The following is a 56,827-nucleotide window of genomic DNA, read 5'->3' on the forward strand; positions in this document are numbered from 1 at the left end:
CCGCGGCCTCGTCGAAGGCGCCGAGCAGGGCGCCGGTGTCGTTGCCGTCGACGCGGTAGGTGCGCCAGCCGCAGGCGGTCCACTTGTCGTGCACGGGTTCGGTGCTCAGTACCCCGGCGGTCGGGCCGTCGGCCTGCAGGGCGTTGATGTCGACCATCGCGATCAGGTTGCCGAGCTGGTGGTGGTGCGCGCTCATCGCCGCTTCCCAGGTCGAACCTTCGTCGAGCTCACCGTCGGACAGGAAGTTGAACACCCGTGCCTGCGAGTCCTGGTGGCGCAGACCCAGGGCCATTCCCACGGCGATGGGGAGACCGTGCCCGAGCGAGCCTCCGGAGATCTCCATGCCGGGGGTGTAGGTCGACATACCCGACATCGGGAGGCGGGAATCGTCCGAGCCGTACGTCAGCAGTTCGTCGCGGGGAACGATCCCGGCCTCGGCGAGCGCTGCGTACAGGCCGATGGCGTAGTGGCCGGTCGAGAGCAGGAACCGGTCGCGGCCGGCCCAGTCCGGGTCGTCGGCACGGAACCGGAGGTGCTCCGCGTAGACGGTGGCCAGGATGTCGGCCGCGCCGAGGGCCTGTCCGACGTAGCCCTGGCCCTGTTCCTGGCCCATGTCGAGCACATTGTGCCTGAGACGGTAGGCGAACTCGTCGACGGCGGCGAGGCGGCGGTCGCGATGGACGGCGCCGGCGTGCGCAGTGGTGGTCACAGCAGTTCCTTTTCCTTGGTGCTCGATGCCGTCCCGGACCGGTGGCGCAGCGTTGCGCCGCCGGGGCCGGAGGCGTGTTCTTCTGAGCGGGTGGCCTCGTCGGCGAGGCGACGTTCGGCCGCACCCCAGGTCTCCCGGGTGAGCAGGGCGGTGATCAAGCCGATCAGCCCGAAGGCACTGAACAGCAGGGCCGGGCCGACCCAGCCGAGAGAGACGTAGAGCAGGGTGGTGACGAACGGGGTGAAGCCGGAGACCATGGCCGAGATCTGGTAGGCCAGGGAGGCGCCCGACGCGCGCCGCGCCGCCTGGAACAATTCGGGGAACCAGGCACCCTGGGCGCCGGCGAGGGCGTTCTGGCACACCGCGTAGGCGATGACGATCGTGGCGACGATCAGGACGAACAGGCCGGTGTTGACCAGCAGGAACATCGGCACGCCGAACAGGGCGGCGAAGGCGCACACGCCCAGGTACACCGGGCGCCGCCCGATGCGGTCCGTCAGGGCGGCCCAGGCGAAGGTGGCGACGATGCCGATCGCGGAGGCGACGCACAGCGCCAGGAGCGTTTCGGATTTTCCGGCCAGGTCGTTGGTGTGCAGGTAGGAGATCATGTAGGTGATCGAGACGGCGTATCCGGCGGTTTCGGCGACCCGCAGCCCGATGCCGCGCAGGATGTCGCGCCAGTCCTTCCTGATCGACTCGAGCACCGGGGACGCGGCGATCTCGCCGCTGTCCTTGACGTCTTCGAAGACCGGCGACTCGGGCACCTTGGACCGGATGATCAGGCCCACGGCAACCAGGACGATGCTGGCGAGGAACGGTACGCGCCACGCCCAGTCACCGTCGAGGTGCACGCTGAAAAGAAAGACGAGATTCGCCAGCAGCAGTCCGACCGGGAAGCCGGCCTGGACGATGCCGGTGTAGCGGCCCTTGGCCTTCCAGGGGGCGTGTTCGTAGCTCATCAGGATCGCCCCGCCCCACTCGGCGCCGAAGGCCAGACCCTGGACGATCCGCACCGTCACCAGCAGGGCCGGGGCGACGAGTCCGACCTGGGTGTAGGTCGGTAGCAGGCCGATCGCGAACGTGGCCAGGCCCATGACGATGAGGGAGGCGACCAGGACGGGCTTGCGCCCGATCCTGTCCCCGAGGTGTCCGCCGAGGATGCCGCCGAGGGGCCTGGCCGCGAATCCGACACCGAGGGTGGCGAAGGCGGCGAGGGTACCGATGACCGGATCGCCGCTGGGAAAGAAGGCGGTACCGAAGTACAGGGCAGCGGCGGTGCCGAAGCCGATGAAGTCGTAGGTCTCGATGACCGCCCCTACCGAGGAGCCGATCGCGACGCGTTTCGCGTCTTTCGTGCCGTGGACGGGACCACGCATCCGGAGAGCATCGGTGCTCATGAACATCTCCTCTTCGAACCGGGAGGACCGGTGGGGATCGGGCAGTGGATGTCGACTGTCAACAGTGTGCACCGAGTGTGACCGCCGCCACCAGCCCCTGTCAACCGTCAATCTTCGACCGTTGACTGTTGACAGTGAATCGTTCTACCGTGGTCCCCATCACCCCGCTTCCTCGAAGGAGTTCTCGTGGTCCACGACCGGCTCGGCTGCTCGTCGATCAGCTTCCGTCACCTCGGGCTGAGCGACGCGCTCTCCACCATCGCCGAACTCGGGTTCGCCGAAATCGATCTCGGAGCCCTGCCGGGAGTGTGCGACCACGTCCCCTTCGGGCTCGACACCGCCGGCGTCGAACAGGTGACCAAGGAGGTGGCCGCGTCGGGCCTGCGCGTGCGCAGCGTCAACGGCGACATCGGCGACCTCAACCTGCCCCTGACCCCGGCACAGCGCGACGAGCGGAGACGTCACCTCGATCGGCTGCTCACCCTCACCGCCGGTGTCGGGGCCCGGGCGCTGGTCCTGCCGTGCGGAGCCCTCGACCACACCCCGGTCCGGTCATTGGACGAGGACCTCGATGCCGTTGCCGCCCAATTGGAGTGGGCAGCCGACACGGCCCACACGTTCGGCGTGGCCCTGTGGACCGAGTCGTTGCACGTGTACCGGTTGTGCTGCGACACCGCACGTGCCACGCAACTGACCGCCCGACTCTCCCCCGAGATCGGGATCGTGATGGACTTCAGCCACATCGTCGCTTCCGGCGGCGACCCGGTCGGCTTCGTCGACCTGTTCGGCCATCGCATCACCCATGTGCACCTGCGCGACGCCGTCCCGGGGAACATCAATCTCGGCATCGGCAACGGCGCCGCCGATTTCGCCGCCGGCATCGACGCCCTCACCGCCTTCGGATACGCGGGCCACTTCAGCCTCGAACTCGAAACCCGCGACATCACCGACGCGCAGCGCCCCGCCGGCACCGCGGAGGCGGCCCGCCTCATCTCCCCCCTCATTCCCTGACCCAGCCATCAACAGCCATCGAGGAGAAACCCATGTCTTCCACCCAGCGCACCGCCGTCGTCACCGGCGCCACCTCCGAGCGCGGCATCGGCATCGCCACCGCCCGCCGCTACGCCGAAGACGGCTGGGCCGTCGTCGTCCTCGACCTGGACGGTGAAAAGTCCGCCAAGGTCGCCGCGGAGATCGGCAGCGACTACTCCGTCCCGGCGTTCGGCCACGACATCGACGTCGCCGACGAGGCCTCCGTCCAGCGCGCGCACGACGCCGTCGCCGCCGAAGTCGCCGCAGGAACCCTCCCGCCCGTCGGGGCCCTCGCCAACATCGCGGGCATCACGTCACCGGTGCCGTTCCTCGACACCACCCTCGAACTGTGGAACAAGGTCATGGCCGTCAACGCCACCGGCACCTACCTGGTGACCCGCGCCTTCCTGCCGGCGATGATCGACAACGGCTGGGGCCGGATCGTCAACATGTCGTCCGTCTCCGCCCAGCGCGGCGGCGGCGTCTTCGGCAAGGTCCCCTACTCCTCCGCCAAGGCCGCCGTCCTCGGCTTCACCAAGTCCCTCGCCCGCGAACTCGGAGACACCGGAGTGACCGTCAACGCCGTCACCCCCGGAGCGGTCGACACCGGCATCCGGGTGGGCAGCACCCCCGAGCAGGAAGCCGCCATCTGCCGCGACATCCCGCTCGGCCGCACCGCCGGCACCCGCGAAGTGGCCTCGGTCATCACGTTCCTCTCCTCCGAGGACGCCGCATACCTCACCGGCACCACCGTCGACATCAACGGCGGCAGCCACATGCACTGACCGCCGGGATCCGTGCCCGGACAGGTTCACAACTACCGACAGACACGGCCCCGCACCTCCTCACCGCGCACGCGGCAGGGAGACCGTGCACTCACACGACAGTGCGGTGTCGACTCGCACCCACCGACGACCATGAGCACACCGCCCGCCCGCGCCTCCGCGGAACTCGCCGTGCCGTCCCGCGACGAGCGGGAGGACTGGACCGCCCGCGCCGACTGCCGGTTCGTCGAGCCGTCCGTGTTCTTCGGCCCGGACGACGAGCCACGCGGTGCCCGCCTACGACGGGAACGCACCGCGAAACAGATCTGCCACACCTGCCCGGTCCGAATCCCGTGCCGTGCTTATGCACTCGACAGCCGGCAGAGGTACGGCGTCTGGGGCGGCACCACCGAAGCGGAACGCCGAGCCCGGCACCCCGCCCTCCCGGCAGCCGTCCCGCCGGAACCGAGGTGACACGATCACCTCTTTCACCCGTGAACCGGTGACACCGAACCCGTGTCACCGGTTCACGAGTCCGCCACCGCCCACGAAGGATCTCGGTCACGCGGCGGAATGCCGTGGCGGCGAGTGAAACCCGGCACGCCACGGGCCGCGATCCCGGCCACGGCGAGGTTCAGCTCGCCAGGAACTCCAGCAGCACCTTGTTCACGGCCTCCGGCTGCTCGAGGTAGCCGTAGTGCCCGGCGTCCGGGATCTCCTGGTAGCTCGCGCCGGGGATCGCGTCGGCGACCTCCCGCGACAGGTACGCCGGGATCATCCGGTCGTCGGCGAAACCGACGGCCAGGCACGGCACCCGCACCGCCCGGTAGGCCGCGCGACGGTCGAACTCGCGGTCCATTCCCAGCTGCGCCCGCACGCCCGGCGACGTCTTGCCGCCGGTGAACTCGAACACGTCGAGCCAGTCCCGCGCGGTGTGCGGGTCGGCCAGCGACGCCGGCGACAGGTTCATCACGGCCGTGACCGCCGCTCGGTACTTCGGGGGCAGCTCGACACGGCTGTCGTACAGCTGCCGCTCGCCCTCGGTCAGGGTGAGCTGGAACTGGTCCATGCGCGCGTGCCCGGCCAGGAACACCGCCTTGCGCACCAGGTCCGGGCGCGCCAGCGTCAGCTCCTGTGCGACACGCGCGCCCATCGAGGTGCCCACCACGTACGCGGGACCGCCGAGCAGCTCGATCAGTCCGGCGGTGTCGGCCACCAGGTCGTCGATGGTCATGCCGCCGAGGCTCTCCCCCGACGGCGCGATGCCGCGGTTGTCGAAGGTGGCGACGCGGTAGCCGGCCTGGACCAGCGCGGGGACCTGGTGCAGGTCCCAGACCCGGCCGGGGCTGCCCGTCCCCATGATCAGCACGACGAGGTCGCCGGTCCCCTTGACCTGGTAGTTCAGCGGGATGCCGTTGATTGTCGCGATGGGCATGAAAACCTTCCTGAGGTGGGTGGCACGGGTGCGGCCGTACGGCCGCACGGGCACAACGGACCGATCCACACTACCCTGCACCGCAGGTCGCGGCCCTGGCAGCACATCTCAGCCGCCGGCCTGCCAGGCCCGCCACAGCCGCGCATAGCGGCCCCCGGCGGCGACGAGCGCCGCGTGCGGTCCCTCCTCGACGACCCGGCCCGCCTCGAGCACGACGACCCGGTCCGCCGCCGCGGCCTGCGTCAGCCGATGCGCCACGACCAGGGCGGTGCGTCCCCGCGTCACGACGGCCGCGGCCGCTTCGAGGGCCCGTGCGCCCGCGCTGCCGGCCTCCGCGGTCGCCTCGTCGAGCACCACCACCGGTGGATCGGCGATCAGCACCCGCGCCAGCGCGAGCTGCTGGGCCTGGGCCGCGGTCAGGGGATGTCCGCCCTCGCCGACGACCGTGTGCAGGCCGTCGCCGAGCGCGCGGACCCACTCGCCGGCCCCGACCGCGTCGAGTGCCGCTTCCACCTCGTCCGCGGTGGCGCCGGGCCTGGCCAGCCGCACGTCGTCGAGCAATGGCCCGGCGAACACGTGCACCTCCTGGCTGACGATCACGACGCTGCGACGCAGCCGCGGTCCGAGTTCGCCGAGCGACCGGCCGTCGATACGGACCTCCCCCGAGGCGGGCGTGACGACGCCGGCCGCGGCCGCGGCGACCGTCGACTTCCCGGCGCCGGTCGACCCGACCAGGGCCACCGTCTCCCCCGGCCCGACCTTCAGGTCCACGCCGTGCAGGACCTCCGGCCCGTGCAGGTACCGGTGCCGCACCCCGGCCAGTTCCAGCGCCGGCGGACCGTCGCGTCGGACGTCGCGCGGAGCGTCGCGCTCCGGCGGCTGCGCCGGGAGCTCGGCGACGCCCACGAGGCGGGCCAGGCTGGCGCCCGCGGACTGGACGTCGTCGAAGGTGAAGAGCAGGAGCCCGAGCGGCGAGAACAGGCGGTGGAACAGCAGTGCCGCCGCGGTGGCCTCGCCGACGGTCACCGCATCCGCCCGCACCAGCACGAACCCGGCGACGAGAAGCGCCGAGAGACCGACGAATTCGGCCCGGTTGGCGCGGCCCGCGAACCGGGTGAACAGGCCGAACACGCCGACGGTGAGGTCGCGGGCGCGGCCCGACGCGGCGTCGATGCCGGACAGGTGGGCCGGGTCGAGCCCGTAGGCGCGGACGGTGCGCACACCGTGCATGCTGCTGACGAGTGCCTGCGACCGTTCTCCCATCGCCACCCGCTCCGCGGCGTACAGCGGCGCCGACCGGGGCAGGTACCAGCGCAGGGCGAGCGCATACAGCGGCAGCGCGACGAGCCCGGCGAGCCCGAGCCGCCAGTCGATCCCGACCATGGCCGCGACGCTGACCACCACCAGCATCAGCGCCGCCACCAGCTGCGGCACCACCGAGACCAGCGCCTTTGCCAGCACCGCGACGTCGTCGCCGACACGGGAGAGGACGTCGCCGTGCCCGGCACGTTCGACGGTCTCGGTGGGCAGGCGCAGCACCCGCGCCAGGACCGTCTCGCGCAGCCGGGCCAGCACCGTCTCGCCCAGTCGCGCAACGAGGTGCAGGCCGGCGCCGTCGAGCACCCCGCCGACGACCGCCGCGGCTGCGATCAGCGCGACGACCCACCCGAGCGTGGCCATCGGCGCCTGTTCGCGCACCCGGTCGACGAGGATGCCGAGGACGCGCACCGGCACCACGGAGGCCACCGCGGCCCCGACGGACACCGCCACGGTGAGCGCGACCCGGCCCGGCGCGGCGCGCAGCTGCGCCCCCAGCCAGCGCCACGACCGTCCGGCGGAGGCGATCGGCAACAGCTCGGACTCGTGCGTCGTCATCGCAGCACCGCCGCCCGGTAGGTGGGGTGTGTGGCGGCCAGTTCGGCGTGGGTGCCGGCGGCGACAATCCTGCCGTCGTCGACCACGACCACGCGGTCGGCGACGGCGAGCAGCGCCGGGCTCGAGGTGATGACGACGGTCGTGTGCTCGCCCCCGTCGTGCCGGACGCGCGCGATCCCCTCCGCGACGGCCTGCTCGGTGACGGCGTCGACGGCGGTGGTCGGCTCGTGCAGCACCAGTACCGGGGCGCGCCGCGCCAGCGCCCGCGCCAGCGCCACCCGCTGTCGCTGCCCGCCGGACAGGCTGCTGCCGCGGTCGACGATCCGCTGGTCGAGACCGTCGGGGTGGGTGTCGGCGACCTGCCCGGCGGCGGAGGCGCGGAGCACCTCCGGGGGTATGCCCCCGGACGGGTCGCACATGCCCGCGGTGATGTTGCCGGCGAGCGTGCCGGCGAACAGGTCGCTGTGGTGCGGTTCGGCGAGGACGGTCCGGCGTGCGGCGACGGGGTCGAGCGCGCCGAGCGGGACTCCCCCGACGGTCAGCTCGCCGCGGACGTCCTCCGGCGGCACCTGCCCGGACAGCACGTCGGCGAGGGCCTCCGCGTCCTGCGGCCGGTGGGCGAGGACACCGAGCAGTTCCCCCGGCGCGACGGTCAGGTCCATCCCGCGCAGCGACCGGTAGCCGAGTCCGCGCAACACGAGGCGGCCGTCCGACGGTGTCCCGGTTCCGGCCGGCAGCAGCGGCGGCGCGTGCAGCACCAGCGACAGCCGGTCGGCGGAGGCGCGGGACGCGGCCCACGACGACGGCAGGGCGGCGAGCGTCCCGAGGGGTTCGACGACGAACTGGGCCAGGCCCACGACGGTGATGAGCTCGCCGACCGAGATCCGGCCGGCGAGCGCGGCCCAGCCCGCGACGCCCGCGACCGCGACGGACAGCAGCGCGCTCACCGCCGCCGAGGTGCCGGTGTAGACGCCGGCGGCGCGGGTCGCGCGGAGCGTCGCGGCGAGCGCGTCCGCGCTGGCCTCCCGGTAGCGGCGGGCGGCGGCCGGCTCGGCACCGAGGCCCCGCAGCGGTCGGAGCCCCGTGACGAGATCGGTCGCCAGGCCCGACGCCCGCGCCACCGCCTCCTGCTGTGCGGTCATCCGCCGGGTCAGCAGCGGGGTGGCGCGGTCGAGCGCGACGAGGATCGCAGGCGTGCCCAGCAGCACCAGCAGACCGAGGGGGACGTCGACGAGCAGCAGCGCCACCGCGGCCCCGGCCACCGCGGTGATCGCCGCGGCGGTGGCGGGCACCACGTGCAGGATCTGCGCGGCCCGCCCGGCGTCGGTGGTCGCCACCGCCAGGAGTTCCCCGATGCGCAGGGAGGTGCGCACCCCGCGCGGATCGAGGATCCGGCGCGCCACCGTGACCCGCAGCCGGTGCGACTCGGCCTCGATCGCCGCGACGAGCCGGCGCGCGCCGAAACGCCACGAGTAGGTGAGCACGACGAACAACGCGGCCAGGCCCTCGAGGGCGACGACCAGCGTCGGGACGTCGCCGCTGGTGACCGGTCCGTCGATGATCGCCCCGATCGCGACGGGGACGAGGGTCTCCATGACTTGGTGCAGCGAGACCAGCGCGGTGCCGATCGCCAGCGCGACCCGCTGGTTCGCAATCGTGTGCCGCAGCAGCCGCAGACCCGGCTCCTTCCCCTGATCGATCCGGCGAGCACCGTCGCTGCTCATGCCTCCCACCACACGAAACTCTCCGTTCCCCGTCCCCGCTCCCAGAAGTGAGCCAACCCTAACTCGTGGAGCGGCTGGCGTCGGAGTCGCCGGTTCTCATAGAGTCGCACTACGAATGACCTGCTCGAACGGAGCAGCCAGCCCGGGAGGAACCACCATGGCCGCGGACGCCACCACCGAGAACGACATCCCCGACGAGGAACTCGAACCCGTCGCGGACGAGACGGCCCGTCAGGCACAGCGTGTCGTCGCTGCCTACGCGGAGGATGCGGACGAATGCCGCATGCTGCTGTCCATGCTCGGCATCGGGCCGAACCCGAAGACGGACTGAGCGGATACCGGCGAACAAGGACAGAGGAGCACCACGTGGCTGCAGGTGAGGAGTCGATGCACGTGGGTGGTTCGGACTTCGTGGTCGTCGCGAACCGCCTGCCCGTCGACCTCGAGCGTCTTCCGGACGGCTCGACCCGATGGAAGCGCAGCCCGGGTGGCCTCGTCACCGCGCTCGAGCCGATCCTGCGCAACAACCGCGGAGCGTGGGTCGGCTGGGCCGGTGTCGCCGACGCCGAGCTCGACCCGATCGTCGAGGACGGCCTCGAGCTGCATCCGGTGCCGCTGAGCGGGCAGGAGATCGCCGACTACTACGAGGGCTTCTCCAATGCGACGCTGTGGCCGCTGTACCACGACGTCATCGTCCGGCCGGAGTACCGGCGGGAGTGGTGGAACACCTACGTCGAGGTCAACCGCCGGTTCGCGGAGGCGACCGCGAAGGCGGCGGCACAGGGCGCGACGGTGTGGGTGCAGGACTACCAGCTGCAACTGGTGCCGAAGATGCTGCGGATGCTGCGGCCGGATCTGACCATCGGCTTCTTCCTGCACATTCCGTTCCCCCCGGTGGAGCTGTTCATGCAGATGCCGTGGCGGACCGAGATCGTCGAGGGCCTGCTCGGCGCCGATCTGATCGGCTTCCATCTGCCCGGCGGTGCCCAGAACTTCCTGTACCTCGCGCGCCGGCTGGCCGGTCATCAGACCTCCCGCGGCACCGTGGGTGTGCGCTCGAAGCTCGGGGTGGTGCAGGTCGGGTTCCGGGCGGTGCGCGTCGGTGCGTTCCCCATCTCCATCGACTCCGGGCAGCTCGACGAGCGGGCCCGCCGCAAGTCGATCCGCGACCGCGCGAAGCAGATCCGCAAGGAGCTCGGCAACCCGAAGCACATCATGCTCGGCGTCGACCGGCTCGACTACACCAAGGGCATCGACGTCCGGCTCGACGCGCTGCTCGAGCTGATCGCCGAGGGCCGGGTGGATCCGGCCGAGACGGTGATGGTGCAGCTGGCCACCCCCAGCCGCGAGCGCGTCGAGTCGTACGTGCAGATGCGCGGCGCCATCGAACAGACGGTCAGCCGGATCAACGGCGAGTACGCCGAGGTGGGCCGGCCCGTGGTGCACTACATCCACCGGCCCATTCCGCGCGACGAGCTGATCGCGTTCTTCGTCGCGGCCGACGTCATGCTGGTGACGCCGCTGCGCGACGGCATGAACCTCGTCGCCAAGGAGTACGTGGCCTGCCGCAGCGACCTCGGCGGCGCCCTCGTCCTGAGCGAATTCACCGGGGCCGCAGCGGAACTGCGCCAGGCATTCCTGTGCAATCCGCACGACCTCGAGGACGTCAAGGACAAGATGGAGGCCGCGCTGAACCAGTCCCGCGAGGACGGTCGTCGGCACATGCGGGCACTGCGCCGGCAGGTCCTCGCCCACGACGTGGACCGATGGGCGCGCTCCTTCCTCGACGCACTCGCGCATCAGGGCGCGGCCGGTCCGGCGCTGATCGCGCCGGCGGAGGTCGGCGAGCCCGAGTGACAAGCACACCGGACCGCGAAGCCTACGGTGTCCGGTCGTCGTCCGAGCGCAACGTCGAGGAGGCGACGACCGGGACGCCGGCACCACGCATGCCCACGCCCGCCGATTCCCTCGACGTGCTGCTCGTCGAGGACGACGCCGGGGACGAGCTGATCATCCGGGAGTCGTTCGAGGCCAACGAGATCGGCAGCACGCTGCACGTGGTCCGGGACGGCGCGGAGGCTCTCGACTTCCTGTACCGGCGCGGGGCCCACGCCGGCGCCGTGCGGCCGGCGCTGGTGCTGCTCGATCTGAACCTGCCGAAGTACGACGGGTGGCAGGTGCTCGAGGCGGTCAAGGCCGATCCCGACCTGGCGTCCATCCCCGTCGTCGTGCTGACGACGTCCACCGCCGAGGAGGACGTGGTGCGCAGCTACCGGTTGCGGGCCAACGCCTACGTCTCCAAGTCGGTGGACTTCGACCGGTTCGTCGCCACCGTGCGGCACATCGACCGGTTCTTCGTGCACATGGTGCGCCTGCCCGGCCGCTGACCGTCCGCCCGGCTCAGATCGGGGTCAGGCGGCTCACCAGCCAACGGCCGTCGTGCTTCTCGAGTTCGACGCGGACGCGGCTGCCGCTGCTGACCGCCTCGGGATTGACGGAACTGGTGGTGATCTGGTTGAGGAACAACAGGGTCACCGCCCGGTCGGCCTCGGCCGACACGACCGACGACGCCTGCACACTCACCTGCACGGTGATCGCCTTCTCCTTGGCGCCGGGCGCGATGACGTTCTTCATCAGGTTCGTGTACTCGTCCCGGAAGTCGCCGGTGAGCCCGTCGGAGGCGGCGGCGACCTGCTCGTCGACCGTGGCGTGGTCGTACGCGAGCATCGCGACGGCCTGCTCCTCGGCGGCCTGCAGGGCCTCGGTCCGGGCGGCCTCGGCGCCGTCGCGCTCGACCTTGTCGTACACGCCCACGCCGACGAGGCCGGCGAGCACGATCGCCGCGGCGGTGAGGGCCGCGAGCAGCATCCGGCGCGCACCTCCCCCGGAGCCGGGCTGCGCCGTAGCGCTTTCCGCGCCCTCCACGCCCGCGGCGTCGTCGGTCTTCTCGAGGGTCACGGCCTCGTCCTTCGAATGCTCGGTCATGGTACGAAATCCACCTTCGAGGCCAGCAGCCGACCGTTCTCGTCGCAGATCGTCACCCGCAGCCGGAAGTCGCGGGGCTCGGGTTCGGGCTGTTCCGCGTTGCTGACCATCGACCGCGCGGCCACGAGCGAGGACATGCAGGCGCCGTCCTCGGCCTGGATTCCGGCCTCGATCACCTCACCGGTGGTGTCCACGTTCGCCTTGGTCACCACATCGACGAAAGGCCCTTCGCGTCCTTCGAATTCGGCCTTGAAGTCACCGGTCGCCCCGTCGAGCAGACGCTGTACGTCCTCGGCCGCGCTCTGCGGGTGGATGGTGGTCAGATTCAGCACGGTCTGCCGCGCGGCCTGCAGGTACGCCGCCCGCCGGGCGTCGTGGTCGCGGTCGGCCGTCGCGCCGAGCCACAGCCACACTCCGGCGCCCACCAGGGCGAGGACGATCAGGGCTGCGACCGCGGGGAGCACCCGGCTCTGCCGGGCGGGTCCGGTCTCCGGCGTCGATGTCGTGGGGGTCTCTTCGTCCGCCATCAGCCTTGCTGCGCCTTCATGTACGTCTCCAAACTGGTCTCGGGGCCGGTGTCGACGTTGCGGTACACCGTACCGTCGGGACCGATGTACGTTCCCGTCGCCGGGTCGATGCCGCGCGCCGTCACCCCGGCGGGCGCGGCCGCGCCCGTCCCGGTCGCGTGCGAGGCGGGCACCGGCATGTCGCCTTCCGACTGCACGGGCGTCGGGGCGCCGCGCCACGGGTTGTCGAGGTATTCGGGCTGGTACCCGTTGCGGCACGCCTCCGGGGTGGGGGCGCGCCGGCCCGGGAACTCCATGCACGGCAGGTTCCGCGCGCCTCGCACGGCGTTCGGATCCGACTGCGGGAGCTTGCAGTACACCTCGCCGGGGGTGTCCACCATCGTGGTGTCCGCAGGGCTGCGCCACTGTTCGGGCGGCAGGAAGCCGGACAGGCACGGCGGCGGATCGTGCAGCTGCAGGTGGAAGTCGACGACCGCGCCGTCCTCGGCCGGTCCGCTGCCGGCCGCGGTGATCAGCGCCGTGGTCATCGGCGGGTACAGCACCAGGATCTGTTCGATGCCGGCGTTGTAGAGCACGCCCACCTCCCCGACGCCGACCATGTTGGCCAGCAGCAGCGGCAGCGTCGGCCGCAGGTCCTGCAGCAGCTGTTCGGCCTCGGCCGCGGCGCCCGGCCCCTTCGCGAGCACCGCCCGCAGGTCGGTGTCGGCGGCCCGCAGCCCGTCGGTGAACGTCAGCATGTCCCGCGTCCAGGAGCGGATCGCGTCGCTGGTGACGACCTGGGTGTCGAGCAGCGGACCGAGCTGATCGAGCAATGCCTTCGTCTGCTCGCTGCCGGCGCTCGCCTCCTGCACGAACAGGCGGGTCGAGTCGATCAGCCGCTGCAGGTCGGGCCCCGACCCGTTGAACGCGTCGAACGACTCGTCGACGACGGTGCGCAGCCGTGTGTCGCTGATGCTGGCGAGCAGGACGTCGGCCTGGTCGAGCAGCTCGCCCACCTCCTGCGGCACCGACGTCCGGTCGGCCGGGATCACGTCGCCGTCCGACAGATACTCCCCGTTCGAACCATCTTGCGGGGGAACGAAGTCCACGTACTGCTCGCCGACGGCGGACACGCTGCGGACCGCTGCGTCGACGTCGGCGGGGATCGAGCGGTCGCTGTCGATCGACAGGATGGCCTCCACCCCGGCCGGCGACAGCTGCACCTTGTCGACCACCCCGACGGTGTTGCCGCGGTAGGTGACGTTGGCGTGCGGGTAGAGCCCGCCGGTGGAGGGCAGTTCCACGATCACCGTGTACCGGCCGACGCCGAGCAGCTGCGGGAGCCGCACGTACTGCAGCGACATCACCAGCAACCCGACCACCGTGAGCACCGAGAAGATGGCGAGCTGGATCCGGACGAACTTCGACAGCATCATGGCGCGGGCACCCCCAGCGGGGGCAGCCCCGGAACGGTGATCTCCCCCAGACCGGGGACCGACAGCGTTGCGGCCGGGCCGGGCGCGGGTTGCGCGGCCGGCTGCTGGAGCGGGGCCTGGAAGGGGTCCGCGGACTGGGCCGCCAGCCCGGCGTCCCGGCCGAGGATGCCTTCCGGGCCGGCGAGGCGCCCGGCGAGCGGGGTGCCGGTGAGGAAGTTCAGGTCCAGCCGTTCGAGGGTGAGGTCGATGGTCATGGCGAGGTTCGCGTAGTCGCCCCGGATCACCTGGTCGATGCCGGCCTGCGGGAACGGATAGGTCAGCAGCACGCCGAGCACCTCGGTCAGCGCGTTGCCCGAGTCGGCGAGCGCACGCAGTGTCGGAGCCAGCGCCTGCAGGTTGGTCTGCAGGTCGTCGCCGCTGTTCTCGACGAGCCGGCTGGCGACGGTGCTCATCTCGCCGAGCGAGGTGAGCGCGGTGGTCAGGTCCTGCCGCTGTTCCACCAGCACGTTCAGCGCGGCCGGCATCTCGTCGAGCGCACGGACGAGGGTGGCGTTCTGCGCGTCGACCGTCCACGCGAGCCGATCGATGCCCTCCATCGCGGCGATGATGTCGCCGCGCTGCCGGTCGAGGGTGCCGACGAGTTCGTCGAGCCGCGGCAGCAGGTTCCGGATCGAGTCCTCCCGCCCGTTCAGCGCCGCGTTCAGCTCGGTGGTGATGTCGTTGATCTGCGCGAGTCCACCGCCGTTGAGGACCACCGACAGCGACGACAGCGTCTGCTCGGTGGTCGGGTACACCCCGGCCCGCTCGAGCGGGATCAGGTCGCCGTCCTCGAGCCGGCCCTGCGGCGGCTCGTCCGCCGGCGACGCCAGTTCGAGGTGCTGCGAGCCGAGCAGGCTGGTCTGCCCGATCTTGGCGGTGGCGTTCGCCGGGAGTTCGACGTCGCCGTCGAGGGCCACCGTCACGAGCGCGTGCCAGTCCTCGACCTCGATCTTCGTGACGCTGCCGACCTGGACGTCGTCGACCCGCACCGGCGAGTTCTGCGTCAGGGTGGTCACATTCGGCATCTGGATCCGTACCTGGTAGGCGTCCTCGCCGTGCCCGGCGGTGCCGGGCAGGGCGAGGGAGTTGAGCCCCTCCCATTCGCATCCGGTCAACGTCAGGGACGCCGCGACCGCCATCGCGGCGGCGGCGTACCGCCGTGCCGGGCGGGTGTGCCGGGTTCGGGTGCTCATCGTCCTCCTCCCGGCTGCAACAGCGCACCGAGGTCGGGGGGAACCGTCACGGTGGGCAGATCCGAGAGCGGCCCGGCCGGCGGCGGAGTGGCGTCCGCGGGTGCGATGCCCCGGCCCGCCGCCTCGGCTTCCGCCTCGAGACCCGGTTCGGTGTACACGATCTGGTCGGGGAACGCCTCCACCGCGGCGATGGGGTTGGTCATGATCGGCAGGTAGTTCATCGCCAGCGACTGGAGGACCGGCCCGAGCTGCTGGCGGCACAGCTCCGCGCTGCGGTCGGAGGTGGCGTTCGCCGCGGCGGCCACGGACCCGCACATGAACTCGACGGGGTTGGCGAGGTTGCTGATCGCCAGCGCACCGGTGAGCGAGCCCTGGGCGGGCTTGTAGATGTCGTAGAAGTTCGCCAGCGCCGTCGGGCCGGAGTGCAGGACCCGCTCGATCTCGGGCCGCTTGCGTGCGAGCACCTCGGTGGCGTCGGCGAGGCGCTGCACCGACTCGGTCAGCGCTGCCCGGTTGTCCTGCACGAACCGCTGCACGTCGCCGACCGCGAGGTCGAGGTCCGCGAGCGAGGTGCCGAGCTGGCCCGAGCTCTGGGCGAGGACGTCCGAGACCGACGCCAGCCGGCCACCGAGCTGGACGATCTGCTCGTTGCTGGTCGAGAGCACCGACACGAACGCCTGCAGGTTCCGGACGGTGCCGAACAGGTCGGTGCGCCCCTTCGACAGGGTGTGCATGGTGTCGGACAGTTCGCGCAGCGTGGCACGGACGGTCAGGCCGTTGCCGTCGAGGTTCTCGGCGGCGGTATCGATGAAGCGGCCGAGCGAGCCCTGGGGGTCGAGGCCCTGGGGGCCCAGCGCCTCCGACAGGCGCATCAGTTCCGTCTTGATCTGGTCCCATTCGACAGGCGAGGCGGTGCGCTCGACCGGGATCGTCGCGTCGTCGGCGAACTGCGGGCCGCCCGAGTACGCCGGGGTCAGCTGGATGAAGCGCGCGGACACGAGGCTCTGCGCGATGATCACGGCCTTGGCATCGGCCGGGATGTCGACGGAGTCGTCGACCTGCATCTGCACGCGCACCAGGTCGTCGCCCGGCTCGATGCGGGTGATCGTGCCGACGCTCACGCCCAGCACGCGCACGTCGTCGCCCTCGTACAGGCCGCTCGTGGAGACGAATTCGGCGTTGATCGTGCGCTTCCCCCAGCCGGGCAGCACCACGGCGAATGCGACGAGGGCCAGGGCCACCACCGCGACACCGGCGATCACCGGTATCAGCAGGCGGCGGCGCTTTCCGGGCCGCCCCCCGGGGGCCTCGAGGGTGTGGGTGCTCATTCGCCATCCTTCGTGATCGACGGCGGGTTCTTCGGAATGATGTCCTGCAGGTCCTGCTGCAGCAGCTCGGGGGCGACCGTGCTGTCGACCAAGGCCTTCCACCACGGCGCGGGCAGGACGTTCGACACGTACGCGTTGAAGAACGGACCGCTCGCCACGGACTCGCCGAGCGCGCTGATGTACGGGCCGAGACCGTCGAGGGCGCCGGCGATGTTCTCCTTGTTCGCCTGCAGGTTGGCGGTCACCGCGTTGAGCTTCTCCAGGGTGGGAGCCATCTGCGCCTGGTTCTCCTGCACCAGCGCCGACAGCTGCCGTGAGACCGCGGAGATGTTCGCGATCAGCTCGGTGATCGCGTCGCGGCGCACGCTCAGCTCCCCGAAGAGGGCGTTGGCGTCCACCACGAGGGCGTTGATCCGGTCGCTGCGCTCGGCGAGGATGCCGGTCACCGATTCGGCGCGGGCCAGCAGGTCCTCGAGCGACTCGTCGCGCGCGTTGATGGACCGGGACAGCCTGGTCATTCCCTCGAGCGCCCCGCGCAACTCGGGTGGGGTGTCCTGCAGCGAATCCGACAGCGCGTTGAGCGAGTCGTTGATCTGCTCCGTGTCGAGATCCGACACCGATGTCGTGAGGTCGCCGAGAGCGTCGGTGAGCGAGTACGGGGAGTCGGTGCGCGCCAGCGGGATCGGCTCGCGCGGGTCGAGCGTCCCCGAACCGTAGGGCTGCACCGCGAGGGACTTGCGGCCGAGCACCGTGTTCGTCTTGATGTCGGCCCCGGTGTCCTCGCCGAGCGCGATGCCGTCGCGGACGGTGAAGGCGACGAGAACCTGCTGGTCGTCGAGGCGGACGTCGGTGACCTCGCCGACGTCGACACCGGCGAGGGTGACGGTGTCGCCGGGCACGAGACCGCCGGCGTCGGCGAAGTACGCCGAGTAGGTCAGGCCGCCGGAGAGGAACTGCAGCTGGTCGTACTGCAGGCCGGCGAGCACCGTCGCGGCCGCGACGGACAGGCCGACGATGCCGACCTGCACGGGATTGCGTTCACGGATCGGACTCATTCGATCTTCGCGCACCTTCCGGTCGTCTGCTCGGCCGACGTGAAACGGATGGTGGTCCCGTCCGGTCCCGAGAACTTGAACGTGTTGGCACACAGGAAGAATTGGAAGAAGTTGCCGTACACCCCCACCCGGATGAGCTTCTTGTAGTCGTTCGGCAGCCGCTCGAGCGTCCGGTTGATGTCGTCGCGCCCGAGGTCGAGCTGCGTCATGGTGCGGTTGGTCTCGGCGATCACCGACTGCAGGTCCGGCCGGTTGTTCTGCAGCAGCGAGGCGAGATCCCCGGTGCCGGCCGCGATCCGCGGGATGGCGGTGCCGATCGGGTCGCGGTCCTGCGCGAGCCCGCTCACCAGGGTCTGCAACCGGTCGACGGTCTCGGTGAACTGCTGGTCGTTCTCGTCGATGGTGGCGAGGACGGCGTTGAGGTTGTCGATGACGTCGCCGATCAGCCGGTCCCGGTCGGCGAGGGAGTTCGTGAACGAGTTGGTGTTGCCCAGCAGCGACACCAGGGTGCCGCCCTGCCCCTGGAAGACCTGGAGCAGCGCGCCGGACAGGTCGTTGACCTGCTGCGGGTCGAGGCCCTGCAACAGCGGCTTGAATCCGCCGAGCAGCAGGTCGAGGTCGAGCGCGGGTTCCGTCTGCGCCACCGGGATCGTGCCGCCGGCCGGCAGCGTCTCGCCGGTACCCGGTCCCTCGAGCAGCTCGAGGTAGCGGTCGCCCACCAGGTTCTCGTACCGCACCGTGGCCTTGGTGCTCGCCAGCAGCGTGTGCTCGGCGTCGACGTCGAAGGACACCTCGGCCTGGTTGCCGCGACCGATGTCGACGCTGTCGACCGACCCGACGGGCACCCCGGCGATGCGGACCTTGTCGCCGGCCTGCAGCCCGGACACGTCGGTGAACGTCGCGTGATAGGTCTGCGTGCCGGTGAACCGCACCTGGCTGAACACGATCGCGAGTGCCGCGAAGATCAGCACCATCACGACGGTGAACGCGAGGAACTTGACCGTGGTGGCCCTCACCGGATCACCCCGCTCCCCCGCGGCGCCCGGCCCACCGGGCGCGTCCACGTCCGCCTCTGCGACTCCGGCATCTCACTCGCCTCCCGGGAGCATGTCGCCGAACAGGAAACCGAAGATCGTCGGGTACCGCACCCACGTCTCGGTGTTCGGGTGGAACGGCACGGGATGGGTGTCGGCGACGACGAAGGGGGCGTGGCCGTCGCGCTTGGGATCGAAGGCCGGCAGCCCGTGGCAGTTCGGCCCACCCGTCGCGCCCACCACCGGCAGGTCCTTCTCGTGGTCGTACATGGTGGCGCCGCCCAGGAAGTTCGTGCTCAGCATCAGGGCCGGGTACTTGCCGGTTCCGGCCATGGGCTCGAAGGCGATTCGCGCGTCGTTGAGCCCGATGATGAAGCACGTCAGCTCCGGCGAGTACTCGCCGAGCAGCGTCGTGGTCTCCGTCAGCAGGTCCAGCGCCGAGGTCAGCTGCGCCTCGTTCTCGCCGAGGACGTCGCGACCGGTGTTCGCCAGGCCGGTGACGTTCATCAGCATCAGGTCCAGGTTGGCCTGCTCGTCGACGACGGTGTTGCCGATCGAGGTGGCGTTGTCGAGCAGGTTCATCACGTCGGGCGCGACGTCGGCGTACAGGTTGGTGACGTCGGCGGCCACGGCGAGGTCGTACTGCAGTTGCGGCAGCGAGGGATTCATCGTCGCGAGATAGTCGTCGGCCTCGACGAGGGTGGCGCCGAGGGTGTCGCCGCGACCGTTGAGGGCCTCGGAGATCGCCCCGAGGGTGGCGTTGAGCTTCTCCGGCTGGACCTGCGCGAGCACGTCGGACAGGTGCTGGAAGACCGTGTTGAACTCGACGGTGACGTTCTCGGCCGCGATGATCGCGCCCTCCTGGAGCGGCACCGGCGACGGATCGTCCGGCATGAGCAGATTGACGAACTTCGCGCCGAACACGGTGGTGGACTCGATGGCCACGCGCACGTTGGACGGCACCAGGTGCAGCTGGCCGGGATCCATCGCGAGCTGCAGCAGCGCGCCGTCAGGGGTGTGCTCGACGGACCGGACCCGGCCCACCTCGACACCGCGGAGCTTGACCTTCGCGTCGGGCTCCAGCACCAGGCCGGACCGCGCCGAGGTGACCGTGACCGGGGTGGTGGCGGTGAAGGCACCGGCGAACATCAGCAGCGCCAGCGCGACGGCGACGGTGAGTCCCCCGACGAGACCGAGGGCCGCGAGTTTCTTCTTCCAGGAAGGTGTGTCCATGCGCCTATCCCGACAGGTTGAAGTTGCCGGTCGCCCCGTACACCGCGAGCGAGATGAGCAGGGTCACGGTCACCACGGCGATCAGGGATGCGCGCACGGCGTTGCCGACGGCGACGCCGACACCGACCGGGCCGCCACCGGCGTTGAAGCCGTAGTAGGTGTGGATCAGCATGACGGCGACCGCCATGACGATGGCCTGCACGAACGACCACAGGATGTCGGTGGGGATGAGGAACGTGTCGAAGTAGTGGTCGTACACGCCCGCGGACTGGCCGTAGAGCACGACGGTCGCGAAGCGGCTGGCGATGAACGAGGCGATCACCGCCAGCGAATACAGCGGGACGATCGCGATCATCCCCGCCATCACGCGGGTGCTCACGAGATACGGGATCGACGGGATCGCCATGACCTCGAGCGCGTCGATCTCCTCCGAGACCCGCATGGCGCCGAGCTGGGCGGTCGAACCGGCGCCGATGGTGGCGGCCAGGCCGATGCCCGCGATGGTGGGCGCCGCGATGCGGACGTTGATGAAGGCGGCGAAGAAGCCCGTGAGCGCCTCGACGCCGATGTTGCCGAGGGAACTGAAGCCCTGCACGGCGATGATCCCGCCGGTGAACAGGGTCAGGAAGCCGACGATGACGACCGTTCCGCCGATCACGGCGAGCGCACCGGTGCCCATGCTGATCTCGGCGATCAGCCGGACCGTCTCCTTCGGGTAGTGCGTGATCGCGCGCGGGGCGTATCCGAGCGCCTTGCCGAAGAAGAGCGCCTGCTCGCCGAGCCGGTCCACGGAGTCGGAGGCGCGGGCGACACGGCGCCGCACGCGGGGGAAGCGCCAGGAGATCACTGCCATCTACATCACCGCCGTGCCGGTCACCCGCCCGTCAGCTTGATGCCGACGGCGGTGACGAGAAGGTTGACCACGAACAATGCCATGAAGGCGAACACGACCGTCTGGTTGACGGCGTCGCCGACGCTCTTGGCGCCACCCTTGACGTTGAGGCCGAGGTAGGCGGCGACGAGGCCGGCGATCATGCCGAACAGGCCGGCCTTGACCTGGGAGATCACGAGTTCGCCGAAGCCGGTGAGCAGGGTGATGCCGTTGACGAAGGCGCCGGGGTTCACGTCCTGGAGGAAGACGGAGAACGCGAAGCCGCCCAGGATGCCGATGGTGCACACCAGCCCGTTGAGCAGCAGCGCCACGACGGTGGACGCGAGGACCCGGGGCACGACGAGGCGGTGGATCGGGTTGATGCCGAGCACGCGCATCGCATCGATCTCCTCTCGGATGGTGCGGGCGGCGAGGTCCGCGCAAATGGCGGTGGCGCCGGCACCGGCGACGATGAGCACGGTGACCATCGGGCCGACCTGGGTGACCGCGCCGAGTGCGGCGCCGGCGCCGCTGAGGTCGGCGGCACCGATCTCGCGCAGCAGGATGTTGAGGGTGAAGCTGACCAGGACGGTGAACGGCACCGCGACGAGGACCGTCGGCACGAGGGAGACCCGCGCGACGAACCATGCCTGATCGACGAACTCGCGTCGCTGGAAGGGCCGGGAGAACACGGCCCGGGCGGTCTCGCCCGTCATCGCGAAGAATCCACCGACCGCGCGGAGCGGTACCTCGAGGAGGTCTACCACCGTCTCCTCCTCCGTTGGTTCGCTCGCCGGCCGAGGCCGGCGAGGGGTCAGCTTGTGACCCGCGTCATACTAACTAGAACGTGTTCACGTGTCAAAGACCACTGCGTCGCGGCGTGACACGGCTACCTCTGCGGGCGGGAGCCCCGCCGCACCGACCGAACCGGCGGCGCTCGCGTCGAGCGGAAAATCGGGGTTCGAACTGGGAATTCAGTGGACCGCGAGATCGGATCCGCCGCCCGTCCACGGGACCGAACTCGGTCGGGAACCGCGCCGGCCGCCCCTTCGCGAACCGCGTCGCGGGACGCAAAACTAGAACAGGTACTACACGATCTCCGAGCGGCCTCCGGCCGCGCGTTCACGCGCCCGCATCGCCGGACGACACGCGAGCCCGGGGTCGGGCCGACACTAGCCGGATCGGCCCCGGACGGCGCGATATTACCGAAGGACAACGTTGCATGTCACTTCGGGTACCGCCTAGTGGGACGTCAGAGGGCGAGCGCCTGCGCGGCCGAGAAGTTACGGGCGGGGTCCCGGTCGCCGAAGTAGCCGCCGACCCGTTCGGCGAGGCTCTCCGGGGTCCACCGGACGTCCGCGTCGAAGCGCTGCTCGACGACGGGCGCGGCCATGAGCGCGACCATCGGGCCGTAGACGACGAAGACCTGGCCGTTGATCCGGTCCGCCGCGGGCGACGCCAGGTAGGCGACCAGTGCCGAGACGTGCTCGGGCGACAGTGGATCCACCTCCCCCTCGGGCGCGGCACCGAAGACGCCCTCCGTCATCGCGGTGCGGGCCCGCGGGCAGATGGCGTTGGCGCGCACCCCGTACCGGGACAGGCCCCGCGCGGCGGAGAGGGTGAGTGCCGTGATTCCCGCCTTGGCGGCGCCGTAGTTGGCCTGCCCCTCGGGGCCGAGCAGGCCGGCCTCGGAGGACGTGTTGACGATCCGGCCGTAGACGGGACCGCCGGCCTTCTTGGACTCGCCACGCCAGTACGCCGCCGCGTTGCGGCACAGCAGGAAATGGCCGCGCAGGTGCACGGCGATCACCGCATCCCAGTCCTCGTCGGACATGTTGAACAGCATGCGGTCCCGCACGATTCCGGCGTTGTTGACGACGATGTCGAGGCCGCCGAAGCGTTCCTGTGCCGTCGCGAGCAGCGCGTCGGCCGTGGCACGTTCCGCGACGCTGCCGGCGACGAACGCCGCATCGGCGCCGAGGTCGCGGATCTCGGCGAGAGTGTCCTCGACGGCATCGGTCGCCGCGAGATCGTTGACGACCACCGCGGCGCCGGCCCGGGCCAGCGCGACGGCCTCCGCCCGGCCGAGCCCGGCACCGGCGCCGGTGACGACGGCGACCTTGCCGTCGAGACCCAGGCCCCCCTCGTCCGTCGCACCGTTTCCTGCGGGGCCGAGACCGTTGCCGGTTGCACTCATGGACGCGCTCTCCCTAGCGATGTCGGGCGGCCCACCCGGGGCCGCCGCGCTCCTGGTCGCCGCGGATTCCGGCGACCCCCCGGAAATGTAGAACGTGTTCTCGTTTCTGACAAGGGGCGCCGTCAGGCCTCGCTCAGCGCCGCACGCGGACACTGGGCGATCGCCGTGCGCACGTCCTCCTCCCGCTCCGGCGCGATGGGGTGCGTGACGATCAGCTCGTCGTCGTCGTTCAGATCGAACACCTCGGGCGCGATTCCCACGCACACGCCGTTCGCCTCGCAACGATCGAAGTCGACCTTGACCTCCATGAACAGACCTCGCTTCTCGCTTGCTCGACCGATCGGGCGCCGGACGCGCGGGCTGGCGCGACGGCTCGAAAACCAGGCTAGAACGCGTTTCAGTTCTGTGCAATGATTCGGGAACATCGCCGAGCCGGTCCCGGTCCTCGGCCGTCGACCAGCTGCCTACCCGACGAACGGAGCGGTTCGTGGACATCGCGTACACCCCGCAGCAAGAGGAACTCCGCGCGCAGTTGCGCGCCTACTTCGCCGACCTGATGACCCCCGAACGACGGGAGGCGCTCGCCGCGACCACGGGCGAGTACGGCGCCGGCAACGTGTACCGGGAGGTCGTCCAGCAGATGGGCAAGGACGGCTGGCTCACGCTCGGCTGGCCCGAGGAGTACGGCGGGCAGAACCGTTCGGCCATGGACCAGCTCATCTTCACCGACGAGGCCGCGATCGCCGGCGCGCCGGTCCCGTTCCTCACCGTCAACTCGGTGGCGCCCACGATCATGCACTTCGGCACGCCCGAGCAGAAGGAGTTCTTCCTGCCGAGGATCTCCGCCGGCGAGCTGCACTTCTCCATCGGCTACTCCGAGCCCGAGGCGGGCACGGATCTCGCGTCGCTGCGCACCACCGCCGTGCGCGACGGCGACGAGTGGGTGATCAACGGCCAGAAGATGTGGACAAGCCTGATCGCCTACGCCGACTACGTGTGGCTCGCGTGCCGCACCGATCCGAATGCCCGGAAGCACAAGGGCATCAGCGTCCTCATCGTGCCCACCACCGCCGAGGGGTTCTCGTACACGCCCGTGCACACCATGGCCGGCCCCGACACCAGCGCCACCTATTACCAGGACGTGCGCGTCCCGGCGTCCGCGCTCGTCGGCGCGGAGAACGGCGGCTGGGCGCTGATCACCAACCAGCTCAACCACGAACGCGTCGCGCTCACCTCCGCGGGCCCGATCCTCACCGCGCTGCAGGAAGTGCGCGCGTGGGCGCAGCACACCCGCCTGCCCGACGGCCGCCGCGTCCTCGATCAGGAATGGGTGCAGATCAACCTGGCCCGGGTCCACGCCAAGGCCGAGTACCTGAAGCTGATGAACTGGGAGATCGCTTCCAGCACTGCGCCGCTCGGACCCGCACCGGCGTCGGCGAACAAGGTGTTCGGCACCGAGTTCGCCACCGAGGCCTACCGCCTGCTGATGGAGATCCTCGGCCCGTCGGCCACGCTGCGACAGAACTCCCCGGGCGTGCTGCTGCGGGGCCGGCTCGAACGGATGCATCGCAGCTCCCTGATCCTCACCTTCGGCGGCGGCACCAACGAGGTCCAGCGCGACATCATCGCGATGACCGCCCTCGGACAGCCACCCGCCAAGCGCTGACACTCCACCGGAAGGGACAAACCGTGGACTTCACCCTCACCGAGGCGCAGCAGGACCTCGCCGGCCTCACCCGCCGCATCGTCACCGAGATCGTCACCAATGACCACCTGCGCCGGCTCGACGCCGCCGACGACCGCATCGACCACACCCTGTGGGACGCGCTCGCCTCCTCGGGCATCCTCGGCGCGGCACTGCCCGAGTCCGTCGGCGGCGACGGCTTCGGACCGCTCGAACAGACGAGCATCCTCACCGAACTCGGCCGCGGCGTCGCCGCCGTCCCCTACCTGTCCTCGATCGTCGTGTCCGCCGCCGCCGTCGCCGAGTTCGGCAGCGACGCGCAGCGTCGCGACTGGGGCGAACCCGCCGCCACCGGCGAGAAGATCCTCACCGCCGCCCTCGAGGAGGAACTGAACGACGACCCCACGTCGCCGACCACCACGGCACGTCGCGCCGACGGCGGATGGATCGTCGACGGCACCAAGACCCTCGTCGACGCCGCGCCTGCCGCGGACCTGTTCCTCGTGCCGGCCTCGACCCCCGACGGCGTCACCGTGCTCCTCGTCCGTCCCGGCGATCCCGGCGTGACCGTGACCCGCCAGTACGACACCGGCCTCGGCTGCCTCGGGACGCTCACCCTCGCCGCGGCCTCCGTGCCCGGGGACCGCGCGCTCGGCACCGACGGCCACGCGGTCACCGTGTGGCTGCGCGACCGCGGGCTGCTCGGCTCGGCCGCATACCAGTACGGGGTGCTCGACCGGGCGCTCGAACTCACCGCCGGGTACGCCCGCGAGCGGGTGCAGTTCGATCGGCCCATCGGCAGCTTCCAGGCGGTGGCCCAGCGGCTCGCCGACGCCTACATCGACGTCAAGGGCGCCCGGCTCACCCTGTGGCAGGCGGCCTTCCGCGCGGAGGCCGGGCTGCCCGACACCGGGGAGCTGCGCACGGCCGCGTTCTGGGCCGCCGACGCCGGGCACCGCGTCGCGCACACACTCGTACACGTCCACGGCGGAGTCGGCCTGGACGAGGACCACCCCGTGCACCGGTACTTCCTGGCCGCCAAACACCACGAGTTCCACCTCGGGTCGGCCACCGCGCAGCTGCGGCACCTCGGCGCGTCCCTCGCGGAGGCGCCGGCGTGAGCGTCCCGATCAGCGGAACCGGCACCCCACCCGCCGCGGCGATGCCCCAGGATGCCGGCATGACCGACGTCCCCACCGTGACCGCGCTCCTCGAACGGCTCGCCACCGTCGACGATCGTGGCCTGCAGTTCGAGAACATGTCGCTGTCGTGGCGCGAGCACGTGCAGGCCGGCCGGGACCGGGCCGCCCTGTTGCACGAACTGCTCGACCCACGCAGACCCCGGCACTTCGGGATCCTCATGGACAACGTGCCGGAGTTCTCGATGCTGCTCGGCGCCGCGGCGCTGTCCGGCTCGGTGGTGGTCGGGCTGAACACCACCCGTCGCGGGCAGGCCCTCGCCCGCGACATCGCGCTCGCGGACTGCCAGGTGGTGTTCACCGAGGCCGCGAACGCGCGGCTGCTGGACGGACTCGACCTCGGCGGCGTCCGGGTGATCGACGTCGACTCCGCCGAGTGGGCCGATCTGCTCGCTCCCCACACCGGTTCCACCGCCGCGCCGGCGCCCGTCGCCGCGATCGATCTGTTCATGCTGATCTTCACGTCCGGCACCAGCGGCGACCCGAAGGCCGTGTGCTGCACCCACGAGAAGATCACCGGCCCCGGAGTGATGCTCGCGGAACGGTTCGGTCTCGGCGCCGACGACGTCGTGTACGTGTCGATGCCGATGTTCCACTCCAACGCGATGATGGCCGGCTGGGCGGTGGCGCTGGCGGCCGGGGCCGGGATCGCCCTGCGGCGCAGGTTTTCCGCCTCCGGCTTCCTGCCGGACGTGCGCCGCTTCGGCGTCACCTACGCCAACTACGTGGGAAAGCCGTTGTCCTACATCGTCGCCACCCCGGAGGAGCCCGGCGAGGCGGACAATCCCCTGCGCATCATGTACGGCAACGAGGGCACGGCGCCCGCGATCGCCGAGTTCCGCCGGCGGTTCGGCGCGACGGTCGTCGACGGGTTCGGCTCCACCGAGGGCGGCATCTCGATCTCCGCGGCGCCCGATGCGCCGCCCGGGGCGCTGGGACGGCTGCCCGAGGGCGTGCGGATCCTCGACCCGGACACCGGATCGCCCTGTCCGGTCGCCGAGTTCGATGCCGACGGCCGCATCCTCAACGCCGACGTCGCGACCGGTGAGCTCGTCAACGTCGCCGGGGCCGGCCTGTTCGCCGGCTACTACAAGAACCCGGAGGCCGACGCCGAGCGGGTGCGCGACGGCCGATACCACAGCGGCGATCTCGGCTACGCCGACGCCGACGGGTTCGTCTACTTCGCCGGCCGCAGTTCCGGCTGGATGCGCGTCGACGGCGAGAACATCGCGGCCGCTCCGATCGAGCGGGCCCTGCTCCGCTACCCGGGCTTCGCGCAGGTCTCGGTCTACGCGGTCCCGGATCCGCAGGTCGGCGACCGGGTGATGGCCGCGGTCATCCCGACCGCGGATTCCGCGTTCGACCCCGTCGCACTCGCCGGGTTCCTCGACGCGCAGGGCGATCTCGGCCCCAAGCAGCTGCCGACGCTGATCCGGGTGTGCCGGGACTTCCCGCGCACCGCCACGTTCAAGATCCTCACCCGCACGCTCAGCGCCGAGCGGTGGCACTGCGCCGACCCGGTATGGGTCCGCCGCCGCGGCGAGCGCGAGTTCACGCCGCTGACCGACGACCTGGCGGCCGAGTTGCAGCCGCAGGTCACCGGATCGGGCCGATAGGCGATCCGGCACGAGGACTTGAACCTGACGTTGCGTCAGGTCGTAGCGTCCGCCCCATGACGACGAACGAACCCCGATCCCTCACGGTGGACGACATCATCGACGTCGCGGCGGCCCTGCCCGGGGTGGTGGCGACGACGGCCGGGGAGGACAACGGCGCGCCCCGGCAGGCGTGGGGCGACACCTTCCTGTTCTTCGATCCGGATGGCACCACCCCCGCCGACCGCAGGTTCCCGTTCGCCACGGTCGTCGTCCACGACTACGACGGCTTCGACACCGCGTCCCACCTCGACCGGACGGGGGTGTTCCGGCTCAACGTCGCGGTCGGCCGCGACGAGTTCCGCGACCTGCTGGGTTACCCGCCGGCCGGGCACGCGCGGCACGGCGCCGCCGTGGACTACACCGCCCTCGATCTCCTGCTTCCCCATCGCGTGTACGCGCCGCAGGGGTGGGTGTCGATCCTGAACCCGGGCGTGCGCACCGCCGCACAGGTCCCCGGCCTGCTCGCCGTCGCCCACGCCCGGGCGGCGCGACGACACCGGCCGTGACGGCGCATCATCGACGTGTGGACGGCGAGTACACGGTCGGGGACGTCGCGCGGATGGCCGGCGTCTCGGTGCGCACGCTCCACCACTACGACCGGATCGGCCTGCTCGTGCCCCATGGACGCAGCGCCGGCAACCACCGCCTCTACTCGGCCGCCGACGTCGAGCGGCTGCGACGCATCCTGTTCTATCGCGCGCTCGACTTCGGCCTCGATGCCATTGCCGACATGCTCGCCGATCCGGGCGCGACCGTCGACGATCACCTCCGCCGCCAGCGGCGGCTTCTCGAACAGCGCCGGGACCACCTCATCGGTCTGCTCGCGGCGCTCGATCGCGAGCTCGAGGCGCGGCGCACGGGTGTATCGCTCACCCCTGAGGAGCAACTGGAGATCTTCGGAACCGACCGGTTCGCCGAACGATTCGCGGCCACCGAGCCGGACTGGCCGAATCACGACCAGTGGGAGCGGGCGGCGCACCGCGCCGCGGGGCACACCAGGGAGGACTGGGAGACGATCAAGGCCGAGGCCGACGCCGACATCCGAGCGTTCGTCGAGGCGATCGCGGCGGGCGAGCCGGCGGACGGACCGGTAGCGATGGATGCCGCCGAGCAGCACCGCCGCCACCTCGAACGCTGGTTCGGCCCGTGCAGTCCGCAGCAGCACTGCGAGATCGCGGCCCTGTATGTCTCCGGCGACGCCGCCACCGCCGAGTGGGAGGAGCTGGCGCCCGGGCTGCCGCGGTTCGTCCACGACGCGATCGTCGCGAACGCGCGGCGTGTCCGTGGGTCGTGACAGGGAGGTTCTCGTTCCGAGCGGGAGGATCCTGGTCGACGCACCCGCACGATGCCGCGACATACTCCCGCTCACCGCCACAACCTCCCGCTCGGCTGACGCAGGAGGGCGGGCAGGCTCACCCAGCCGCGGGTGAACGACGACTGCAGACGCACCCCCGATGCCGGATCGACCGACACGTGGGGATACCGGGCCAGCAACTCCTCGAGCGCAACCCGGGACTGCAGCTTCGCCAGGTGCGAGCCGATGCAGAAGTGGGGACCGCTGGAGAATCCGAGGTGCCGCGGAATCGGCCGGGTGACGTCGAACTGCTCCGCGGTGTCGCCGAATTCGCGTTCGTCGCGATTGGCGGCGCCGTAGAGCATCATCACCTTCTCCCCGGCCGGAATCGTCACCCCGTGCAACTCGACGTCACGGGTGGTGGTGCGCGCGAGTCCCTGCACCGATCCCTCCAGCCGCAGCGTCTCCGTCAACGCGCCCGGGATCCGGGAAGGCTCGTCGACGAGCAGGTCGCGCTGGCGGTGATCGGTGTCGAGCAGCATCACGGCGTGCGAGATCAGGTTTCCGGTGGTGTCGTTGCCGCCGGCCACCATGACGAAGCAGAACCCGAGGATCTCCCAGTCGGTGAGCAGTTCGCCGTCGGACTCGACGGTGGTCAGGGCGCTGATCAGGTCGTCGCCGGGTTCGCGGCGGCGCTCGCCGATCAGGCGCGAGAAGTACTCGAACATCTCGGCGACGGCGTCAGGTGCGCTCATGGCGGCCACGTCGAATCCGCTGTCCTGCAACGCCGTCAGCGCGGCGACCCACGGATCGAACCGGGCCCGGTCGGCCGCCGGCACGCCGAGCATCTCCGCCAGGACGAACGTCGGGACGGTCGAGGAGAATTCGCGGTGCAGATCGACCTCGGGTCGCCCGGCGAACGAATCGAGCCGGCCGCGGACGAACCCGCGCACGGCGTCCTCGAGCGCCGCGACGCGCCGGGGCGTGAACCCCTTCGCGATCAGGCTGCGCAGCTGCCCGTGCCGCGGGGGGTCGAGCATGACGATCGTCGGGGCGAGACCCAGTGTGCCGATCTCGTCGGGAACGAACGTCAATCCCCCAGCGGACGAGTAGGTCTCGGTGTCGCGCACCGCGTTCCACACGTCCTCGAAACGGGACAGCACCCGGAACGGCGGAATGCCGTTCCGGGTGCTGACGTGGCGGTGCACCGGGTCCTCGTCCCGCAGCATCCGGTAGGCCGGGTAGGGGTCGGCCAGGAACTGCGGATCGAAGGGATCGTAGACGGTCACCACCGGTCCGTCACCGTGCTGCGTTCAACCGGTCCACGGCCCGCTCGTACCCCTCGACGAGCTCGGCCATGATCTCCGCGACCGGCCGGATCTCGTTCATCCGGCCGACGATCTGCCCGACGGGCATCGCGACGACCTCGGGATCGTCCGCGGCGGCGATCCGCTGGTGGGCTTCGCTCACGAGCAGGTTCTGCAACGGCATCGGCAGCGGCGACGGGGCATCGGGCTTCGACCATGCCTCGGTCCACTTCGTCTTGAGCAGGCGGGCGGGCTTGCCGGAGTAGATCCGCGAGCGGACGGTGTCCGACGATGTCGCGCCCAGCAGGGCCCGCTGGACCGACGACGGGCCGTCGGCGGCAGCGCCGAGCTTGTATTCGGAGGTGGTGAGCCAGTAGGAACCCATCCACACCCCGGACGCGCCGAGCGCGAGCGCGGCCGCGACCTGCCGCCCGGAGCCGATACCGCCGGCGGCAAGCACCGCCGCCGAATCGCCGAGGGCGTCCACGATTTCGGGCCAGAGCACCATCGAGGCCACCTCGCCGGTGTGCCCGCCCGCCTCGTACCCCTGGGCGATGACGATGTCGACGCCGTTCTCGACGTGCCGCCGGGCATGCTCGACCGCCCCGGCGAGCGCCGCGACGGGCACTCCCTTCTCGTGGGCGAGGTCGATCACGTCCTTCGGCGGGGAGCCGAGCGCGTTGGCGATGAGCGCGGGTCGGTGCTCGAGGGCGACGTCCACATGTGCGCGGGCGACCGAGTGCAGCCAGCCGAGGACGCCGGCCGCGTGTTCGGCGGACTCGTCGAGCGGCAGCACGCCGAGCTCGGCGAGGGTGCGCTCGACGAAGGCACGGTGCTCGGCGGGGATGAGCTTGTCGAGGTCGACGGCGGTGCCCTCGGTGGGAACCTTTGCGGGCATCACGACGTCGACCCCGTAGGGCTTGCCGTCGGTGTTCTCGTCCATCCAGGTGAGCACGGCGTCGAGCTCGTCCGGGTCGTTGAACCGGACACAGCCGAGGACGCCGAGACCACCGGCCCGGCTGATCGCGGCGGCGACGTGCTCGGACGGGGTGAACCCGAAGATCGGGTACTGGATGCCGAATTTCCTGCTGAGATCGGTGTGCATCCCGGTCCCTTCTAGCTCGCCGCGGCGGAGCCGTTGGTGTGGTGGTCGTCCGCTGGGCGCTGCTCGGTCTGTTCCTTGGCCCAGCGGTAGTCGGGCTTGCCGGCCGGCGAACGCTTGATGGCGTCGACGTACCAGACACTGCGCGGAATCTTGTAGCTGGCGATCTGCGTGCGGGCCACCTCGACGAGGTCGGCCAGCGTCGGGCGGGTACCGGCGCGGGGCGCGATCACGGCGGACACCCGCTGCCCCCAGCGCTCGTCGGGCACGCCGACGACGAGGACGTCGAACACGTCCGGGTGGGCCTTGAGGGCGCCCTCGACCTCCTCGGGGAACACCTTCTCGCCACCGGTGTTGATGCAGACGGACCCGCGGCCGAGCATGGTGACGGTGCCGTCGGCCTCGACCCGCGCATGGTCGCCCGGGATCGAGTAGCGGACGCCGTGGTACTCGCGGAAGGTCGCCTTGGTCTTGACCTCGTCCTTGTAGTAGCCGATGGGGATGTGGCCCTTGCGGGCGAGCACGCCCACCTGTCCGGAGCCGGCCTCGACCGGATTTCCGTCGTCGTCGATCACGGCCGTGGAGGCGTCGATCTTGACGGTGGGGCCACCCGAGTGGGCCTGGCCCTTGGCGACGATGCCGAGTCCGCCGAAGCCGGTCTCGGACGAGCCGATCGAGTCGGTGATCACCGTGTTGGGCATCAGGTCCAGGAAGCGTTCCTTCAGCGCCGGGGAGAACAGCGCGGCGCTCGACGCCATCGCGAACAGGGACGAAAGATCGTACTTCTCACCGGTTCCCGGACGTCCGCTCTCGAGCGCGTCGAGCATCGGGCGGCCCATCGCGTCGCCGGTGATGAAGATGACGTTGACCTTGTGCTCCTCGATGACGCGCCACACCTCGTGGCCGTCGAACTCGGGATGCATGATCACCTTGCCGCCGCTGAACAGCGACTGCAGCACCGCCCACTGGGCACCGCCGTGGATGAGCGGGGGGATCGGGAAACGGACCAGCGGCGGGCTCGCGGCACCGGTCTTTGCGAGTTCCCATTCGTCGGCGACGTATTCGCCCGTCATGAAGTTGATGCCGCCGCCGAGTACGCGCCACACGTCCTCCTGCCGCCACATCACGCCCTTGGGGCTGCCGGTGGTGCCGCCGGTGTAGAGGATGTAGAGGTCGTCGGCGCTGCGTTCGCCGAAGTCGCGCTCGGGTGAGCCCTGAGCCAGCGCGGACTCGTAGTCGACGCCCCCGTAGCTCGCGTAGTCGAGATCGGTGCCGTCGTCGACCACGACGACGGTGCGGATCTGCGGGCAGTGCGGCAGCACGGCGGCGACCTTGTCGGAGTAACGGCGCTCGTGGACGAGCGCGACCATGTCCGAGTTGTCGAAGATGTACTGCAACTCGTTCTCGACGTACCGGTAGTTGACGTTCACCATCACGGCACGAATCTTGAACACCGCGACCATCGCCTCGATCGCTTCGATGGTGTTGCGGGAGTAGATACCCACCTTGTCACCGGGCTTCACGCCCCGTTCCTGCAGATAGTGGGCGAGCCGGTTGGCGCGCTCCTCCACCTGCGCGTAGGTGACCTCACGTCCGTCCGACGCGAGCGCGACGCGGTCGGGAACGAGGTCGATTGCGTGCTCTACGAGGTCTGCGATGTTAAGGGCCACGTCACAAAAGTAGAACGTGTTACCGTTTCTGACAAGACCCGGATGAGATCCAGTTCACAACCCCTCAGGAGTCCTCAGTGTCCACCACCGCATCGGAAGTTTCCGGCATTTCGGCAGACGCCCCGCACTGCCTCGTCGAGCAGCGCGGCTCGGTCCTGATCGTGACCATGAACCGGCCCGAGGCGCGCAACGCCCTGTCCGGCGAGATGATGGCGATCATGGCCGAGGCCTGGGACCGCGTCGACAACGATCCGGAGATCCGGGTGGCCATCCTGACCGGCGCCGGCGGCGCGTTCTGCGCGGGCGCCGACCTCAAGGCGATGAACCGGTCGGCCCCGGGCGACAAGTTCGAGCAGGGCGAGCGAAGCGACGGGAAGGGCAAAGGCGGTGGCTGGGATCTGTCCAGGCTACCCGCACTGCTGAAGGGCCGTCGCCTCACCAAGCCGTTGATCGCCGCGGTCGAGGGCCCGGCCATCGCCGGCGGCACCGAGATCCTCCAGGGCACCGACATCCGCGTCGCCGGGGAGAGCGCGAAGTTCGGTGTCTCCGAGGCCAAGTGGGGCCTGTTCCCTCTCGGCGGCTCGGCGGTGCGGCTCGTCCGCCAGATCCCCTACACGATCGCCGCCGACATCCTGCTCACCGGCCGCCACATCAAGGCCGCCGAGGCCAAGGAGATCGGCCTGATCGGCCACGTCGTCCCCGACGGCCAGGCTCTCGACAAGGCCCTCGAGATCGCCGGGACCATCGCCGCCAACGGCCCCCTCGCCGTCCAGGCCATCCTGAAGACCATCCGCGACACCGAGGGCATGCACGAGGAGGAAGCCTTCGAGATCGACGCGAAACTCGGCGCCGAGGTCTTCAAGAGCGCCGACGCCAAGGAAGGCCCCCGCGCGTTCACCGAGAAGCGCACCCCGAAGTTCACCGGCGCCTGACGGGCCGGAGGCCCGGGCCGAGCGAATGTATCGCTCACCTCCGTAGTCCGACGGTATGGTCCATTCGCTCAGCCCGGTGCCACCGTCCGTAGTCGCACGTCGGGCCGCGGCCGAGAGGCCGCGAGCTCGTAGTGCCGGCGCAGGTCGTCGACGACACGCCTCGGTGACCGCTCCACCGCACTCGGGATCGTCGGCAGCACGATGATGCCCGCGTTCTGCATGCGGGTCCGGCGCTCGATCGTGTCCTTGTACGCCTTGGGCGACAGGTGCCACGCGAGGGAGTCGATGTCCCAGGCCATCGCGACGTCGTCGATCCAGCCGTCAGGTCGTGCGATGAACCCGCCCCGGGAGTCGAGAACATCGCGGTTGAACACCATCTCGGGCAGACCGCTGCGTTCCCATAGCTCCCGGGCCTTCGCCTCCGCCACCGAGTGGACGTTGGCATCCACCTCCCGGAGCACCCGCCGCGGCAGAGCCGAACCCCGCCCGCTCCCCTCCGCCAGTTCCTCCTGCAGCGCTGCCACCGACACCGCTCCACGCTGGACGGCCGAGGCGATCAACGACCGCGTCGCATCGAGAGTGGTGCACCGGCGCGCGGCGTCGAGCAGGGCACGTTCGATGGGAGCACACCGGATGCCATTACGTATCAAAGGGTCCGGAATTCGGGTTGTCCGCTCGACGAGGACGAATCCGGCCGACTGCACGCGACGATTCGCCGGGAGCAGCACGTGGACGTCGTATTGTTCTCCCGCCAGTCCATGTTCTCCGAGCGCCGATCGTCCGGTGAGTACGGCGTCGTCGCCGACGTACTTCATGGCCGCGATCGTGCGTTGCCGAGCCGACGCCGGTCCGTTTCCGAGCATCACGATGCCCGGCAGCAGCCGTTGCCAGGGACCACCCGGACGGCACCGCTCGTGAATTGCCGACCCCGACACTCCGACACGACGAAGCACGGCGTCGCGAACCACACCGCTGTCGCCCAGCCGGCCCAGTGCCTCCGGATCCCCCGCCCACTCACCCCTTCTCATGGACCTACAGTGCGCCGCTCGATCGGATTCGTGTGGCCGCGGAGCGTGCATTCGTCGAATCTGTGGAGCAACTCGCCGACTGTGGACAACCTCCCCACCGAGCGAATGTGGCATCCCGTCGATCTGAGGAGGTGAACGATACATTCGCTCGGGGGAAGCGGGCGCCTACCGCAGCACGACGTCCGCCAGGGAGCGCACGTGCTCGGCGTCGCGGCAGCTGACGAGCAGCATCGTCACGCCGGCGTCGGACCAGCGCTTCACGCCGGCGCGCACCTCGTCGCGGTCGCCGATGATCATCGTCTCGGTGACCATCTCGTCGGGAATCGCGGCGGCGGCCTCGTCCTTGCGGCCCGCGCGGAACAGGGCGGTCACCTCGTCGACCACGTCACCGTAGCCCATGCGCCGGTACACCTGGGCATGGAAGTTGAGTTCGGGGGTGCCCATGCCTCCGACGTACAGGGCGGTGACGGGCTTGAGGCCGGCGATGGTCCCCGTCCGGTCGTCGGTGACGACGACCTGGCAGGTCGCGGCGATCTCGAAGTCGTCGCGGGTGCGCCGGGCGCCGGGCCGGCCAAAGCCCTCGTCGAGCCACTCGTCGTACATCGGGGCCAGGCGCGGGGAGTAGTAGATGGCGAGCCAGCCGTCGGCGATCTCGGCGGTCAGCGCGACGTTCTTGGGCCCCTCGGCGCCGATCCAGATGGGGATGTCGGCACGCAGCGGGTGCGTGATCGGCTTGAGCGGCTTGCCGAGCCCGGTGGCGCCGGGTCCGTCGTACGGCAGCGGGTAGTGCGGGCCCGGGTTGGTCACCGGCTCCCGGCGGGCCAGCACCTTGCGCACGATCGAGACGTACTCGCGGGTGCGGGCGAGCGGCTTGGCGAACGGTTCGCCGTACCACCCCTCGACGACCTGCGGCCCGGACACGCCGAGCCCCAGGATGTGCCGCCCGCCGCTGAGGTGGTCGAGGGTGATCGCGTGCATGGCACAACTGGTGGGGGTGCGGCCGGAGATCTGCACGACGGACGTGCCGAGCCGCACCCGCCGCGTGCCCGAGCCCCACCACGCGAGCGGCGTGAACGCGTCCGAGCCCCACGACTCCGCGGCGAAGACCGCATCGAAACCCTCCGCCTCGGCGGCGGCGACGAGCTCGCCGGCGTTCGCGGGCGGCTGCGCCCCCCAGTAGCCGAGTTGCAGACCCAGTTTCATTGCACACCATTCCTTTCGGGGCGGACCGGGGACACCGCTGCTCGGACGGTACCCTTGCCACCATCTCTAGAACCTGTTCTACTCGAAGTTGTGAGCCTGGGAAAGAGCGCGATCGCGGAGAAGCCGCTGAGCGCACCACTGAACCTGAAGTTCGACTACACCCGATCCACGGGGCCGACCGTCGGCGCGTTCGTCACGGGCCTGCGCGACGGGCGCATCCTCGGCGCCCGCGGCTCGGACGGGCGCGTCCTCGTGCCGCCCCCGGAGTTCGACGCGGTCACCCACGAACCCCTCACCGACTTCGTCGAGGTGGGGCAGTCCGGCACGGTGCGCAGCTGGACGTGGAACCCCGAGCCGCTGCCGGGCCAGCCGTTCGACCGGCCGTTCGCGTGGGCGCTGATCCAGCTGGACGGGGCCGACACGACGCTGCTGCACGCGGTCGACGTCCCCGGTCCCGAGGACATGAGCACCGGGATGCGGGTACGCGTGCGGTGGGCCGACGACCGCGCCGGTCACATTCGTGACATCGCAGCCTTCGAACCGGGCGAGGCCGAGACCGTCACGGTCCGGACGGACGCCTCCGGCGAGCCGGTGACGATGATGATCACGCCGCTGGATCTGCACTACACGCACAGCGCGTCCTACGAGGAGTCCTACTACCTGCGCGCGCTGGCCGAGGGCAAGCTGATCGGCGGCCGCACCGGACCGGGCGGCAAGGTCTACATCCCGCCGCGCGGCGCGAACCCCACCGACGGCATCCCCACCCGGGAGCAGGTCGAGGTGTCCGACAAGGGCATCGTCACCACGTTCTGCATCGTCAACGTGCCGTTCCTCGGCCAGCAGATCACGCCGCCGTACGTCGCGGCCTACGTGCTGCTCGACGGTGCGGACATCCCGTTCCTGCACCTGATCCTCGAGTGCGACGCCGCCGACGTCCGGATGGGCATGCGGGTGGAGGCGAAGTGGCGCCCGCGCGAGGAGTGGGACTACACGCTGCGCAACATCGAGTACTTCCGGCCGACCGGCGAACCGGACGCCGACTACGAGACCTTCAAACACCACCTGTAAGGGAGCCGCGCCCACCATGACAGACATCGCAGTCGTCGGCTTCGCGCAGGCACCCCACGTGCGCGAGACCACCGGCACCACCAACGGCGTCGAAATGCTCGTCCCCTGCTTCCGGGAGCTGTACTCGAAGCTGGGAATCACCAAGTCGGACATCGGTTTCTGGTGCTCCGGTTCGTCCGATTATCTCGCGGGCCGGGCGTTCTCGTTCATCTCGGCCGTGGACGCGATCGGCGCGGTGCCGCCGATCAACGAATCCCACGTCGAGATGGACGCCGCCTGGGCGCTGTACGAGGCCTGGGTCAAGCTGATCACCGGGGAGGTCGACACCGCCCTGGTGTACGGCTTCGGCAAGTCGTCGGCCGGCACCCTGCGTCAGGTCCTCGGCCTGCAGCTCGACCCGTACCTCGTCGCCCCGCTCGGCCTCGATTCCGTGTCCCTCGCCGGGCTGCAGGCCCGGTTCGGGCTCGACGCCGGCAAGTGGACGGCGGAGGACATGGCACAGGTCGCGGTGCGCGCGCGGGCAGCCGCCAAGGACAACCCGAACGCCCAGATCAGCGGCGACTTCGACGTCGAGGAGCTGCTGGCCCGGCCCTACGTCGCCGATCCGCTGCGGGGGCACGACTGCGCGCCGGTCACCGACGGCGCCGCCGCGATCGTGCTCGCCGCCGGCGACCGGGCCCGTGAACTGTGCGAGAACCCCGCCTGGATCACGGGCATCGAGCATCGCATCGACTCGCCGAACCTCGGCGGCCGCGACCTGACGACCGCGCCGTCCGCGTCGGCCGCCGCGCGGGCCGTCACCGGCGGTGACACCGCGTTCGACGTCGCCGAACTGCACGCGCCGTTCACCCATCAGGAGCTGATCCTGCGCGAGGCCCTCGGCCTCTCCGACGCGACGGCGGTCAACCCGACCGGCGGCCCGCTCACGGGTAACCCCATGTTCTCCGGCGGCCTCGAGCGCATCGGCTGCGCCGCGCAGGCGATCATGGCCGGGCGGGCCGGGCGGGCCCTCGCACACGCGACGAGCGGTCCTGTGCTGCAACAGAATCTGGTAGCCGTTCTGGAGGGACGTAACTGACATGGCCAAGCAACTCGCGGCTGTCCTCGGCACGGGGCAGACCCACTACGTCGCCAAGCGGCACGACGTGTCCATGTCCGGCCTCGTGCGCGAGGCGATCGACCGCGCCCTGGCCGACTCGGACGTCGGCTGGGACGACATCGACGCGGTCGTGATCGGCAAGGCCCCCGACCTGTTCGAGGGCGTGATGATGCCCGAACTGACCATGGTCGACGCGATCGGCGCCACCGGCAAGCCGATGCTGCGGGTCCACACCGCCGGTTCGGTCGGCGGGTCCACCGCCAATGTCGCCGCCAGCCTCGTGCAGGCCGGCGTGCACCGGCGGGTGCTGGCCGTGGCGTGGGAGAAGCAGTCCGAGTCGAACGCGATGTGGGCGCTGTCCACCCCGGTGCCGTTCACCATGCCGGTCGGCGCCGGCGCCGGCGGCTACTTCGCCCCGCACGTGCGCTCCTACATCCGCCGATCGGGCGCACCCGAGCACATCGGCGCGATGGTCGCCGTGAAGGACCGGCTCAACGGCGCGAAGAACCCGTACGCGCACCTCAAGCAGCCGAACATCACGCTCGAGTCGGTGCAGGCGTCGCAGATGCTGTGGGATCCGATCCGCTACGACGAGACGTGTCCGTCGTCGGACGGCGCGTGCGCCGTCGTGATCGGCGACGAGGACTCGGCCGCGGCGGTCGAGGCGCAGGGCCGGAGGGTCGCGTGGATCCACGCCACCGCGATGCGGACCGAGCCGACCACGTATGCGGGACGCGACCAGGTCAACCCCGAGGCAGGCCGGATGGCCGCGGCGGCGCTGTGGCAGGCCGCGGGTATCACCGACCCGCTCACCGAGATCGACTGCGCCGAGATCTACGTCCCGTTCTCGTGGTTCGAGCCGATGTGGCTCGAGAACCTCGGCTTCACCCCGGAGGGCTCCGGTTGGAAGCTCACCGAGGCCGGGGAGACGGCCATCGGCGGTCAGCTGCCGGTCAACATGTCCGGCGGTGTGCTGTCCTCCAACCCGATCGGCGCCTCCGGCATGATCCGGTTCGCCGAGGCCGCGATGCAGGTGATGCAGCGCGCCGGGGAGCATCAGGTCGACGGCGCACGCAAGGCACTCGGGCACGCGTACGGCGGCGGCTCGCAGTACTTCTCGATGTGGGTCGTCGGCTCGGACCGACCGGAACGATAGGCACGGACCGTGGTGGACTTCACCGTCGGCGTCGCGATGACGCCCCTCGACCAGCTCACCGGCCTCGCCCGCACCGCCGAGGAGTGCGGGTTCCGGTCGATCGCGCTGCCCGACTCCCTGTTCTACATGGAGAAGCAGACCGTCGACTACCCGTACACCCCCGACGGGTCGCGGATGTGGACCGAGGACACGCCCTGGGCGGACCCACTGATCGCCGCGGCCGCGATGGGGGCGGTCACGTCGACACTCCGGTTCTACACCCAGGTCCTCAAGCTCGGCTCGCGCAACCCGGTGCTGCTGGCGCGCCAGGTCGGCTCGGTGGCCAACCTCACCGGTAACCGCTTCGGCTTCGGAGTGGGAATCGGCTGGGCCCCGGAGGAGTTCGAGTGGTGCGGGGTGCCGTACGCGCGGCGCGGCAAGCGGGTGGACGAGATGATCGACGTCATCAAGCTCATCCTCGGCGGCGGCATGGTCGAGCACCACGGCGAATTCTTCGACTTCGACCGGCTGCAGATGAGCCCCGCCCCCACCGAACCCGTGCCGTTCTACATCGGCGGCCACACCGACGTGGCGCTGCGCCGGGCGGCGCGCGTGGGCGACGGCTGGACCTCGGCGATGATCCGGTTCGACGACCTCGTGCAGGTGATCGCCCGGCTGCGGGAGCTGCGCGCCGAACACGGCCGCGCCGACGATCCGTTCGAGATCCAGGCGGTGTGCGTGGACCGGTTCGGCCGTGCCGGGTACGCCGAGCTCGAGGATGCCGGCGTCACCGACATCATCGTGGTGCCGTGGATCTTCGACGGGCACGGCTTCGACAGTCCCCTCGAGGCGAAGCAGGAGTCCCTGCACCGTTTCGCCGACAGGTACATCCACGGAAGGGCATCGGCATGAGCGAGGAACACCCGGCCCGGGTCGCCGCGCGGGCGTCGCAGGCGGCGGCAAGCGGTAAACGCAAGGACGAGTGGCTCGCGTTGTTCGCCGAGAACGGTGTCGTCGAGGACCCGGTCGGTCCGTCCGGATTCGATCCGGAGGGCAAGGGCCATCACGGCCGCGAGGCGATCTCGCGGTTCTACGACATGACCATCGCGAACACCGACAAGCTCGAGTTCCTCGTCGACGACGTGCTGGTGTGCGGCGACGAGTGCGTCAACATCGGCACCATCCGCACGACCCTCGGCGGCAACGTGATCGACGCCGAGGGCGTGTTCGTCTACCGCGTGGACGACGACGGCCGGATCGCGTCGCTGCGCGCCTTCTGGGAGGTCGAACGGGCCATGGCGACGGTTCGTCCCGCAACCGAGGAAGCACGCGGCTAGAGTCCGGCCATGACCGTCGCCGGGATCGTCCTCGCGGCAGGGGGCGGCACGCGGCTGGGCGGGCGCGCGAAAGCGCTGCTCCCCCACCGCGGCCGCCCCCTGTTGCACACCGTGGTGGCCGCGCTCGCCGACGGCGGCTGCGACGAGGTCACGGTGGTCGCCGGCGCCTACGCCGACGACGTCGTCGCCGCGTGTCCGCCCGGCGTCCGCTCCGTCGTCAATCCGCGCTGGGCCGAGGGGATGTCGACGTCGCTGCGGTGCGGGGTGGACGCCACGACCGGCCACGACGTGATCGCGCTGACGGTCGTCGACTTCCCCGGCATCACCGCCGAACTCGTCCGCACCGTACTCCTCGCGCACCGCCCGGGCACGATCACCCTGGCGGTGTTCGGGGACCGCCCCGGGCATCCCGTGGTGTTCGACCGCCGCGACGCCGAGGCGGCGGCCCGCGAGGCCGTCGGCGACGAGGGAGCCCGGCGATTCCTCACCCGCAACCGCGACCGGGTGCGACGGCTGGACTGCACGCGCCTCGCCGATCCCGGGGACATCGACGTCCCCGACGATCTGACGCTGCTGGACGGGCCGGGAATCACGCCCGCCGATACCTGATCGCCGAACCCAGCCCGATCGTCACGGCGCAGGAGAGGACCAGCATCGCGCAGACGGCCCCGAGCGCGGCCACTGTCGGCGTCGCCGTCCCGGGCAGCACCAGGGACGCGAGCAGGAGCGAGGCGAGCGAGGTGCCCACCGCCGACGCCGCGGTGCGCAGCACCGTCTGGCTGCCGGCCATCTCGCTGGTGTTGTGCTCCGGGACGGACTCGACGAGCAGGTTCGGCAGCGCCGTGTACGCGAACGCCGTCGCCACCGACACGGCCACGACCAGCAGCGTCATTCCGATCACCGATGCGCGGAAGAAGAAGAACCCGGCACACGCGACGAGGAACATCACGCTGCCTAGCAGCAACGACGTCCGCGCCCCTACGGCGGCGGCGATCCTGCCCGCGACCGGGGTGAATGCCATGCCGATCATCGCGCCGACGAACGACAGCGTTCCGGCGTAGGTCGGCGAGAGTCCCAGGCCGAACGGCGCGGTGGCCGGGCTCTGCATGATGATCGGGATGATCATCGTCCCGACGCCGATCGGTCCGACGCCGAGTGCGACCCCGGCGAGCATCGTCAGGGCGACGTTGCGCTCGGCGAGCAGGCGCAGGTTCACGATCGGAGACGTCCGGCCCAGTTCCCACCACACCCAGCAGGCGAACACCGCGGCGCCGAGGACGATCGGACCCAGCACGCGGGCGTCGCTCCAGCCCCAGGAGCGGCTCTGGGTCAGACCGAACAGGACGGACGCCACCGACACCGCCAGGCCGACCGCGCCGACGACGTCGATCGGTTGCCGCCGAGCGGTGCGGCGCCGCCACGGCAGCACGGCCTCGACCAGGAAGAGACAGACGAGCGCGTAGCCGGCGGCGACGACGAAGATGTACCGCCAGTCGCCCAGGTCGATGAGGACGCCGGCGACCAGCAGGGAGGCCGCGCCGGCCGCGACGGCCGACCCGGAGATCAGCGCGACCGCCATGGGGACGCGCTCGGCCGGCAGGTGTTCGCGGGCCAGGCCGATGCACAGCGGCAGGATCGCTCCGGCCACACCCTGGATCGCCCGGCCGGCGATGATGGCCTCGAGGGTCCCGAACGCCATGCTGACGACGGAGCCGGTGGCAGCGCAGGCCAGCACGAACATCAGCACCCGTTCGCGGCCGTACATGTCGCCGAGCCGGCCGCACACCGCCGCCGAGGCCGCCGCCACCAGCAGAAACGCCGTCACGGTCCATCCGACCGCGGAGGCGTCCGCCTCGAAGACGCGGGCGAACGTCGGCAGCGCCGCGTACATCATCGACGTCTCGAATGCGCTGATGACCTCGACGGCGATGAGGATCGCCACCACCGCCCCCACGGGCCGGGTCCGCTGGTAACGGCGTTCGGCACGGGTCGAGGGGGACCGTTCGGGTGCCAACGATGTGCTCATGAAAGCTCCTACGTACTGGTTCGTCGCTCCCGAACCGTACGGTCGAGCAGACGCGAGTGTGACGCAGGACCCACTGAGCGGGACCCGGGCCGGCCGGTGCGGCTTTACGCTCCGGCCATGTCCCGGACCGCCAGGTGGGCGAACAGCGCGCTGGTGCCGATCGGGTTCCCGCCGCCGGGGTAGACCGTGCCGCTCGGGGCGGCCATCGTGTTGCCCGCCGCGTACAGCCCGGCGATGGGCGCCCCGGCGCCGTCGAGCACGCGGCCGACCGTGTCGGTGCGCAGTCCGCCCTTGGTGCCGAGGTCCGAGATGCCGAACTGCGCGGCGTGGAACGGCCCCTTCTCGATCGGGCTCAGCGCCGAACCGCCGCCGGTGAACGCCACGTCGTAGGGCTCGTCCCCGCGGCCGAAGTCCTCGTCGACGCCGGTGGCGGCGAGGCGGTTGAACCGCGCGACGGTCGCCTCGAGCGCCTCGGCCGGCACCCCGATCAGGTCGGCGAGTTCGGCGAGCGTGTCGGCGGTCTTCCACAGTCCCGCCGCCTCGTACTTCTCGGTCTCCACGAGCGGCACGTTTGTCGCCGCGATCGGCGGCACGACGCCGCCCCGGTCGTCGTAGATCATCCAGAACGGCAGCGTCATCTCACCCTTGTCCATCCGGGCGATGATGTCGCGGCCGAGCCGGTCGTAGGGCGCGTACTCGTTGGTGAAGCGGTTGCCGTCCTGGTCGACGAAGATGCCGCCGGTGAAGCACAGCGCGAAGGCCGAGCGCCCGTCGGGGTGGGTCAGCCCCGGCGACCACCACGCCTCGCTCATCAGGTCGACGTCGGCACCGATCGCGATGGCCGCCTGGTGGGCCTTGCCGAGGTTGGACCACGGCCCCATCGAATCGCGGGCCGCGCCGGGAACGCCGTACTGCGCGCGCATCTCGTCGTTGTGGTCGAATCCGCCGGCGGCGAGCACGACGCCCTTGCGGGCCCGCACCGCCCGCCGCTGGTCGCCGTGGGAGACGATCGCGCCGACCACGGCGCCGTCCTCGACGACGAGTTCCTCGAGCGCGGTGTTCCGATGCAACTGCACGTTCGGGTACTTGCGCATGGCGAGCAGGAACCGGCCGATGAGGGCACGTCCGCCGATCAGCTTGTCCGGCAACGGATCCCCGTTGCGCTCGCGACCCAGCGGCCCGCGGACGGACTCGTTGAGTTCCGGGTCGTCGACGACGGACCGCGGGGTCGGCGCGATGTGACGGCCCTTCGCGCTGGCCTTGGGAGCCTTGCCGAAGTAGTCCGGCCACGGGTAGGCGGTGAACTCGATGTCCTCGTCGGCCTCGAGATAGTCGATCAGGGGAGCGCCGCCGCGCACATAGGCGTCCTGCAGGTCGCGGGGGGTGCGGTCGCCGACGACCGCGTGATAGTAGGTCAGGGCGTCGTCGATGGTGTCGTCGTCACCGGCACGTCGCAGCACCGCATTGGTGGGGAACCAGACCCCGCCGCCGCCGGAATATGCGGTGGTGCCGCCGAAGTACTCGGAGGCCTCGACCAGGACGACGGACAGTCCCTCGCGGGCAGCGGTGTAGGCGCCACAGCAGCCGCCGGCGCCCGATCCGACGACGAGGACGTCGCATTCTTCCGCCCATTCCACCATGTTCGATGCCTTTCGCCGATTCCGTTCCAGGAGCACGTGACACTATTTCCGCAACCGCGGCGCGCGGGAGGAGACGTCTCACTGGGTGGAACAACAGGCACGGCCCCTGCTGCGCGGGTTCTCTCGGGGCTCGGCGCCGAGTCCCGCTGTTCGGCCCGCGCAGGCCGGACCCGGCACGGCGGCGGTCGCGCAAACAGGTCCCGGCCAGTAGGACCGAAAGCCGGGGGCGCCTCGGCGGCCGAATACTGTGGGCGAGCACCCCGCCCTCACCCCCAATTTCGGCGGGGTGCACCCATGCCGCCGGCTCCCGCAGCCCCGCTCACACGGAAAGCGCGGCGGCGCCGGGGGATTCCCGATCTCTCGGCGCCGCCCCACCCGGGTCAGTGCTCGACCGGGCAGCCGCCCTGCGTCTTGTAGTCCACCCGGAACTCCTTGATGCCGTTGAGCCAGCCGGAGCGCAGCCGCTTCGGATCGGCGACCTTGGTGATGTCGGGCATGTAGTCGGCGATCGCGTTGAACACGAGGTCGATCTCCATCCGCGCCAGGTTCGCGCCGAGGCAGTAGTGCGCACCGGTACCGCCGAAGGCGAGGTGCGGGTTGGGATCTCGCAGGACATCGAAGGTGCGGGGGTTCTCGAACACCTCTTCGTCGTTGTTCGCCGACGCGTACAGCATCACGACGCGGTCGCCCTTGCGGATCGTCCGGCCGCCGAGCTCGGTGTCCTCGAGCGCGGTGCGCTGGAACGACGTGACCGGCGTGGCCCAGCGGATGATCTCGTCGGCCGCGGTCTTCGGCCGGTCCCGCTTGAAGATCTCCCACTGCTCCGGGTTGTCGAGGAACGCCGCCATCCCGTGCGTGATCGCGTTGCGGGTGGTCTCGTTGCCGGCGACGGCGAGCACGATGAAGAAGAAGCCGAATTCCTCGGGCGAGAGCTCGTCACCGTCGATGTCGGCCTCGATCAGGGTGGTGACGATGTCGTCGGCCGGGCACTCCTTGCGGGCGGCGGCCATCTGGTACGCGTAGCCGAGGACCTCCATCGACGCGGCCGCCGGGTCGGCGGTGTTGTCCGGGTCGTCGTAGCCGGTCATCTGATTCGACCACTCGAAGATCTTGTCGCGGTCCTCCTGCGGGACGCCGATGAGTTCGGCGATGGCCTGCAGCGGCAGCTCCGCGGCGACCTGAGTGACGAAGTCGCCCCCGCCGGCCCGGCAGGCCTCCTCGACGATCTTCTTCGCGCGGGCGTTCAGCTCGTCGCGAAGGCCGTTGATCGCGCGCGGGGTGAAACCGCGGGCGACGAGCTTGCGCAGCTTGGTGTGCTCGGGCGCGTCCTTGTTGAGCAGGACGTGGCGCTGCAGTTCGATGGCCTCGCGCGGGATGTCGTCGTTGAACCGCGGGATCGCGGTGTTCTCCCAGTTGGAGAACACGTCGCTCCGGCGGGAGACCTCACGGACCTCCTCGTGCCGGGACACGACCCAGAATCCCTCGTCGTGGAATCCGCCGACGTCCGGGGATTTCTTGTTCCACCAGACGGGGGCCGTCCTACGCAGCTCGGCGAACTCCTCGAACGGCATCCGCTCGGCGTAGAGATCCGGATCGGTGAAGTCGATGTCTTCGGGGATGTTGGGCTGCGCCACTGAATTCTCTCCTGCCCTGACGAGTGCACCGTGTCGTGATGTGGAACACGTTCTAAAAGCATTCAAGCACAGGGCGGCCCGCAGGCCAAGGAATCGCCAAGTCCCGATCATTCGGACCCCGCCTTGTCTGCCCCGGAAACCTGTTCTACTTTGCGAGGACAAGGACCAGAAAGGAGCCCACCGTGGGCACACCAGTCATCGTCGAGGCGGCACGCACCCCGATCGGCAAGCGCGGCGGCTGGCTCGCCGGCCTGCATGCGGCCGAGCTTCTCGGGGCCGCACAGAGCGGACTGATCGAGCGCGCGGGCCTCGATCCCGCCCTCGTCGAGCAGGTGATCGGCGGGTGTGTCACCCAGGCCGGCGCGCAGTCCAACAACATCACCCGCACCGCGTGGCTGCACGCCGGCCTGCCGTGGCAGGTCGGCGCCACCACGGTCGACTGCCAGTGCGGGTCGGCCCAGCAGGCCAACCACCTGATCGCCGGACTCATCGCCACCGGCGCCATCGACGTCGGCATCGCCTGCGGCATCGAGGCGATGTCGCAGGTGCCGCTCGGCGCGAACGTCGGCGAACTCGCCGGCCCGCGGCGGCCCGAGTCGTGGAACATCGACCTGCCCAACCAGTTCGAGGCGGCCGAGCGCATCGCCCGCCGTCGCGGCATCACCCGCGAGGACGTCGACGCGCTCGGCGTCCGGTCGCAGGCGCTGGCCAAGCAGGCGTGGGACGAGGGCCGCTTCGACCGCGAGGTGCTGCCCGTCGTCGCGCCCGTCGTCGACAAGGAGGGCACCCTCACCGGCGAGAAGCAGACCGTCGCCCGCGACCAGGGCCTGCGCGAGACGACCACGGAATCGCTCGCGAAGCTGAAGCCGGTCCTCGACGGTGGCATCCACACCGCCGGCACCTCGTCGCAGATCTCCGACGGCGCTGCTGCGGTGCTGCTCATGGACTCCGACCGCGCCGCGGCGCTCGGCCTGAAGCCGCGGGCCCGGATCGTCTCGCAGGCCCTCGTCGGCGCCGAGCCCGAGTTCCATCTCGACGGCCCGGTGCAGGCGACGAGCCGCGTCCTCGAGAAGTCCGGCATGACGATCGGCGACCTGGATCTGTTCGAGGTCAACGAGGCGTTCGCGTCGGTGCTGCTGTCGTGGGCGCGGGTGCACGAGCCCGACATGGACAAGGTCAACGTGAACGGCGGCGCGATCGCGCTCGGCCACCCCGTCGGCTCGACCGGCTCGCGGCTGATCACCACCGCGCTGCACGAGCTCGAGCGGCGCGACGGCGCCACCGCGCTGATCACCATGTGCGCGGGCGGCGCGCTGGCCACCGGCACGATCATCGAGCGGATCTGACATGAAGGGGCCCGCCGCGCCGAAGGGTCTCGACTCGAAGTGGACCGTGCCGATCATCAAGTGGATGTCGCGCGCCAACGTGGCGGCCTATCAGGCCACCGGCGGCCGGATCGGGGGAAAGTGGCGGGTGGGCAGCGCCTTTCCGTGGGGCATCCCCGTCTGCCTGCTGACCACCACGGGCCGGAGGACGGGACGGCCGCGGACCGTTCCGCTGCTGTTCCTCGAGGACGACGAGCGGGTGGTGCTCGTCGCGTCCCAGGGCGGCCTGCCCGAGCACCCGCTGTGGTTCCGCAACATCCAGGCCGATCCGCGGGTGACCGTGCAGGTGAAGTCCCGGGTGCGGCAGATGACGGCACGGGCGGCGACGCCCGAGGAGCGGTCGCACTACTGGCCGCGGCTGGTGGCAATGTACGCGGATTTCGACAATTATCAGTCCTGGACGGATCGGGTCATCCCGGTGGTGGTGTGCGAGTGACCCTCGCGGGAGCCGGCACGACCGGGCACGAACCAGTGGGGTGCCCGGTCGAGCTGCTCTCGAGAAGGGATGTCACCCGATGACAACCGCGAACCACGATCAGGTACTCGACAAGCGGGAGATCGCGGCGGCACTGCTGCGCGCGCTCGAACGCCGGCACGAGGTCCTCGATGCCATCGTCGAGAGCAACGACAGGGCCGAGGCCGTCGCGACCGTCGCGCGGCTGCTCGACACGGACGAGTTCTGCGCCGAAGCGGTGCTCAACCTTCCGTTCCGGCGGCTGACCAAGGCGGAGCGCAAGAAGATCCGGGAGGAGCTCGACGACCTCGACGCGGTGCTCAAGTGGACGCCCGCCGAGCGTCCCTACGCCACCGGCGCCCATTTCCGGCTGCGTCAGTTCAGCGACAGCGAGCCGGACCGCGAGCTGTTCCGCGTCCGGTGCGAGGAGCAGCTCGGCGACGCGGGTGCAGCGCGGGTGGAACAGGAGCGCGCCGCCGGCCTGTCGCGCATCGACGACGAGTCCGCGGTGTGGCTGGTCGCCGAGGACCTGTCCGGCACCGAACCCAAGCCGGTCGGCTTCGCGTTCGGCGAGCTGCAGGGCCATGAGGTCGACGTCGCGATCTGGGTCCACCCGGAGCTGCGCAAGCAGGGCTACGGCACCGCGACCCTCAAACACGCCCGCACCGAGCTGGCCGCGTACTTCCCCGGCACCACCATCATCGTCCGCTCGCCCGCGTAGGCGGCTGCGCCGCCGGTGCGTCCTTCGGGTCGTTCCCACCGCCCAAAGGACGCACCGGCAGCTTCGCTGCCTACGCCCCGTAGACGGGGGTGGGGGGCTCGCTGCGCGCGATCAGCTTCTCCACCACCGGGCCGAGTTCCTTCGGATCCCAGCGCTCGCCCTTGTCGATCGCCTCACCGTGCCGCCAGCCGTCGGCGACGGAAACCCTGCCGCCCTCCACCTCGAAGACCCGGCCCGTGACGTCCTTCGACTCGGCGCTGCCGAGCCACACCACCAGCGGTGAGACGTTTTCCGGGGCCATCGCGTCGAAGCCCTGTTCCGGGGCGGCCATCGACTCGGCCATCGCGCCCCCCGCGCCCACGGTCATGCGGGTCCGGGCGGCCGGCGCGATCGCGTTGACGGTGACGCCGTACCGGGCGAACTCGGCGGCCGCCTGGATCGTGAGGGCCGCGATCCCGGCCTTCGCCGCGGCATAGTTGCCCTGGCCGATGCTGCCCATCAGGCCGGCGCCCGAGCTGGTGTTGACGATCCGCGCGTCCACCGGGTTGCCGGCCTTTGCCTCCCCGCGCCAGTACGCCATCGCGTGCCGCATCGGGGCGAAGTGACCCTTGAGGTGCACCCGGATCACGGCGTCCCACTCCTCCTCGCTCATGTTGGCGAGCATGCGGTCCCGCAGGAATCCCGCATTGTTGACCAGGACGTCGAGCCGCCCGAAGGCGTCCAGGGCCGTCTGCACCAGGTTCTGTGCGCCGGCCCAGTCGGCGACGTCGTCGCCGTTGACGACGGCCTCGCCGCCCGCCGCCCGGATCTCCGCGACGACCTGCTCGGCGGGGCTCTCCCCCGTCGCGGAACCGTCCGCGCCGGCCCCGATGTCGTTGACCACGACCTTCGCGCCCTCGGCCGCGAAGGCCAGCGCGTGGGCCCGCCCGATGCCGCGCCCCGCGCCGGTGACGATCACGACGCGCCCGTTGACCAGTCCACTCACTTGTCTTCTCCTCGAATAGATGTCGTTGTCGGGGAATCCGGGCGACATACTCGCCCCGCCTCCACGATTCCGCTCCCTGGGGTCTGCGCCCCGCATGTGCTAACTTACCAAGCAATCGCTTGGTTCGGTACAGACGTTAGGAACCTGCCATGGGCATCACCTCGACCACCGACGGCGCGGGCATCACCACGGTCACCGTCGACTACCCGCCTGTGAACGCCATCCCCTCCCAGGGCTGGTTCGAACTGGCCGACGCGGTCCTCACCGCGGGCAAGGATCCGGCCACGCACGTGGTGATCCTGCGCGCGGAGGGCCGCGGCTTCAATGCCGGCGTCGACATCAAGGAGATGCAGGCCACCGACGGCCACGGCGCCCTCATCGCCGCCAACCGGGGCTGCGCCGCCGCCTTCGGCGCCGTCTACGACTGCGCCGTCCCCGTCGTGGTCGCCGTGAACGGCTTCTGCGTCGGCGGCGGCATCGGCCTGGTCGGCAACGCCGACGTCATCGTCGCCTCCGACGACGCCGTCTTCGGCCTGCCCGAGGTGGATCGCGGCGCTCTCGGCGCCGCCACGCACCTGGCCCGGCTGGTGCCGCAGCACATGATGCGCACCCTCTACTACACGGCGCAGAACGTCACGGCCCAGCAGCTCGAGCACTTCGGCTCGGTGTACAAGGTCGTCCCGCGCGCCGACCTCGACGCCACCGCCCGCGAGATCGCCGAGAAGATCGCGGCGAAGGACACCCGCGTCATCCGGTGCGCCAAGGAAGCCATCAACGGCATCGACCCGGTGAACGTGAAGGAAAGCTACCGCTTCGAGCAGGGCTTCACCTTCGAACTCAACCTCGCCGGCATCGCGGACGAGCACCGCGACGAGTTCGTCGCCACCGGCAAACCGCGCGCCAACCACTGACCAGGAGACGAGAAACACCATGCGTGACAAGAGGATGTCGCTCGACGACGTGGTCGGCGAGCTGCGCAGCGGCATGACGATCGGCATCGGCGGCTGGGGGTCGCGGCGCAAGCCGATGGCGCTCGTCCGCGCGATCCTGCGCTCGGACGTGAAGGACCTGACCGTCGTGACCTACGGCGGCCCGGACCTGGGGCTGCTGTGCTCGGCCGGGAAGGTGAAGAAGGCGTACTACGGGTTCGTCTCCCTCGACTCGGCCCCCTTCTACGACCCGTGGTTCGCCAAGGCGCGCACGAACGGGGAGATCGTCGCGCGGGAGATGGACGAGGGCATGGTCAAGTGCGGCCTCGAGGCGGCCGCCGCCCGGTTGCCGTTCCTGCCGATCCGGGCGGGACTCGGTTCCGCCGTCCCGGACTTCTGGGAGGGTGAATTGCGGACCGTCACCTCCCCGTACCCCGACGCGTCCGGCACGCCCGAGACACTGATCGCGATGCCGGCACTGAATCTCGATGCCGCCCTGGTACATCTGAACATCGGCGACGCGCACGGCAACGCCGCCTACACCGGCGTCGACCCCTACTTCGACGACCTGTACTGCCTGGCGGCGGAGAAGCGGTACGTCTCGGTCGAGCGCATCGTCGAGACCGAGGAACTCGTCAAGTCCGTTCCGCTGCAGTCGATCATCCTCAACCGCCTGATGGTCGACGGGGTCGTGGAGGCACCGGACGGCGCCCACTTCACCCTCGCCGGCGACAGCTACGGCCGCGACGAGAAATTCCAGCGCCACTACGCCGAGGCCGCGAAGGACCCGCAGACCTGGCAGGCGTTCGTCGACCGGTTCCTCTCCGGCAGCGAGGACGACTACCGAGCCGCCGTCAAGACTTTCACCGAGGAGCAGGCATGACCGACACGACCACCCCGGCGACGACGGGCACGGTGACCCGGGCCGAGTACTGCGCCATCGCATGCGCCGAGATCTTCGCCGGGGCAGGCGAAATCATGGCCAGCCCGATGGCGACGCTGCCGCTGATCGGCGCCCGCCTCGCCCGGCTGACCACCGAACCGGACCTGCTCATCACCGACGGGGAGGCGCTGATCCTCGCGGACACTCCCGCACTCGGAGCGAAGGGCCCGATCGAGGGCTGGATGCCGTTCCGCAAGGTGTTCGACGTCGTCGCCTCCGGCCGCCGCCACGTGGTGATGGGCGCCAACCAGATCGACCGGCACGGCAACCAGAATCTCTCCGCGTTCGGCCCGCTGCAGCACCCCACCCGGCAGATGTTCGGCGTGCGGGGCGCCCCCGGCAACACCATCAACCACCCGACGAGCTACTGGGTCGGCAAGCACAACACGCGCGCGTTCTGCGACAAGGTCGACATCGTCTCGGGCGTCGGCTACGACAGGGTGGACCCGGCCAACCCGGCCTTCAAGTACCTGCACCTGCACCGGGTGGTCACCAATCTCGGGTCGTTCGACTTCGGCGGTCCCGGCCACACGATGCGGGCACTGGCCCTGCACCCGGGGGTCACGGCGGAGCAGGTCGCGGAGAACACCTCCTTCGAGGTGGCCGGCCTCGACGAGGCGGGCGTGACCCGCGAGCCCACCGCCGAGGAGCTGCGCCTGATCCGCGAGGTCCTCGATCCGCGCGGCCTGCGGGATCGAGAGGTGGCGGTATGAGCCCGCGCCTGACGACGGCACTGACCGACCTCGTCGGCATCGAGCACCCGATCGTCCAGACGGGGATGGGCTGGGTGTCCGGCCCGCGCCTGACCGCGGCGACCTCCAACGCGGGCGGTCTCGGCATCCTGGCCTCGGCGACGATGACGTACGAGGAACTCGAGGCCGCCGTCGCGAAGACGAAGGCGGCGACGGACAAGCCCTTCGGCGTGAACATCCGGGCCGACGCGTCGGACGCCGCCCAGCGCATCGACCTGCTCATCCGTGAGAACGTCAAGGTCGCGTCCTTCGCCCTCGCGCCCAGGAAGGAACTGATCGCCAAGCTCAAGGACCACGGCATCGTGGTGATCCCGTCCATCGGCGCCGCGAAGCACGCGGTGAAGGTCGCCTCGTGGGGGGCCGACGCGGTGATCGTGCAAGGCGGCGAGGGCGGTGGGCACACCGGGCCGGTGGCCACGACGCTGCTGCTGCCGAGCGTGCTCGACGCCGTCGACATCCCGGTCGTCGCGGCCGGCGGATTCTTCGACGGGCGCGGGCTCGCCGCGGCGCTCGCCTACGGGGCGGCCGGCGTCGCCATGGGCACCCGGTTCCTGCTCACCAGCGACAGCGCCGTGCCCGACTCGGTGAAGCAGGAGTACCTGAGGCGGGGCCTGCAGGACACCACGGTCTCCCTCAAGGTCGACGGCATGCCGCACCGTGTGCTCAACACCGACCTCGTCGACAGCCTCGAGCGCGGCAGCTACGCGAAAGGCCTGGTCGCCGCCGCGAGGAACGCGGCGAAGTTCAAGGCCATGACCGGGATGAAGTGGTCGACGCTCGTCAAGGACGGCATCGCGATGAAGCGGGCGAGCGACCGCACGTGGCAGCAGATCATCATGGCGGCCAACACCCCCATGCTGCTCAAGGCCGGGCTCGTGGAGGGCAACACCGACGCCGGTGTGCTGGCCTCCGGGCAGGTCGTCGGCATGCTCGACGACCTGCCGAGCTGCCGGGAGCTGATCGACCGGATCGTCGCCGAGGCCGTGGAGCGGATCGACGCAGTGGCCGCGCTGCGCGGTCAGGCCCAGGCCCCGCGTTCCGCCGCGGCGCGCACGTAGGTCTCGAAGGACACGGGCGGCCGGCCCGCCACCTCGGCGACAACGTCGTTCGGGGTCGCGTCGCCGGTCGCCCGCAGGGCCTCGAATGCCTCGATCTCGGCGAGCACCTGCGCCCGGTCCAGGCCGAGGCCGGTCATCGTCTCGAGGTAGGCGTCCGGCTCACCGCGGTAACGGACCTTGCGCCCCGATGCGCAGGCGATCACGGCCGCGGCCTCGCCGAACGACAGCGCGTCCGGCCCGCTCAGCTCGTAGGTCCGGCCGGCGTGGCCGTCCCCGGTGAGCGCGGCGACGGCGACGGCGGCGATGTCCCCGGCGTCGTTGAACGCCTGACGCATGTCACCCAGGGGCAGGACGATCTCGCCCGCGAGCACGGCAGCGCGCAGGAAACCCTCGTCGAAGTTCTGGTCGAACCAGTCGGGGCGCACCACGGTCCACTCCGCGCCGGACGACGTGACGGCACGCTCGGCGGCCAGCAGCCGCTCATCGCCCATCACGTCGACCGCCTTGCTCGACAGCAGGACGAACCGCGAAACCCCCTCGGCGACAGCCATATCGACGAATCCGTCCGCGACCGGCACGCCGTCGGGCGCCATGACGAACACCGCTCCGGCACCGGACACCGCGGGTTTCCAGGTGTGCGGATCGAACCAGTCGAACGGCACGTCGCCCGAGCGGGAGCCGGCACGGACCGCGTGCCCGCGTTCGCGCAACTGCCGGGTGACCCGTCGCCCGACGGTGCCCGTGGAACCGAGAACCAACACCGGTCGTTCGTCCATGCCGGCATCCTGACATCCGGCACCGACACGGTCACCGGGGCAGCCGACCGGTTCGCACGTCCATCGCGCCCGGCGGACGACATCACGTCCGCCGGGCGGTAGACCGTCAGGCCGCCGACGTGGGGGCGACGACGCTCTTGACGAAATCGGCGACGGCGGCGCGCAACTCGCGGCTGCGGGGAACCGCGCCGGACATCCAGTACACGCCGTGCACCAGCCCGTCGAATCGGACGGTACGGACGTCCACGCCCTCGGCGCGCAGCCGAGCGCCGTACTGTTCGGCCTCGTCGCGGGTGACCTCGTTCTCCGTCGTGAGGATGAGGGCCGGCGGGAGTCCGTCCACGCGGTCCGCCCGGGTGGGGACGGCATACGGGTTGTCGGCGTCCTCCGGTGCGGACAGGTACTGCTCCCAGAACCAGTCCAGGGCCGCGGCGGTGATGAGGTAGCCGTCGGCGTAGTCGATTCGGGACGGCAGCTGAGCGTTCGGGTCGATCACCGGGTAGATCAGCACCTGTCCGCGAAGGGCCGGCCCTCCCTGGTCTCGCGAGCGCAGCGCGGTGACGGCCGCCAGATTCCCCCCGGCGCTGTCGCCCATCACCACTATGTTGCCCGGGTCCCCGCCGTGCTCGGCGATGTGCGCGGCGACCCAGTTCAGCGCGGCCCAGGCGTCGTCGGCGGCCGCCGGAAACCGATGTTCGGGCGCCCGGCGGTAGGCGGCGGTCACGACGACCGTTCCCGTCTCGTTCGCGAGTGCCCGGGCGGGTTCGTCGACCACCTCGAGATCACCGGCGACGAACCCACCGCCGTGGAAGTAGAGCACCACCGGGCGCGGACCGGTCCCTTCGGGAAGGTGGATCCGGAGCGGAAGCTCGGTGGTGTCGCTGACATAGTGGAGGTCTTCGATCCGGGCGACCGGTTCGGACGGGGCCTGCAAGCCGGTGAACGTCGACACGACCGCGCGGGCTTCGTCGACGGACATGTTCTCGAACGATTTCAGTCCTTGCGCCTGCAGTCCCGCGAGCAGTTGCTCGACGTGGTGGTCGAGTGCCATGGCATTTCCTTCCGGGGAATGGACGGTGGGGTCAGGAGACGGCGGTCGCGACCACCGCGCGCGAACTCGTCGTGTCGAAGCCGGTGTAGCCGCCGGCGACGACCTCGGCGCAGGTCTGCCGGTAGGTCGGGGCACCGCCGAGGTAGACCATGCAGGCCCTCGGCTTGCCGGGGATGTTGGCGCCCATGTACCAGGAGTTCGTCTGCGGCAGGAGGGTTTGCCCGGCGATCTCGTTGGTCAGGTGCAGCCAGTCGGTCTCGGCCTGCGCGGTCGGCTCGATCACGTCGAGGTCGTGTGCGCGCAGATAGTCGATCGCGTCGGTGGCGAAGTCGACGTGGTCCTCGATGGCCAGCGGCATGTTGTAGAGCACCGACGGCGACTGCGGCCCGGTGATGGTGAACAGGTTCGGGAACCCGTGGATCATGATGCCGAGGTATGTCCGCGGCCCGTGGGCCCATTTCTCGGCCAGCGTCTGTCCGCCGCGGCCGCGGATGTCCATCGCCAGCAGCGGCCCGGTCATGGCGTCGAAGCCGGTGGCCAGCACGACGGTGTCCACCTCGTACGTGCGCTCCCCCACCCGGACCCCGGTGGCGGTGATCTCGTCGATCGGAGTGTCCTTCACATCGACGATGTGCACGCTCTCGCGGTTGTAGGCCTCGTAGTAGTTCGTCTCGAGCGGGGGACGCTTGGTGCCGTAGGCGTAGCCCTCGGGTGCGAGCTTGTCGGCCTTGGCCGGGTCCTGCACCCGCTCGCGGATGCGTTCGCGGATGTACTCGGCGATGGTGTCGTTGGCCTTCTTGTCGAACAGGATGTCCTGGAAGCTGTCGATGAACAGCCGGAACCCGCCGGCGTTCCAGCGCTCGTCGAACACCCGGCGGCGCTCCTGCGCGTCGACGGCCAAAGCCGAGGGCTGGACCTGGTCGAACGGGACGCCGAGGAAGTGGTTGCGGGCTGCGTCGCGCAGACTCCGGTAGTTCTGCTTGGCCTCGGTCTCCACCTCCGGGTCGAGCGGCCCGTTGCCCAGCGGGGTGGCGAAGTTGGGGGTGCGCTGGAAGACGATCAGCTCCGCCGCCTCCTCGGCGATCAGGGGGATCGCCTGGATGCCGCTCGCACCGGCGCCGATGACCGCGACACGCTTGCCTGCGAAGTCCACGCCCTCGTGCGGCCAGTTGCCGGTGAGCAGGACCTCGCCGCGGAAGTTCTCGATGCCGCCGAACTCGGGAGTCTTGGGGACCGAGAGGTTGCCGGCGCCGGAGATGAAGTACCGGCTGCGCACGCTGCGGCCGTCATCGGTGTGCACCGTCCACATCGAGTTCTCGTCGTCCCAGTGCACCCCGATCACCCGGGTGTCGAAGGTGATCCCCCTGCGTAGGTCGAAGCGGTCGGCGACGTGCTCGAGGTACCGCAGGATCTCCGGCTGGCCGGCGAACTTCTCGCTCCACCGCCACTCCTGCTGCAGCTCTTCGTCGAAGGAGTACGAGTAGTGGATGCTCTCGATGTCGCAGCGAGCGCCCGGGTAGCGGTTCCAGTACCAGGTGCCGCCCACGTCGGCGCCGGCCTCGAACACCCGCACCGCCAGGTTCATCGTGTCGCGCAGCTTGTGCAGGGCGTACAGGCCGGCGAAGCCGGCTCCCACGACGACGACGTCGACGTCGGGAGCGGAGAAATCGGTTTCGGTCATGGTGCGGGCTCCTCACGATCAATGGGGTTCGGCCCCGTCCGGGGCGCTTCGATGCCTGACCACGACAATGACCCGCGTCACCTCACCCCCACGCGGGGGAAATCACCCCTTTCGATACCTGTGTTGGGCGTCACACCGCATTCGGGTATGTTCTGACCACTATCTCTGGGAAGCGTGAAGATGGAGTCCCCCCTGCCCCGCACCAAAGGGCTGACGCCCTCGCTGACCAGTTTCGTCGGCCGTCGCCGGGAGATCGACGAGGC

At 70.5% G+C, this 56,827-nt stretch carries 55 protein-coding genes (2 of these 55 running past the window's edge); 26 read left to right on the top strand and 29 right to left on the bottom strand.

All coding sequences use genetic code 11. The annotated features are described in order from the left end of the window. Positions 1-709, bottom strand: the 5' portion of a protein-coding gene (locus tag OCS65_RS24880; RefSeq protein WP_006937900.1) for a transketolase. 176 nt of this gene lie to the left of the window's left edge; 709 of the gene's 885 nt are visible here — the first part of the coding sequence; it begins with the start codon at positions 707-709; the stop codon falls past the left edge of the window. Then, on the bottom strand, positions 706-2,106 hold the full coding sequence (locus OCS65_RS24885; RefSeq protein WP_029541079.1) for an MFS transporter: 1,401 nt from the start codon (positions 2,104-2,106) through the stop codon (positions 706-708). The genes OCS65_RS24880 and OCS65_RS24885 overlap by 4 nt, the downstream gene beginning before the upstream one ends. 186 nt (positions 2,107-2,292) lie before the next feature. Here OCS65_RS24885 and OCS65_RS24890 point away from each other — a divergent pair, with 186 nt between their 5' ends. The 3 genes from OCS65_RS24890 (at position 2,293) to OCS65_RS24900 (ending at position 4,376) form a co-directional block, all read left to right on the top strand. After that, positions 2,293-3,117: a sugar phosphate isomerase/epimerase family protein gene (locus tag OCS65_RS24890; protein WP_050034588.1), complete on the top strand. Its 825-nt coding sequence runs from the start codon at positions 2,293-2,295 to the stop codon at positions 3,115-3,117. Between the two features lie 32 nt (positions 3,118-3,149). Continuing rightward, entirely contained in the window at positions 3,150-3,923 is a 774-nt protein-coding gene (locus OCS65_RS24895; protein ID WP_006937897.1) for an SDR family NAD(P)-dependent oxidoreductase, read from the top strand. 132 nt (positions 3,924-4,055) lie between these two features. Beyond that, on the top strand, positions 4,056-4,376 hold the full coding sequence (locus OCS65_RS24900) for a WhiB family transcriptional regulator (protein ID WP_081636978.1): 321 nt from the start codon (positions 4,056-4,058) through the stop codon (positions 4,374-4,376). A gap of 160 nt (positions 4,377-4,536) precedes the next feature. Here the strand turns inward: OCS65_RS24900 and OCS65_RS24905 are convergent, their stop codons facing one another. The 3 genes from OCS65_RS24905 to OCS65_RS24915 all read right to left on the bottom strand — a co-directional run bounded on the left by OCS65_RS24905 (position 4,537) and on the right by OCS65_RS24915 (position 8,936). Continuing rightward, positions 4,537-5,337, bottom strand: a complete 801-nt coding sequence (locus tag OCS65_RS24905; RefSeq protein WP_006937895.1) for an alpha/beta fold hydrolase — start codon at positions 5,335-5,337, stop codon at positions 4,537-4,539. A gap of 108 nt (positions 5,338-5,445) precedes the next feature. Beyond that, positions 5,446-7,212, bottom strand: coding sequence for an ABC transporter ATP-binding protein (locus tag OCS65_RS24910; protein ID WP_065923034.1), 1,767 nt, complete (start codon positions 7,210-7,212; stop codon positions 5,446-5,448). Then, complete coding sequence (locus tag OCS65_RS24915) at positions 7,209-8,936, bottom strand: ABC transporter transmembrane domain-containing protein (RefSeq protein ID WP_231772010.1); 1,728 nt, start codon at positions 8,934-8,936, stop codon at positions 7,209-7,211. Before OCS65_RS24915 ends, OCS65_RS24910 begins: the two co-directional genes overlap by 4 nt. Before the next feature lie 157 nt (positions 8,937-9,093). Between OCS65_RS24915 and OCS65_RS24920 the strand changes: the two genes are divergently transcribed. The 3 genes from OCS65_RS24920 to OCS65_RS24930 are packed head-to-tail and all read left to right on the top strand — an operon-like array spanning position 9,094 to position 11,323. Next, entirely contained in the window at positions 9,094-9,267 is a 174-nt protein-coding gene (locus tag OCS65_RS24920) for a hypothetical protein (protein WP_006937887.1), read from the top strand. Positions 9,268-9,323: 56 nt separating this feature from the next. Further along, complete coding sequence (locus tag OCS65_RS24925) at positions 9,324-10,793, top strand: alpha,alpha-trehalose-phosphate synthase (UDP-forming) (protein ID WP_164528090.1); 1,470 nt, start codon at positions 9,324-9,326, stop codon at positions 10,791-10,793. Continuing rightward, a complete protein-coding gene (locus OCS65_RS24930; protein ID WP_102800445.1) occupies positions 10,790-11,323 on the top strand; it encodes a response regulator in 534 nt (177 codons plus the stop codon). The genes OCS65_RS24925 and OCS65_RS24930 overlap by 4 nt, the downstream gene beginning before the upstream one ends. Before the next feature lie 13 nt (positions 11,324-11,336). Here the strand turns inward: OCS65_RS24930 and OCS65_RS24935 are convergent, their stop codons facing one another. The 12 genes from OCS65_RS24935 to OCS65_RS24990 form a co-directional block, all read right to left on the bottom strand. Beyond that, positions 11,337-11,921, bottom strand: a complete 585-nt coding sequence (locus OCS65_RS24935; RefSeq protein ID WP_029541061.1) for a hypothetical protein — start codon at positions 11,919-11,921, stop codon at positions 11,337-11,339. Further along, entirely contained in the window at positions 11,918-12,448 is a 531-nt protein-coding gene (locus OCS65_RS24940) for a hypothetical protein (protein WP_050034586.1), read from the bottom strand. Before OCS65_RS24940 ends, OCS65_RS24935 begins: the two co-directional genes overlap by 4 nt. Beyond that, positions 12,448-13,863, bottom strand: a complete 1,416-nt coding sequence (locus OCS65_RS24945) for an MCE family protein (protein WP_006937877.1) — start codon at positions 13,861-13,863, stop codon at positions 12,448-12,450. The genes OCS65_RS24940 and OCS65_RS24945 overlap by 1 nt, the downstream gene beginning before the upstream one ends. After that, positions 13,860-15,095, bottom strand: a complete 1,236-nt coding sequence (locus tag OCS65_RS24950) for an MCE family protein (RefSeq protein WP_029541053.1) — start codon at positions 15,093-15,095, stop codon at positions 13,860-13,862. Before OCS65_RS24950 ends, OCS65_RS24945 begins: the two co-directional genes overlap by 4 nt. Continuing rightward, positions 15,092-16,423 carry an MCE family protein gene (locus OCS65_RS24955; protein ID WP_263507956.1) on the bottom strand — a complete coding sequence of 444 codons (1,332 nt, stop codon included), beginning with the start codon at positions 16,421-16,423 and terminating at the stop codon, positions 15,092-15,094. Before OCS65_RS24955 ends, OCS65_RS24950 begins: the two co-directional genes overlap by 4 nt. Beyond that, positions 16,420-17,478, bottom strand: coding sequence for an MCE family protein (locus OCS65_RS24960; protein WP_006937871.1), 1,059 nt, complete (start codon positions 17,476-17,478; stop codon positions 16,420-16,422). The genes OCS65_RS24955 and OCS65_RS24960 overlap by 4 nt, the downstream gene beginning before the upstream one ends. Further along, a complete protein-coding gene (locus OCS65_RS24965; RefSeq protein ID WP_006937869.1) occupies positions 17,475-18,494 on the bottom strand; it encodes an MCE family protein in 1,020 nt (339 codons plus the stop codon). Before OCS65_RS24965 ends, OCS65_RS24960 begins: the two co-directional genes overlap by 4 nt. 72 nt (positions 18,495-18,566) lie before the next feature. Then, a complete protein-coding gene (locus OCS65_RS24970; RefSeq protein WP_006937867.1) occupies positions 18,567-19,745 on the bottom strand; it encodes an MCE family protein in 1,179 nt (392 codons plus the stop codon). Between the two features lie 4 nt (positions 19,746-19,749). After that, the gene (locus OCS65_RS24975) at positions 19,750-20,598 is read right to left on the bottom strand and encodes an MlaE family ABC transporter permease (protein ID WP_029541049.1); all 849 of its coding nucleotides are present in this window, start codon (positions 20,596-20,598) and stop codon (positions 19,750-19,752) included. A 20-nt stretch (positions 20,599-20,618) separates the two neighbouring features. Then, positions 20,619-21,383 (bottom strand): MlaE family ABC transporter permease, encoded by a 765-nt coding sequence (locus tag OCS65_RS24980; RefSeq protein ID WP_006937862.1) that lies wholly within the window; start codon positions 21,381-21,383, stop codon positions 20,619-20,621. A gap of 485 nt (positions 21,384-21,868) precedes the next feature. Beyond that, positions 21,869-22,813, bottom strand: coding sequence for a 3-oxoacyl-ACP reductase (locus OCS65_RS24985; protein WP_029541047.1), 945 nt, complete (start codon positions 22,811-22,813; stop codon positions 21,869-21,871). Positions 22,814-22,935: 122 nt separating this feature from the next. Further along, positions 22,936-23,121: a ferredoxin gene (locus OCS65_RS24990; RefSeq protein ID WP_006937853.1), complete on the bottom strand. Its 186-nt coding sequence runs from the start codon at positions 23,119-23,121 to the stop codon at positions 22,936-22,938. Positions 23,122-23,300: 179 nt separating this feature from the next. Here OCS65_RS24990 and OCS65_RS24995 point away from each other — a divergent pair, with 179 nt between their 5' ends. Genes OCS65_RS24995 through OCS65_RS25015 form a run of 5 tightly spaced genes read left to right on the top strand, consistent with a single transcriptional unit; the run spans position 23,301 to position 28,648 of the window. Then, entirely contained in the window at positions 23,301-24,479 is a 1,179-nt protein-coding gene (locus OCS65_RS24995) for an acyl-CoA dehydrogenase family protein (protein WP_029541042.1), read from the top strand. Positions 24,480-24,502: 23 nt separating this feature from the next. Continuing rightward, positions 24,503-25,618: an acyl-CoA dehydrogenase family protein gene (locus OCS65_RS25000; protein WP_065923040.1), complete on the top strand. Its 1,116-nt coding sequence runs from the start codon at positions 24,503-24,505 to the stop codon at positions 25,616-25,618. Between the two features lie 59 nt (positions 25,619-25,677). Continuing rightward, a complete protein-coding gene (locus OCS65_RS25005) occupies positions 25,678-27,312 on the top strand; it encodes a long-chain-fatty-acid--CoA ligase (RefSeq protein ID WP_263510383.1) in 1,635 nt (544 codons plus the stop codon). Between the two features lie 56 nt (positions 27,313-27,368). Beyond that, positions 27,369-27,860: a DUF6194 family protein gene (locus tag OCS65_RS25010; RefSeq protein WP_263507963.1), complete on the top strand. Its 492-nt coding sequence runs from the start codon at positions 27,369-27,371 to the stop codon at positions 27,858-27,860. A gap of 17 nt (positions 27,861-27,877) precedes the next feature. Further along, positions 27,878-28,648, top strand: a complete 771-nt coding sequence (locus tag OCS65_RS25015; protein WP_050034580.1) for a MerR family transcriptional regulator — start codon at positions 27,878-27,880, stop codon at positions 28,646-28,648. 71 nt (positions 28,649-28,719) lie between these two features. On the opposite strand, the gene OCS65_RS25020 is transcribed toward OCS65_RS25015, so the two are convergent. From OCS65_RS25020 to OCS65_RS25030, 3 genes are read right to left on the bottom strand one after another with little or no spacing between them, the layout of a single operon-like run. After that, positions 28,720-29,937 (bottom strand): cytochrome P450, encoded by a 1,218-nt coding sequence (locus tag OCS65_RS25020; protein WP_263507965.1) that lies wholly within the window; start codon positions 29,935-29,937, stop codon positions 28,720-28,722. 10 nt (positions 29,938-29,947) lie between these two features. Further along, positions 29,948-31,060, bottom strand: a complete 1,113-nt coding sequence (locus tag OCS65_RS25025) for an NAD(P)H-dependent flavin oxidoreductase (RefSeq protein ID WP_263507967.1) — start codon at positions 31,058-31,060, stop codon at positions 29,948-29,950. Between the two features lie 11 nt (positions 31,061-31,071). Continuing rightward, positions 31,072-32,727, bottom strand: a complete 1,656-nt coding sequence (locus tag OCS65_RS25030) for an acyl-CoA synthetase (RefSeq protein ID WP_072634281.1) — start codon at positions 32,725-32,727, stop codon at positions 31,072-31,074. Positions 32,728-32,804: 77 nt separating this feature from the next. On the opposite strand from OCS65_RS25030, the gene OCS65_RS25035 reads away from it, so the two are divergent. Then, positions 32,805-33,659, top strand: a complete 855-nt coding sequence (locus OCS65_RS25035; RefSeq protein ID WP_006937836.1) for a crotonase/enoyl-CoA hydratase family protein — start codon at positions 32,805-32,807, stop codon at positions 33,657-33,659. A gap of 68 nt (positions 33,660-33,727) precedes the next feature. On the opposite strand, the gene OCS65_RS25040 is transcribed toward OCS65_RS25035, so the two are convergent. Continuing rightward, positions 33,728-34,687, bottom strand: coding sequence for a nitrite reductase large subunit NirB family protein (locus OCS65_RS25040; RefSeq protein WP_029541024.1), 960 nt, complete (start codon positions 34,685-34,687; stop codon positions 33,728-33,730). Positions 34,688-34,852: 165 nt separating this feature from the next. Continuing rightward, positions 34,853-35,890 carry an LLM class F420-dependent oxidoreductase gene (locus OCS65_RS25045; protein WP_065923041.1) on the bottom strand — a complete coding sequence of 346 codons (1,038 nt, stop codon included), beginning with the start codon at positions 35,888-35,890 and terminating at the stop codon, positions 34,853-34,855. A 90-nt stretch (positions 35,891-35,980) separates the two neighbouring features. Here OCS65_RS25045 and OCS65_RS25050 point away from each other — a divergent pair, with 90 nt between their 5' ends. Genes OCS65_RS25050 through OCS65_RS25075 form a run of 6 tightly spaced genes read left to right on the top strand, consistent with a single transcriptional unit; the run spans position 35,981 to position 41,138 of the window. Beyond that, positions 35,981-36,958: a Zn-ribbon domain-containing OB-fold protein gene (locus OCS65_RS25050; RefSeq protein ID WP_006937828.1), complete on the top strand. Its 978-nt coding sequence runs from the start codon at positions 35,981-35,983 to the stop codon at positions 36,956-36,958. A gap of 16 nt (positions 36,959-36,974) precedes the next feature. Next, a complete protein-coding gene (locus OCS65_RS25055; protein ID WP_006937826.1) occupies positions 36,975-38,036 on the top strand; it encodes a thiolase domain-containing protein in 1,062 nt (353 codons plus the stop codon). Position 38,037: 1 nt separating this feature from the next. Continuing rightward, positions 38,038-39,213 carry a thiolase domain-containing protein gene (locus tag OCS65_RS25060; RefSeq protein WP_006937825.1) on the top strand — a complete coding sequence of 392 codons (1,176 nt, stop codon included), beginning with the start codon at positions 38,038-38,040 and terminating at the stop codon, positions 39,211-39,213. A 12-nt stretch (positions 39,214-39,225) separates the two neighbouring features. Next, positions 39,226-40,104: a TIGR03619 family F420-dependent LLM class oxidoreductase gene (locus OCS65_RS25065; RefSeq protein ID WP_072634321.1), complete on the top strand. Its 879-nt coding sequence runs from the start codon at positions 39,226-39,228 to the stop codon at positions 40,102-40,104. Next, the gene (locus OCS65_RS25070; protein WP_161995578.1) at positions 40,101-40,529 is read left to right on the top strand and encodes a nuclear transport factor 2 family protein; all 429 of its coding nucleotides are present in this window, start codon (positions 40,101-40,103) and stop codon (positions 40,527-40,529) included. Before OCS65_RS25065 ends, OCS65_RS25070 begins: the two co-directional genes overlap by 4 nt. 9 nt (positions 40,530-40,538) lie before the next feature. Beyond that, a complete protein-coding gene (locus OCS65_RS25075; protein ID WP_043797485.1) occupies positions 40,539-41,138 on the top strand; it encodes a nucleotidyltransferase family protein in 600 nt (199 codons plus the stop codon). On the opposite strand, the gene OCS65_RS25080 is transcribed toward OCS65_RS25075, so the two are convergent. From OCS65_RS25080 to OCS65_RS25090, 3 genes are all read right to left on the bottom strand, one after another. After that, complete coding sequence (locus tag OCS65_RS25080) at positions 41,119-42,555, bottom strand: MFS transporter (protein WP_263507972.1); 1,437 nt, start codon at positions 42,553-42,555, stop codon at positions 41,119-41,121. The genes OCS65_RS25075 and OCS65_RS25080 overlap by 20 nt on opposite strands. A 104-nt stretch (positions 42,556-42,659) precedes the next feature. Next, the gene (locus OCS65_RS25085; RefSeq protein WP_263507974.1) at positions 42,660-44,231 is read right to left on the bottom strand and encodes an FAD-binding protein; all 1,572 of its coding nucleotides are present in this window, start codon (positions 44,229-44,231) and stop codon (positions 42,660-42,662) included. 344 nt (positions 44,232-44,575) lie between these two features. Next, the gene (locus tag OCS65_RS25090) at positions 44,576-45,829 is read right to left on the bottom strand and encodes a cytochrome P450 (RefSeq protein ID WP_029541008.1); all 1,254 of its coding nucleotides are present in this window, start codon (positions 45,827-45,829) and stop codon (positions 44,576-44,578) included. Between the two features lie 182 nt (positions 45,830-46,011). Here OCS65_RS25090 and OCS65_RS25095 point away from each other — a divergent pair, with 182 nt between their 5' ends. The 3 genes from OCS65_RS25095 (at position 46,012) to OCS65_RS25105 (ending at position 48,389) form a co-directional block, all read left to right on the top strand. Then, positions 46,012-47,175, top strand: coding sequence for a steroid 3-ketoacyl-CoA thiolase (locus OCS65_RS25095; RefSeq protein ID WP_029541006.1), 1,164 nt, complete (start codon positions 46,012-46,014; stop codon positions 47,173-47,175). 1 nt (position 47,176) lies between these two features. After that, positions 47,177-47,650: a nitroreductase family deazaflavin-dependent oxidoreductase gene (locus OCS65_RS25100; RefSeq protein ID WP_231772014.1), complete on the top strand. Its 474-nt coding sequence runs from the start codon at positions 47,177-47,179 to the stop codon at positions 47,648-47,650. Between the two features lie 79 nt (positions 47,651-47,729). Beyond that, positions 47,730-48,389: a GNAT family N-acetyltransferase gene (locus tag OCS65_RS25105; protein WP_029541002.1), complete on the top strand. Its 660-nt coding sequence runs from the start codon at positions 47,730-47,732 to the stop codon at positions 48,387-48,389. A 70-nt stretch (positions 48,390-48,459) separates the two neighbouring features. Here OCS65_RS25105 and OCS65_RS25110 read toward each other — a convergent pair whose 3' ends face one another. After that, the gene (locus tag OCS65_RS25110) at positions 48,460-49,374 is read right to left on the bottom strand and encodes an SDR family oxidoreductase (RefSeq protein ID WP_065923050.1); all 915 of its coding nucleotides are present in this window, start codon (positions 49,372-49,374) and stop codon (positions 48,460-48,462) included. Positions 49,375-49,523: 149 nt separating this feature from the next. Here OCS65_RS25110 and echA20 point away from each other — a divergent pair, with 149 nt between their 5' ends. The 4 genes from echA20 to OCS65_RS25130 are packed head-to-tail and all read left to right on the top strand — an operon-like array spanning position 49,524 to position 53,056. Then, entirely contained in the window at positions 49,524-50,285 is a 762-nt protein-coding gene (gene echA20 / locus OCS65_RS25115) for a (7aS)-7a-methyl-1,5-dioxo-2,3,5,6,7,7a-hexahydro-1H-indene-carboxyl-CoA hydrolase (RefSeq protein WP_065923051.1), read from the top strand. 19 nt (positions 50,286-50,304) lie between these two features. Further along, positions 50,305-51,186 carry a cholesterol ring-cleaving hydrolase subunit IpdA gene (gene ipdA / locus OCS65_RS25120; protein WP_185713882.1) on the top strand — a complete coding sequence of 294 codons (882 nt, stop codon included), beginning with the start codon at positions 50,305-50,307 and terminating at the stop codon, positions 51,184-51,186. Then, the gene (gene ipdB / locus OCS65_RS25125) at positions 51,183-51,959 is read left to right on the top strand and encodes a cholesterol ring-cleaving hydrolase subunit IpdB (RefSeq protein ID WP_006937804.1); all 777 of its coding nucleotides are present in this window, start codon (positions 51,183-51,185) and stop codon (positions 51,957-51,959) included. The genes ipdA and ipdB overlap by 4 nt, the downstream gene beginning before the upstream one ends. Continuing rightward, the gene (locus tag OCS65_RS25130; protein ID WP_006937803.1) at positions 51,956-53,056 is read left to right on the top strand and encodes an NAD(P)H-dependent flavin oxidoreductase; all 1,101 of its coding nucleotides are present in this window, start codon (positions 51,956-51,958) and stop codon (positions 53,054-53,056) included. Before ipdB ends, OCS65_RS25130 begins: the two co-directional genes overlap by 4 nt. On the opposite strand, the gene OCS65_RS25135 is transcribed toward OCS65_RS25130, so the two are convergent. The 3 genes from OCS65_RS25135 to OCS65_RS25145 all read right to left on the bottom strand — a co-directional run bounded on the left by OCS65_RS25135 (position 53,017) and on the right by OCS65_RS25145 (position 56,564). Then, on the bottom strand, positions 53,017-53,832 hold the full coding sequence (locus OCS65_RS25135) for an NAD(P)H-binding protein (RefSeq protein WP_065923053.1): 816 nt from the start codon (positions 53,830-53,832) through the stop codon (positions 53,017-53,019). The two genes, OCS65_RS25130 and OCS65_RS25135, sit on opposite strands and share 40 nt — an antisense overlap. A gap of 106 nt (positions 53,833-53,938) precedes the next feature. Further along, positions 53,939-54,883, bottom strand: coding sequence for an alpha/beta hydrolase (locus OCS65_RS25140; protein ID WP_029540987.1), 945 nt, complete (start codon positions 54,881-54,883; stop codon positions 53,939-53,941). Between the two features lie 31 nt (positions 54,884-54,914). After that, the gene (locus tag OCS65_RS25145; protein WP_006937797.1) at positions 54,915-56,564 is read right to left on the bottom strand and encodes a flavin-containing monooxygenase; all 1,650 of its coding nucleotides are present in this window, start codon (positions 56,562-56,564) and stop codon (positions 54,915-54,917) included. Between the two features lie 180 nt (positions 56,565-56,744). On the opposite strand from OCS65_RS25145, the gene OCS65_RS25150 reads away from it, so the two are divergent. Next, positions 56,745-56,827, top strand: the start of a protein-coding gene (locus OCS65_RS25150) for an ATP-binding protein (RefSeq protein WP_231772016.1). The gene runs 2,251 nt beyond the window's last position; 83 of the gene's 2,334 nt are visible here — the first part of the coding sequence; the start codon lies at positions 56,745-56,747; its stop codon lies beyond the right edge, outside the window.

This window comes from Rhodococcus aetherivorans (assembly GCF_025722975.1).
In the GTDB taxonomy this organism is placed as follows: Bacteria; Actinomycetota; Actinomycetes; order Mycobacteriales; family Mycobacteriaceae; genus Rhodococcus; species Rhodococcus aetherivorans.

Bases quoted from the DNA above. Each gene is read 5' to 3' on its own strand.
- OCS65_RS24910 (WP_065923034.1), bottom strand. From the start codon at position 7,212: ATGACGACGCACGAGTCCGAGCTGTTGCCGATCGCCTCCGCCGGACGG.
- OCS65_RS24970 (WP_006937867.1), bottom strand. From the start codon at position 19,745: ATGGACACACCTTCCTGGAAGAAGAAACTCGCGGCCCTCGGTCTCGTC.
- OCS65_RS25075 (WP_043797485.1), top strand. From the start codon at position 40,539: ATGACCGTCGCCGGGATCGTCCTCGCGGCAGGGGGCGGCACGCGGCTG.
- OCS65_RS25025 (WP_263507967.1), bottom strand. From the start codon at position 31,060: ATGCACACCGATCTCAGCAGGAAATTCGGCATCCAGTACCCGATCTTC.
- OCS65_RS24935 (WP_029541061.1), bottom strand. From the start codon at position 11,921: ATGACCGAGCATTCGAAGGACGAGGCCGTGACCCTCGAGAAGACCGAC.
- OCS65_RS24905 (WP_006937895.1), bottom strand. From the start codon at position 5,337: ATGCCCATCGCGACAATCAACGGCATCCCGCTGAACTACCAGGTCAAG.
- OCS65_RS25005 (WP_263510383.1), top strand. From the start codon at position 25,678: ATGACCGACGTCCCCACCGTGACCGCGCTCCTCGAACGGCTCGCCACC.
- OCS65_RS24960 (WP_006937871.1), bottom strand. From the start codon at position 17,478: ATGAGTCCGATCCGTGAACGCAATCCCGTGCAGGTCGGCATCGTCGGC.
- OCS65_RS25140 (WP_029540987.1), bottom strand. From the start codon at position 54,883: ATGGCACTCGACCACCACGTCGAGCAACTGCTCGCGGGACTGCAGGCG.
- OCS65_RS25045 (WP_065923041.1), bottom strand. From the start codon at position 35,890: ATGAAACTGGGTCTGCAACTCGGCTACTGGGGGGCGCAGCCGCCCGCG.
- ipdA (WP_185713882.1), top strand. From the start codon at position 50,305: ATGCGTGACAAGAGGATGTCGCTCGACGACGTGGTCGGCGAGCTGCGC.
- OCS65_RS25080 (WP_263507972.1), bottom strand. From the start codon at position 42,555: ATGAGCACATCGTTGGCACCCGAACGGTCCCCCTCGACCCGTGCCGAA.
- OCS65_RS24915 (WP_231772010.1), bottom strand. From the start codon at position 8,936: ATGAGCAGCGACGGTGCTCGCCGGATCGATCAGGGGAAGGAGCCGGGT.
- OCS65_RS24950 (WP_029541053.1), bottom strand. From the start codon at position 15,095: ATGAGCACCCGAACCCGGCACACCCGCCCGGCACGGCGGTACGCCGCC.
- ipdB (WP_006937804.1), top strand. From the start codon at position 51,183: ATGACCGACACGACCACCCCGGCGACGACGGGCACGGTGACCCGGGCC.
- OCS65_RS24895 (WP_006937897.1), top strand. From the start codon at position 3,150: ATGTCTTCCACCCAGCGCACCGCCGTCGTCACCGGCGCCACCTCCGAG.
- OCS65_RS24955 (WP_263507956.1), bottom strand. From the start codon at position 16,423: ATGAGCACCCACACCCTCGAGGCCCCCGGGGGGCGGCCCGGAAAGCGC.
- OCS65_RS25130 (WP_006937803.1), top strand. From the start codon at position 51,956: ATGAGCCCGCGCCTGACGACGGCACTGACCGACCTCGTCGGCATCGAG.
- OCS65_RS25040 (WP_029541024.1), bottom strand. From the start codon at position 34,687: ATGAGAAGGGGTGAGTGGGCGGGGGATCCGGAGGCACTGGGCCGGCTG.
- OCS65_RS24920 (WP_006937887.1), top strand. From the start codon at position 9,094: ATGGCCGCGGACGCCACCACCGAGAACGACATCCCCGACGAGGAACTC.
- OCS65_RS24900 (WP_081636978.1), top strand. From the start codon at position 4,056: ATGAGCACACCGCCCGCCCGCGCCTCCGCGGAACTCGCCGTGCCGTCC.
- OCS65_RS25100 (WP_231772014.1), top strand. From the start codon at position 47,177: ATGAAGGGGCCCGCCGCGCCGAAGGGTCTCGACTCGAAGTGGACCGTG.
- echA20 (WP_065923051.1), top strand. From the start codon at position 49,524: ATGGGCATCACCTCGACCACCGACGGCGCGGGCATCACCACGGTCACC.
- OCS65_RS25010 (WP_263507963.1), top strand. From the start codon at position 27,369: ATGACGACGAACGAACCCCGATCCCTCACGGTGGACGACATCATCGAC.
- OCS65_RS25135 (WP_065923053.1), bottom strand. From the start codon at position 53,832: ATGGACGAACGACCGGTGTTGGTTCTCGGTTCCACGGGCACCGTCGGG.
- OCS65_RS25055 (WP_006937826.1), top strand. From the start codon at position 36,975: ATGACAGACATCGCAGTCGTCGGCTTCGCGCAGGCACCCCACGTGCGC.
- OCS65_RS24945 (WP_006937877.1), bottom strand. From the start codon at position 13,863: ATGATGCTGTCGAAGTTCGTCCGGATCCAGCTCGCCATCTTCTCGGTG.
- OCS65_RS25060 (WP_006937825.1), top strand. From the start codon at position 38,038: ATGGCCAAGCAACTCGCGGCTGTCCTCGGCACGGGGCAGACCCACTAC.
- OCS65_RS24925 (WP_164528090.1), top strand. From the start codon at position 9,324: ATGCACGTGGGTGGTTCGGACTTCGTGGTCGTCGCGAACCGCCTGCCC.
- OCS65_RS25105 (WP_029541002.1), top strand. From the start codon at position 47,730: ATGACAACCGCGAACCACGATCAGGTACTCGACAAGCGGGAGATCGCG.
- OCS65_RS25070 (WP_161995578.1), top strand. From the start codon at position 40,101: ATGAGCGAGGAACACCCGGCCCGGGTCGCCGCGCGGGCGTCGCAGGCG.
- OCS65_RS24975 (WP_029541049.1), bottom strand. From the start codon at position 20,598: ATGGCAGTGATCTCCTGGCGCTTCCCCCGCGTGCGGCGCCGTGTCGCC.
- OCS65_RS25145 (WP_006937797.1), bottom strand. From the start codon at position 56,564: ATGACCGAAACCGATTTCTCCGCTCCCGACGTCGACGTCGTCGTCGTG.
- OCS65_RS24940 (WP_050034586.1), bottom strand. From the start codon at position 12,448: ATGGCGGACGAAGAGACCCCCACGACATCGACGCCGGAGACCGGACCC.
- OCS65_RS24990 (WP_006937853.1), bottom strand. From the start codon at position 23,121: ATGGAGGTCAAGGTCGACTTCGATCGTTGCGAGGCGAACGGCGTGTGC.
- OCS65_RS24985 (WP_029541047.1), bottom strand. From the start codon at position 22,813: ATGAGTGCAACCGGCAACGGTCTCGGCCCCGCAGGAAACGGTGCGACG.
- OCS65_RS24885 (WP_029541079.1), bottom strand. From the start codon at position 2,106: ATGAGCACCGATGCTCTCCGGATGCGTGGTCCCGTCCACGGCACGAAA.